This is a genomic window from Moheibacter stercoris (assembly GCF_040545805.1).
Taxonomy (GTDB): Bacteria; Bacteroidota; Bacteroidia; order Flavobacteriales; family Weeksellaceae; genus Moheibacter; species Moheibacter stercoris.
This window is the reverse complement of sequence record NZ_JBEPMO010000003.1, coordinates 171939-229609: the sequence shown is the minus strand read 5'-3', so window position 1 is coordinate 229609 and position 57671 is coordinate 171939. Positions and strand designations below refer to the sequence as shown.

Sequence of the window (57671 nt, the reverse complement as noted above, 5' to 3'; positions counted from 1 at the left end):
TTTTTCATTGTATTCTAACTATAAAGATTGAATTATTTCTGTTCCGTCAGATTGAGCGGAGTCGAAATCTTATTCAAATTCGATTAATAATTGTCCTTTGTCAACGGCTTGACCTTTTTCCACTAAAATGGATTTGATTTTTCCGGCTCTTGGCGAATTGAAATTGTTTTCCATTTTCATTGCTTCCAAAATCAAAAGGCTATCGTTTTCTTGCACTTCTTGTCCTACTTCTACGTGAATGCTCAAAATCAATCCTGGCATTGGCGCTTTGATGGCGTTGACTTGTTTGGAAGCTCCGACTTCAAATCCTAATTCTTTGATCAAACCGTCTAATTCGGTCGCAATTTCCACTTCGTATTCGGAATTGTTGACTTTTACCGTATAGGATTTATTCAAAAAATTATTTTCGAGAATTTCGGTTGTGTACGCTTGGGAATCTTGTAAAATATGGGCTTGATTCTCTTGAAGTTGGATGCTATCCATTGCCGCAATTTGCTCTTCGGTAAGGTCGAAAGTACTTTGTCCTTTCACTGTAACCTTATAATTCTTCATACTTCTAAATTTGTGCGATATAAAGCGCTAAAAGTACGTATTTCAATAGTTTTTAACAAAGGAATTCTGAGGAGATTTGTCAAAAGTTTTGAGTTATGCGTTTAAGGTTTGAAGTTTCATGTTTAATTCTAAGTTCCGTAGGAACGAAATGTTTGTAGCAATTGAATTGGACGAAATCCTCCGTGCCGTAGGTACGCAACTTGATTTTAAACATTAAGTATGATTTTTTTGATTAAGAAGAATTAAGAATCCTTCGGATTTAAGATAGTATGTTATAATAAAATTTAATCGTTGTCCTGAAGGGACAATTCGTGGGTAGATTTCTAGGTTTGAGGTTTTCTGCGTGCCGTAGGTACGCTTCGTGATTAAAATTTTCTAACCTTGTCAAGGTCTTTGTTGAATGAATAGATCCTTGACAAGGTTTTCTGAAACAATTTTTGTATTTAATTTCCTGATTTGAAATTTTGAACTTTGTCAAAGTATAATGAGTTTGAAAAGAACTTTGACAAAGTTTTTGCAATGCCCAAAGCGATATTCAAACTTCGAAATTCGCCTAGCGGATATAAATTTTGTAATTTTGGAAACGAATTTTTAGCCCGGATGGCAGCGGATATCCTTTTCTGGGAGGCGCGATTTTTTGTCGGACCAAAAGAGTGGTTTTAACTCCTTTTTGTACGGTACAAAAAACAAGAAAACCAGAAAAGATAGGAGCGTACAGCCGGAATAGCTTCTGAAAAATAAAACCTTAGAATGAATCAATCCAAAGCTCTTGCCATCTTAAAATCGGGTCGAAATGTGTTTTTGACTGGATCTGCGGGTGCGGGGAAAACTTATGTGCTCAATCAATACATACAATACCTGAAAGAACATCGAGTTGCGGTTGCAGTAACGGCTTCGACGGGAATTGCAGCGACGCATATGAACGGACAAACGATTCATTCTTGGTCGGGAATTGGGATCAAAGATGAGGTGACGCTGCGCCAATTGTCCAATATGAAGGAGAAGAAATATTTCCGTGATAAAATGGATGCCGTGAAGGTTTTGGTGATTGATGAGATCTCGATGTTGCACCGAAATCAGCTTGATTTGGTGAATCGTGTGTTGAAATTTTTCAAAGGAAATGAGTTGGCGTTTGGGGGAATTCAAGTAGTTTTTTCGGGTGATTTTTTCCAGTTGCCACCGATTGGAAATGAGGAAGAAACTTCTCGTCAAAAATTTGCTTTTATGTCGGATGCTTGGCTGGAAGCGGAACCTGCGATTTGTTATTTGACCGAACAACACCGTCAGTCGGAGAATGATTTGAACGATATTTTGAATGAAATCCGAAATGGAGAAGTGAGTCAACGTTCGATTGATTTGTTGGAATCTCGGATTGAATTTCATCCGGATGAAGGCGAAACGGAAACGAAATTGTTTACCCACAATGCTGATGTGGACCGAATTAATCAGATGTATTTGGAGCAAATCGGGAGCGCGACCAAAGTTTTTCCGGCCGTTGTGAAAGGAAATGAGATTTTGATTGAAATGCTTTCGCGTTCGGTTTTAGCATTGGAGAAATTGGAATTGAAAACGGGCGCTCAAGTGATGTTTGTGAAAAATAACTACGAAATGGGTTATGTGAACGGAACAATGGGGCGAGTTTCGGGATTTAATGATAAGGGAAATCCGTTCGTGAAGACGTTTGACAATGAATTGATTGAAGCAAAACCAGAAACTTGGGCGATTGAAGATGAAACAGGAAAAGCCTTGGCTTCCTTTGTGCAAGTTCCCTTGCGACTGGCTTGGGCGATTACAGTGCATAAAAGTCAAGGTATGACTTTGGATAAAGCGATGATTGATCTAGGGCGTGCGTTTGAAAAGGGGCAAGGCTATGTGGCTTTGTCGCGATTGCGTGATTTGCAAGGTTTGAAATTGCGTGGATTGAATCAAACGGCTTTGGAAGTCGATGAATTGGCAATGAAAGCCGACAAACGATTCCGTGAACTTTCGGACGAATGGGACAAAGCCTATTCGGAAAAGAGTTTGGAGCAGGAATTTGCGGGATTTATCAAATATTCGGGTGGAACGATGGACAAACGCGAAATTGCGAAAACCAAAGAAAAATTGGCCCAAAAAGGAAAAGCCGAAAAGGAATCAACCTATCAGACCACGAAAAAGTTAGTCGAAATCAAAATGAGTTTGGACGATATTGTGGAAAAACGTGGGTTGGGTAAAGGTACGATTTTAAGTCATTTGATTCGGATTGCGGAAACCGATTTGGAAATCGATTTGGAGATGTACAAACCCAAAGACGAGATTTTCAAATTGATCAAAAAGGAATTGAAAAAGAATCCGCAAATTGGTTTGTCGCAATTGTTCAATGCTTTGGACAAAAAAGTCAGTTACGACGATATCAAACAAGGTTTGATTTTTAGAAATCGAATTTAAATTTCTAAAAAAATATGTTAGATAAATTTCGGTGAGTTTCCATTTCTCAGGGAATTCCTCGAAATTTCTATTTCTATGAATCGACTGATTCACAGCTTGTTGTTTCCCTATAATTTTGTTGGGTAATGAAGTAGTTCTGATTGAATTCTTCATCGGATAAGTATTTAAACCGAAATCCAACTAAAATTATAATTATGAAAACAAGATTACTTTTAATTGCCTTAGGTCTACTGATGAGCACAAACTTTTTGAACGCTCAATCGATCTCTTCTTTTTATCCGACTTCTGGAACCATCGGGACTTCTGTTACCGTTTTAGGAGAAGGTTTTCAGTGAAATTTCCAATCAAAATTCAGTTACCATCAATGGAATGATCCATTTCAATCAGCAAATTCAACAAGTAAACGTTTTCAATTTAGCAGGACAAATGGTTACTTCAAAAGTTGGAATGCTTCAAAAAATAGATATTTCCAACCAACCCAACGGAACCTATGTTCTTCAAATTTTGGACGAAAAAGGAAATCAAAAATCCATCAAGATTGTAAAGAAATAAAAACCTGAGTTTAATTTTAAATCTAATTCAAAGAAGGAGTCAATTTTGGCTTCTTTTTTTTGGTAAATGAATGAAATCCGTTTAGTCTTGATAGGTTTCGGTCATCTCTTTCAATTCATCTTTTAAACTATAAGATTTCGAACAAATCTGTAAATGACAATATTAACTGTCTGTATTGATTTTCTCTTGGAATTCATCACTTAAAATTCGTTTCCATTCTGGATTCTTTTTAATATAAGTGAAAACATACGGACAAAGCGGCTCCAAAACATAATTGTTTTCTTCTAGGTATCTCAAGGTTTTTTCTACCAATACTTTTGCCACGCCTCGACCTTCCAATTCAAGCGGACTTTCTGTATGCGTGAGAAGAATAACTCCTGGATTTTCTTTATAATCTATGAAAGCCAAATGTCCATCTACTTTCATTTCAAAACGGCTTTCTTTTTCATTTTTAATTACTTCTAAATATTCAAATTCTGGTTTCATATTATAGTTTTTTCAATTTATATCGAAAAAATTACGGCTAAAACTTTGCCAAAATCTGATTTTGAATAATAAAAATCGAATGGAAAACAACTTATTGAATGTAAATCGCTGACATCCGTTTTAATTTATCTTTTAAATTATTGACCAAAGATTGCGGTTCGATGACTTTTACATATTCGCCGTGAAATAAAATTTCCATCAGAAAATCATAGGTGGGAATCAGTTTCAATTCCACGTGCATTTCTCCGTTTTGATCGTAGGTGATGATTTGAGATTTGTGCAAAGGCATCGTGCGCACATAATTTCCTTGGTTATTGGTGAACACCAATTTGATGTTTTCAACCTTTTTATCTCCTGGTCCGATGATTCCAAAACTATTTCCAAAATAATCATTCGGATCGATTTTTTGCGGTTGTTGAAATTTCGTTTGGGTAATGTTCAGTGCATACAATCGATCTAAACCAAAGGTTCGAAATTCTTTTTTGTCCAAATCATAAGCAAAAACATACCATCTTTTGCGGTATTCTTTTAATAAGTAAGGCTCGACGGTACGAATCTCTGCTTCCTTTTCGTAAAATTTTTGGTAACGAAATTGAACTTGAAAACGATTTTGAATCGCATAGACAAATCCGCTCAAATGTTCCGTTCCCATCGGTTTTCGCGTGTCGAATTGAATGTATTGCGCCAAAGATTGATTCAAATTCAGGACCTGAAAAATGTCCAAAGCTTCAAACATACGTTCACTATAATCATCTTGATGATCTTCTGAAATGTAGTAAGCTTTTTGTCCGCGATTGTACTTGATGTAAATCTTATACAAGGTTTCGATTTCCTTTACATCACGCTGGAAAGTTCGCTTCGAAATCTCAAAATTCATATCGTGCAATTCCGATTCTTCTTCTAACTTTTCGAGAATTTCCTCAAAACTATGCGGTCGTTTGCGTAAGGTTTTGATGATGATGCTATGACGAGCGAGTGATTCTTGTTTGGACATAGTGGAATTTTTCTCGAATGTAAAACAAAAAAGCGACAATTTGTGTCGCAATAAATTCTTTATAAAAAATTTAGGAGTTTTTTGGGAAGACTTCTGCTTTAATCGTCTTACATTGAATACATTATTAAACATCTAACAACTTAGATTATGAGTACAGAAAATTTAATGGGCCAAGAGGCTGTAGAAAAATTAAAAGATATGGTCGATAAAATCGATATGGGAATGATGGGCACTTACCAAGAAGGAAGTGAATTCATTTATGCCGTTCCGATGAGTCGACAAGAAGTAGATGAACAAGGAAATATATGGTATTTGTTGTCGTCTGAAAGTGAAACCTACCAAAATTTGGAGAAAAATAAGAACGTAAGTATTCTGTTTTCCGATACCTCGAATTTCAATTTTTTGAGTCTAAATGGCCAAGCAGAAATTTCACAAGATCAAGCTCGAATTGAGAAATATTGGAACAAAATGATTGAAGTTTGGTTTGAGAAAGGAAAGGAAGATCCGCGCATTCGCGTGCTGAAAGTCGTTCCATCTGAAGCGCATTATTGGGACAATAAAACCAATAAATTGGTTACCATGTTTAAAGTTTTATCGTCAGCCGTAACGGGGCAAAAGCTTGACATTGGTCGCGAAGGCGAATTGAATGTTTAACTGAATTGATAGTGAAATGAATCATTTATAGCTGTGGAATTTCGTATTTTGCAGCTTTAATTTTGGAGTTATATGGACGCAGAAGTGATTGAGTATTTAAAGGATTTGGGAAACAACAACAATCGACCTTGGTTCCAAGAAAACAAAGACCGATTTGAAGCTGCGAAAGCAGAAGCGCATTCGTTGTTCCGAGAAATTGAATTGGGTTTGAAAGAATTGGATGAATTTCACGATCCGAAATTCTATCGCATCTATCGCGACGTTCGTTTTTCCAAAGACAAAACGCCTTATTCAGGTCATTTCAGTGTATTGTTTAAACGGAAACAACCCGAAAATCGTGGAAGTTTTTATGTCCAAATTAAACCTGGACAAAGTATGGTCGGCGGTGGTTTTTGGGGACCCGATAAAGAAGATTTACTTCGAATCAGAAAAGCAATTGATATGGAAGATGATTTGGAGGAAATTCTAGCTGATCCCGCTTTGAAAAAGTCCTTTCGAAAATTAAAAGGTGATAAACTCAAACGTGTTCCAAAAGATTTCGATAAGGAACATCCGCGTGGAAATTTGTTGAAGTACAAACAATTTTTGCTGACCAAACGCTATTCGGACAAAGATGTTGTACGAAAAGGTTTCGTGCAAAAAGTCCTGCAAGATTATCAAACTTTACAGCCTTTTTTTAACTATATGACCGAGGTTTTGACAACTGATGAAAATGGAGTGAGTTTGTATTAATATAAGTTTATCTTACTTCAAAGTTAATCACCACTTCTTGTCCGCGTTCTTCTTCCCAATCGCGATTTTTTAAGAAAACAACGGTACATTTACCTGGACTTTTCCCTTGGATTTCGTAGGTTTTGGTGGAACCCGCACCCACTAAATTTTCAATATTTTCTTGTGGTAGATAACTTTCTTTTACAATTTCGATCGCACAAGAATCGGATAGTTCTGTTTTCCAAGTATATCCTGTGGAGGCATTTTCATCTACGTGGAAACCAATTTTTTCACCTACAAAAAGTTTGATTGTGGTGGAATCTGCCTTGTATAAATCCACATAATTTTCAATAGAAGCTAATTCATGTTTGTCTTCGCTTTGAACTTCTTCTGATTTCGTTTGACAATTCCAAATAAATAGGCTTACCAAAAAAATCCATCCCGTTGTTTTCATTGAACTAAATTTTAGGTAATATCGGAAAAATAAATGTTAATCAATGATTTTACTTTTGGTTTTTGATATGTTCAAGCGAATTATTTCCTGAAAATTTAAAAAATAATCCAAAATGTCTGAAATAAATTTTTAGACGTTTAAATTGAATATTTAATTTTTAACTAAGTAGATATTTGATTCATTTTTCTCATCGTTTATTGTATCTATTAAATTAGGCGTGAAAGAAGCTGTGATTTTAACAAAAAATGAAGGAAAGCTTATTAAATTCGGCCAAAATTGTATGTATATGAAAATGATTTTATTTCCTCTAATTTTAAGTTTTACCTTCTTTCTAGGCAATGCACAAGAAACTGTAAAAATATCATTTGAATCCTCAGAAGGGTATACCATTGGTTCATTAAATAATCAAAATGAATGGGTAGTTTATGGCCCTTCAACCGATCATACGGAAGTGGTTGATGAATTGGCTTCAGATGGTGAACAACTAGCTTTATTAATAGGAAATGAAGACGTTGAATTCAAAGGATTTTCCAAAGAAATTGCGCCGCTACAAAATGGAAGTGTCAAAATGAATGTACGAATTTATGAAGAACTAGGTTCGGAAATTTTGTTTGATTTGTTAGATGTTGAACTTGATACGAATTTGTCCATCAATTTTGGTATGGATGGAACCATTTGGACAGGAATGGGCGGAATGTTGACCCAAATTGAAGATTTGACTTATGAAGCTAATCAATGGTATTCAATTGAGTTTAAAATTGACGCGGAAGCTGGGAAAATTCAATTGTATTTGGAAGACGAAATGCTGGACGAATTTGATGCACCAGAAAATTTTGAGATCAATCAATTGGATAATTATATGTTGGATTTAGGTTTTGGATTTTATGTGGACAACATCGAAATAACCTATTTACCTATTCTTAATACACAGGAATTGGACAAAGTAGATGTTCAAGTTTTCCCTAATCCTGCTACTGATTTCATCACCATTCAATCAATTCAAAAGATAGAAAATATTCAAATTTTAGATTTGAATGGACGTTTGTTAGCCAAATCGTATTCGTCTAAAATAGATGTCAGATCACTTGCAAAAGGTACTTATTTGCTTTGGTACGAACTCAACGGCAAAAAGGTTTCGACTAAGTTCTTAAAGAAATAATCAAAAAAAATCTCGAATTTATTTCGAGATTTTTTTTTGCACAAATCGCATTAAAACCCAATTTTCTGCAATTCTTTGTTTTTGTCCCAATGTTCCGATTCGCAATAACTCCAAATCTTGGTAAATTCAGGTTTTTGCGCAAAAAGCAATTCGTCCATTAAAATTTTGCGGGCAATATTGTCCATTTCTCCACCCGAAAAGCGGAAAACCTCGGCGAGTTTTTGGGCTTCCTTTTCCGATAAACTTGGAATTTTACTTTGCCAAATGAGCGAAGCAGCCAAGGATTCGGGTTTTTTGAGTTGGATTTTAAAAAGAAAACGCCTTTCAAATGCCGCATCTAAATTTTCTTGAAGATTGGTGGTAGCAAAGAGGATCCCGTGGAAATTTTCCAGTTCTTCTAACAAGATATTTTGAATGGCGTTTTCCGTTTCTGAGAGGCTAGAACTGCCTGCTTCCCGACGTTTTCCTATGATGGCATCGGCTTCATTGAACAACAAAATCGGACATTTCTTTTCTTCTTTTCGTATAGCTTCATAATCGGTGAAAATCTTTTTCATCAACTTCTGACTTTCTCCGTACCACATAGAACGCGTAGAGGAAATATCTACTTTCATAATATTTCGTCCGGTAGCTTTGGCAATCTGATAGGCTGTTTCGGTTTTTCCTGTGCCCGGATCACCATAAAACAAAACAGATACTGCGGGTTTTAAACCTTTTTTCTCAAAGTTTTTTTGCAATTTTTGAAAGGATTTCTCCATTACAATTTCTTGTAATTTGAATACTTCGACGGCTTCTTCTGGATTGTAAAAAAGTTCTTTTTGGGCTAATTTTTTGTGTTGAATTAATTCCTCGTTCGGGTCTTCCATTTTTCCCAATTGAACTCCTTCGTATTTATGAACCAATTTTTCAACTGCATCACTCAAACCTGCATACACAATATTGCGAAAATTGTGTTTGGATAGCGCTACATAATTATAAGCAATCAATTTGCTATTTCCATTCAGAATGAATCGAATGTTTCGGTATTGATCGTTGGTCGATTTATAAAAGGTTTTGGTGGTTTCGTGCACATTGGTGTTGTAATCATTATCACCCGCTTCAATCGCATCCCACAAGGTTTTTAGAAAGAAAAACAAATCAAAATTGCTGAATTTGGAAATGTTGATTTCCTGAAAAATGGAAACGTTATTGAATTCGCTTCTCAATAAATCGATTTTGTCCAATAACAATTCGAGCGGAAGCGAATCATTGGAAACTTCTTCAATTACCTCATTGAATTCCTTTAATTTGTCAAAAAATCCCATTTCTTCTTTTTCTTTGATTTCAAATGGCTGGTTATTGGAAATTTTTTGAATGACATATTCCGATACTTTGTAATGATTGGGATTGATTTCTCCGCGGCTTCTTTCACCTCGTAGAAATTCTCGTTCAAACAAAACTTTGAATTCATCCTTATAGGAAAGTATTTTGTAGGATTCAAAACCCAAATGGGTAATGATGGATTGGATTTTAGATGAGTCGTAACCCAGAATGATTGCATTGGCAAATAAAACAGTTTGTAAAGGCGTCAATTGGCAAAGCGTTGACAAATGCTTAACTTCGTTTTCAACGACTTCAAAAAAGGGTTCGCGAAGCAAAGAATCTTTCGAATGTTTGTAGATCGTTTCAATGATTTCGATGTTGTTGGGAGTGGTAAGTTTATTCATAGTGAGGATTTTGTGCAAAGTTTGAAATTTATAACGACAAGATGTGACGTTTTGAAAAATAGATTGGAATTAATTATCAACGACATATTTTGTCGGTTTGGAATGTACCTTTGTATAAGAATTCTTAGTTGAATGAATACTAAGGATTTCAATACTTCTCGAATATTAATTTAAATACTTACTATGAAACAAAAGAAAATTATCTACATCGATTTAGACGGTGTGATTGTGGATTTGATTGGTGAATTGTACCAGGAATTGCCTCAAGTTAGCTTGGAGTTAAAGGAGCCGACGGATTGGATTGACCATTCAGAAACCATCTTCCTCAATGCGAAACCCGTTGCTCATTCATTAGAGGCAGTGGCAGAATTGGAAAAGCATTATGACGTCTATATTTTATCGACTGCGCCTTGGGCGAACATTCATTCTTGGTCCCAGAAGCGAATTTGGGTAGAAAAGCATTTGCCGACTATGTTCAAAAAGCTCATTTTGACTCATCACAAACATCTGCTGAAAGGCGATTATTTGATTGACGATCGTACCAAAAATGGAGCTTCGGAATTCACCGGAAAGCATATTCACATCTTTTCAGAAGCTTATCCGTCTTGGGAATCTGTGTTAGAGGAATTGATTCCTCGTTAATTTAATTTACAACCAAAATCAATTTATGATGATCAATTATTCAGGAAGCATCGCGGTGGACTTTTCGCGTTTGAAAGGCATTCGCAAAGAATATTTACCCAAAGGAGGAAACCTTGTTTTCGAAATGGACGATCTCTGTCAATGGATTGAAAATCCGTTTACTGAAGAAAAGGAATTGCAATCTTTTCCCAATTCGCCCATCAAATTTTATTTTGAACTCACCGATCATCTCGATGGCTGTTTTGACGAATAGGTCGAAATCTGGGCGGAGTGGAGGGAGGAAAAAAACTTGTAATTTTCTGTATAATGTACTAGGTTTAGAAAATTTATAATTTTTTAACTAATCAAAGATTTCAATACATTCTAAATTTAAAATGGCCATCAAAAAATCCGAATTATATAGCTCATTGTGGGCATCTTGTGACGAATTACGTGGAGGCATGGATGCCTCACAATACAAAGATTATGTACTAACGATGTTGTTCGTAAAGTACATTTCCGACAAATACAAAGACGATCCCTTTGGGGCGATTACAGTTCCTGAAGGGGCGACCTTTGACGATATGGTGGCTTTGATTGGAAATCCAGAAATTGGCGACAAAATCAATAAGCAAATCTTAAACCCGATTAAGGAAGCCAATAAGCTAACCGATTTCCCTGATTTTAACGACGAAAACAAATTAGGAAAAGGAAAGGATTTGGTGGATACGGTCTCGAACTTGGTACGCATTTTCAACGATCCGAGTTTGGATTTTGCCAAAAACTCTGCCGAAGGCGATGATATCTTGGGCGATGCCTACGAATTCTTAATGCGTCACTTTGCGACAGAATCGGGTAAATCGAAAGGTCAGTTCTACACACCTGCCGAGGTTTCCCGTGTATTGGCTAAGGTAATTGGTATTTCTCCAGCGAATTCGTCGAATCAAACCACGGCTTATGACCCGACCTGTGGTTCCGGTTCTTTGCTACTGAAAGTAGCCAACGAATCGGGGAAAAACATTACCCTTTACGGACAAGAAAAAGAAACGACAACCGCCAACTTGGCGAAAATGAACATGATTCTGCACAATAGCCCAACAGCCGAAATTGTGCCAGACAATACTTTAACGCGTCCGGCTTACAAGGAAGCTGACGGTAGCTTAAAGCGTTTTGATTACGTGGTAGCCAATCCGCCCTTTTCGTTAAAAAACTGGAGCAATGGGGTGAATGTAGATAGCGATGAATTTGGGCGTTTTGAACTAGGTGTTCCGCCAGAGAAAAATGGGGATTATGCCTTTTTGTTGCACATCCTCAAATCGATGAAATCTACGGGTAAAGCCGCAGTGGTATTGCCACATGGGGTGTTGTTCCGTGGAAATGCCGAGGGCGAAATCCGTAAAAACATCTTGAAAAAAGGCTACATCAAAGGGATTATTGGTTTGCCTGCCAACTTGTTTTACGGTACGGGTATTCCGGCTTGTATTATTGTGTTGGACAAGGAACATGCCGCCCACCGCAAAGGGATTTTTATGATCGATGCGAGCAAAGGCTTTGTGAAAGATGGCAACAAGAACCGTTTGCGTGAGCAGGATATTCGTAAAATAACGGATGTGTTTGCTGCGCAATTGGAAGTGCCGAAATACAGTCGTATGGTGTCGATGACGGAAATTGCCGATGCCAAGAACGATTACAACTTAAACATTCCGCGTTATATCGATACGCAGGAAGCCGAAGATATACAAAACATAGAAGCCCACTTGTTGGGTGGTATTCCCGAAGCCGATATAAATGTTTTAGACGCCTATTGGCAAGTGTTTCCAGGTTTGAAAAACGATTTGTTTGCACCTTTACGTCCGGGATTTGTGGAACTAAAAGTGCAACCAAACGAATTGAAACAAACCATTTTTACGCATCCCGAATTTGTGGCGTACAACCAAACCGTACAAACAGCTTACGAACAATGGTTGAACCAGCAAAAAGCACAATGGGAAAACCTAAGTGAAGGTGCGCATCCGAAGGAAGTGATTGCCGAAAGTACCGCCGCTTTGTTTGCGACCATGACCGATACCCGTTTGATTGATACCTACGATTTGTACCAACATTTGATGCAGTATTGGAACGAAACGATGCAAGACGATGTGTACACCGTAGCGATGGACGGATGGAAAGCCGGTGCCGAATACGAGCGTTTGGTGATTAAAGGCAAGACCGATAAAAACGGGAAAACCAAAGCCGACAAAGAAATTGCAGGTCTGGCAGGTATTGCAGGACGTATGATCTCACCTGATTTGTTGATTGCAACCTATTTTGAAGCGGAACAACAAGCGATTGCCGAACAAGAAAATGTGGTAGAAACGGCACAAGCACGTTTAACCGAAATGGAAGAAGAACAAAGCAGCGAAGAAGGTTTATTTGCCGATTTGGAAAAAGTAAATGCAACTGAAGTAGGTAAGCTAATAAAAGATAAAACACGTACTTGGAGCGGAGCTGAAATGAGCATTTTAAAAGAATACATTGCTCAGGCGGATGCCATTAAAAAAGCCAATGCCGAGATTAAAAAGCTGAATACAGAGCTAGAAGCAAAAGTATTAGCCAAATACCCAACGCTTAGCGAAGCTGATGTTAAACAATTGGTAATTCACCGCAAATGGCAAGGCGCGTTGGCACAAGCTTTAACACAAGAGCAAGAAAAAATCAGCCAAAACCTAACGGGCCGCATCAAAGCCTTAGCAGAACGCTACGACGTAACCTTATCAGAAATCCAACGCTCCCTGAGCGAAGTCGAAGGGAAAGTATTGTCTCACCTGAAACAAATGGGCTTATCATGGTAATGAAACAAACAGAAATTGGTTTAATCCCTGAGGATTGGGAGGTGAAGGAATTGGGGGAATTAGGAGAGGTTAAAATGTGTAAACGAGTATTTCAGAACCAAACATCTGAAATTGGAGAAATTCCGTTTTATAAAATTGGAACATTTGGAAAAGAACCTGATGCATATATATCAAGAATTCATTTTGAAGATTTTAAAAATAGATTTTCTTATCCAAAAGTTGGTGAAATTTTAATTTCAGCCGCAGGTACTATTGGAAGAACCGTTGTATACAATGGCGAAGAAAGTTATTTTCAAGATTCTAATATAGTTTGGATTGCAAATAAGGAGGAAATAGTTTCTAATGCCTTACTTAAATATATTTTAGAAGAAATTAAATATAATACAGAAGGTGGTACAATCCAGAGATTATATAATAATATTTTAAAAAGTACCAAGTTTATTTGTCCACCCTTAGCCGAGCAAGAAGCCATTGCGAATGCTTTGAGTGATGCCGACGCGTGGATCGAAAAATTAGAGCAACTCATCGCCAAAAAACGCCTTATCAAACAAGGCGCCATGCAAACTTTGCTGACTCCGAAAGATGGGTGGGAAGAAGTTGATTTTAATAAGGTTGTATGGTTTCAGGAAGGGCCAGGTCTAAGAAATTGGCAATTTACGAAATCTGGTATTAAAGTTATTAATGTAACTAATTTAGAGAATGGTTATCTAAATTTATCAAAGACTTCTCGTCATATTTCTATTGAAGAATATGAAAGAATGTACAAACATTTTCTTATCGATGAGGGAGATGTTGTTGTTGCAAGTTCTGGGAATAGTTATGGTAAAGTAGCAATTGTAAGAAGTCAAGATTTACCATTATTGATGAATACAAGTGTAATCAGATTTAAACCCTTAAACGGAATTACATATTTGTATATGTTAGTTTTTCTTAAATCTAATTTATTTAAAGATCAGATAGATTTATTAATTACAGGTGGAGCTCAACCTAATTTTGGACCAGCACATCTTAATAAATTAAAAATAGCTATGCCTAAATCCCTTTCCGAGCAGGAGCGTATTGCTACGATTTTATCGGATATGGATACCGAGATCGAGGGCTTGGAGCAGCAGTTGGGCAAAGCCCGCCACATCAAACAAGGCATGATGCAGGAGTTGCTGACGGGTAGAATTCGTTTAGTTTAACCAAATAAAAATATTAGCCTCACGGTGTTACCGGCCGTAAGAAATTCTCAACTAAAAAATAGTACTATAATGAAAATTAAAAACATCCAACAGTATCGTAAAATTTTCAAAGAAGTAATCCGCAAAATGCCAGACCGAAACGAGAACTTTATTGGAAATTACTACACCGATAAAGCAGAAGAAAAAAGAATTAGAGGATGGTTTGATTTATATTTCGGATTAGCAGACGGTAATTCAACAGCGCAGAAAGGAGTCGAAAATAAATTGATATCATTTCTAGATATGGCTCGTGACGGGCAAGCTGTATATGAATTTTTGCAGAATGCCGTAGATGCTGGAGCTTCTAATTTTTTGATGTTTTACAAAACCAATCCAGAAACAAATGAAGATTATGCCATGGTTATTAACAATGGTGAAATGTTTTCGACGAAGAGTATTGTTTCGATCTTAAATATAGGTTCGTCAACTAAAACAAGTGATTCTTCTAAGATTGGTCAATTTGGTATTGGCTTCAAGCTTGCCCACAGATTGGTAGGGAAAGATAACGCCATTCCAGAATTAGTTAATGACTTAAGCGGTCCAATTTTATATAGTTGGAAAAATAATGAAATTAACAACATCAGTAACTCGATAGAAGAAGCTGATATTGACTTTAAGTACGATGAATTAAACGATAATTTCGAAATTAGCGACAATCATTCATGGTTGTTTAAAATTCTTTTGACAACCTATCCATGTGGATATCAAGAAAAACCGATTATTTGGGATGGAATACGAGCTGATGCTAGTCCATTTTCGGAACATGAGTTTCATTTTTTGTTGAATTGGCTAAAGGATGAGCAGGTAAAAAAACATATACAAGAAGGTTTTGAAGAGGGTGCCTTGTTTATGATGAAACTTGGAGCTGGTAAATTGGAAGAGTTACAAAATGAACCCAATTTGAAGGAAGGTATAAGGTTTTCTTTAGCTGTATTAAAAGAAACATCTACTGAGGGACATTCGAGGTTACATAAAGCTGTAATTAATAATGATGAAGTTTATCATCCTGATATAAAATACCATTTATTAACCATTCCAAAACAAGACCGAGAAGATTATGCTTATATACGTTTTGGTAAATCTTATGAAGAACTATCTCAAATAGAACTAAATATAATAGATGAAGAAAGCGATATCCAAGTTTTATTTGGATATAGAAACTATCGAGAAATTGGGGACTTTTTCAAAGGATCTCCTAGTTTTTATTTGTATTTTCCATTGAGTCAAGAGGTTCATAATTTCAATTATATCCTTCACTCAAATGCTTTATATAAATCATCGAGTAGGGTTTTTTTACAATCTGGTGGCGGTAAATATGGGATGAATGAACGATTGTTTGCAAAAATAGTCGAACGTTTGGAAGTTGAAATGAGAAGGTTATTTGAAGAAGATTATGAAGTATTTAAAGATTTATACTGTGCGTTTCTAACTTCTGGACAAACCGTGAATGAGCAAAATGCTTGGATTACCAAATCGTATGTTGAGCCTTTGAATGCCATGCTGAAAAAAATAGTTCCTGTAAGAAATCAAAATGGGGAGTTGAGCTTATTGGATACTACAAGGACAAGGGATACAATCTACTTCGTCGATACAGCACTGGATTTACGGACTGACGATTATTTTTTCGACTTTCATTTTAGTGATTTTACTATTGATTTAATTCATTTTGTTTTCAATAAACTAAATATCAGTACATTTAATATCTACAATGTATTGAATGAAGAGTTCGGCCATAGATATATAAATAATTGGTTAGGTGAGAGTGTAGATTTTAAAAAAGTATTTTTAGAGGAATTAATTTCGAAACCAAATCGTATTTATACCACAGGACTTAATAATGTGCAAAAAGCTAATTTGCTAAAGATTAAATGGATTGAACTTTCGAATGGTGAAATAATATCAATAGAAGACATAGCTGATTATCCAATTATATTGTTGAATGATAACTTGTATGAAATCAAGTCTGTATTGAATAAACTTGGTTTTGTAACCTCAGAACAAAATCTTTCTTCTTTTATAAATAAGTTTCGAAGCAATTTCCAGCAAAATGAGCTGACGCAATTAACTTACCTTACTCTCACAAAGTTATTTAGTGATCATGTGAACGTTGAGGCGCTTGATCAACTAACTAATCAAGAAAAGTTTTCAATTTTTGAAGCTTTTCGAACACTTGATGACAATCCAGGTGAGCGATTGAAATATTTGAAAGTGTATAAAAACAATATGGGTATTTATCAACCTCTTGAGAATTTAGGAGATAAGACAGGAGGTGTTTTACGATTGTTTTCTATAAAAGAAAGTCAGCTTGAAGGAATCGATAGGACAAATATTAACCGCTACATTAAAATAGATGGTAATAAGCTGTATGAGTCCTTATACTATCCTCAGTGGAAAGATTTGTTGAAATATTTAACTGTACATCCACGTGCATTTACTACCGATCAAGTATTAAGTGAATTAGATTATGCATTTAGGCATTCAGATTGGGATGAAAAAGGCAACTGCTCTTTAGCAGATCATAATTCAGTAATATTTAATAGAGAAGTAGTAGAAACTAAAAATGTTTTAGCTTTCAAAAATAATGTCGCAGAGAATGAGGAAGCGTACCAAGATTTACAAATTAATATACAAGAGTATTTTAATCATTATTTGCCCGATTGGGAATTTAGGGAATTGTATCAATCCGAATTACCGTTTGGATATTTAGAAACAATCCAAAATTTTGAATTAAATTGTGAAGGTTTGACTCTGGATCAAACAGAGTCCATCTTGCAAATTGCAAATACGTATGTAGAAGATTTTTTTGAATATTGTATTATCGATAAACAAGGAGATTTATACAGTATTTCTGATGAAGAGGATAAAATACAAGTTTTCACTGGTCAAGAAGAAATAATTGAGTTGATTCAAAATTCATTTCATGAAACGTTGGTGCAATTGCCTCAAACTCTGAAAAACTATAAAAGTTTGGTTGTTTGTAGAGAGGAAAAACTCTATCAGACGATTATAGAAAATGAATCTGTTTATACAGACAGCTTGTTGTTTGATAAAGTGCTTGGTATTGTTAGATTTTTTAGTCTACACAGTAAGCAAACTTTTTTTGAAAACTTGGAAAAGCTGACTTTATCACCAGCAGATAACGATTTACGTGTAAGAAATATACTGAGTTTTCTATACTCACTAAAAGACTCTAGAGATATTGAGATATCAGAAATTCAATCTAAAATAGTTTTTGTTAAGGATGAAGATGAATTGGTGTTGAATCAAGTTGTACCCTCAATACAATCGTATAGACTGAACAATAGGGAAGTTGAATTTAGTAAAATACTCGCTACACAAGATAATAATGCTGTTGTTTCCGAATTTTACCAACATTTTATCTCTAACACAGAATTTGATAATGAATTTTTCAAAAAAGTCTTTAAGCAGGATGCGCAATTCGAAGATCAGACGTTGAAGGATTTATTTATTCAATCCTTAGAAGATGAAAATGAGATAGCAAATATTTATCAATTGTATTTTTTAGTCTTCTCGGAATTATTTTCAGAAGAAGAAATCGATAATTTTTATGTGTTAAATGGTGATGATGAGTTTGTTTTTATTCATGATGAACTTTTTGTAAACATTCAGAATATAGATGAAGAATTTTTAAATGTAGGTTACTTTTTGAATCAGGTGTATACCGAAAATGTAGATTTAATTAAGGATGTTGTTGATTCGAATTGTCTGAATTTACAGTTTTTACGATTAGATGAAAATTTTAAATTTAATGTACTAATTGATTCGGAGGATCTTAGTTTAACAGATAAATTAAGTTTGCTTTATTGCTTATATTTAGATACTCCAGAAAGTGAAAGAAGTGTTAATCCAACACTAATTGATAAGTACTTAGGAATAGATATCAAAGATAAAATAATTGTTGAGGGATTTGCACATGATAATTCTATTTACAATGAAATATTAAATTGGAATAATGATGGTATCAAAAAGACTTTCTTAAAATATATAGGCTTTTACTTCGATGGAGATGTGACTGTTCAGTTTTTGGAAAGTCTCAAAGAAAATACTGAAAATTTTGTTTGGTTCAATCGATTCATATTAAGTAAAGATGATATAAATTTTATTATTCATTATTGCTCTAATACAGAAATGAAATTCTCTTTGAGTAATAAGTCTTTACTAGGCAAAATTGTTGAACTATGGAGTGATTATGTACAATTTTCACACGATAAAGTATTATGCTATGTTAATAATGAATATTGTCAATTCAGTGAAAATAAAAACTTAAGCGAGTTCAATTATGAGAATATCGATCAAGTGTTAGAGAACATTTCTATCGATGCATCAAATCAATTATTTACATCATTCAATATTCCAATAAAAGATATTAACGATTTGATTGAAGATGTTCATCAAGAGCAATTTGATTTAAATGAGTTACATTTTAAGTACGAGATAACTGACGAAGGTGTTGCCGAGCTAGACGAGTATTTTTACAAAGAATGGAAAAATGATACGAGAAATATTCGAATTTTTAGAGGTGAATCTTTGAACTATAAATTATATGTATTGTTAAATGCTGAATACATATACTTGTGTGATGTTCAATATAAACAAGATGAATGGATTATAGCGGAAGTTAATAGTCTAAAATTATATTACACCAATGAAAAATCACTTAAATCGGTCATTGAACATTTTTCATCTGAAGAATATGATTACGAAACATATAATTTAAGGATTTCCTTGAAAAGACTTGAAGAGCTTAACAATGCACTAAACTCTACAATTTCGGATATTATAAAAAATACCGATGTTGATGAAATAAAAGAATATTTTCAAGCTAAAATTGATAAAGAAGAAAGAAAGGCGCATCGAGAAGGTGTTGTTTCTAAAATTAAGGAAAATAGGCAATATTCCAAAGATTGGTTTATGAATTATTTGGAATACTTAAATACAGTGACAGAGAAAAATAGCAACAGTGATATTAAATTTCTAAGATTTAGTAAAATTGAACCAACTGATAAAGCTAAATTTTATTTACTATCTGCCTGTAATACTGTTATCCCAGACAATATAGATGAATCTAAAAATGTTGATATTAAAATAATTTCTGGAAAGGATAAGGTTTTGTATCCAATCAAAAACATTTCGCAAAAAAATCAAACGGTTCTCATTCAATTAGCAGAAGAAATTGATGATTCACTTATTGATAATTTCTTTATAGGAGAGATAAGTTATACACCCGTTATTGATCTTTTAGATAGATTAACCAAAGCTTATGTCGCCTTGGATAATTGGGATGATGTGATTAAGGAATTTCCTTCCATTGATTATATATACGGACCTCCAGGGACAGGTAAAACGACTACATTAAAAAATAAAATCAAAGATTTTGTAGCTCAAGATAATAATGTTAAAATATTGGTATTAACACCTACTAATAAAGCATGTGATGTGTTGGCTGAAAAATTGTATGAAGATCAATTTTATAATTTTATGAGATTATCAGGTCCAACATCTGATCATTTACCAGAAGAGCATTATACAAATGAGCTAGATATCAATGCGTTAGGTGGTTTGAATGTATTAATATCTACGATTCATCGACATTCATATTTTAAAGTACAAACGGATACTTCGCAATTTTATTTGTACAATTATGAGGATTGGGATTATATAATTATTGATGAAGCTTCAATGATCAATCTACCTTACATTACCTTTAGTAGTATGGTGACGAAACAGAAGAGTGAGAATTGTAAGTTGATAATTGCAGGTGATCCAAATCAAATACCGCCAGTTCCAGAGCTTAAAGATGAAGAAATAGAAGAGATTGGTGTACAAACCGAGAATATTTATTCAATGTTTGGATTAAAAAGTTTTGATGAAGAAAGTCAACATTTTGAAATTAGAAATATTGACACGGTTCAAAATCTAACAACTCAATATCGCTCCTTACCAGAGATTGGAAATTTATTCAGTGCATTTTCTTATCAAAATATGGTGAATTCGGATCGCAGTGCGAATTCTAAGAGAGTTTTGCCCGAAAAAATTCAAGAACTATTATCAGAGACCATCACATTTTTGAATGTTCCATTGGAACGAGATAATCCATTGTTTAGTGTAAATAAATTGGTGCATAGTTCCTATCATCTGTATTCTGCACTTTTGATATATGAATTTATAAATTACTTTGATAAAAATTGCAATAATGATGAAGAATGGTCAATTGGTATTATTGCTCCATACAAAGCTCAAGCTGTATTGGCAAGCAGATTAATTGGAGAACTTAAAATAAAATCGAACATTAAGGTTTATGCAGATACTGTACATGGATTTCAAGGAGATGAATGTGATATTGTACTTTTTATTTGTAATCCAAGTAGTTATTTATCACGGCCTCATGAAAAATCTTTATTAGCTAATGATTTCATTTACAATGTCGCCATTAGTAGAGCACGTGATTACTTAATCATTGTAAATCCTTTCGAGAAACTTACTGATAATCCATTTATTAATAATTTAAAGCAAATTCAGTATAATTATTTGGAAAGAAATGTAAGTATAAAACAGTCAAGTGTTTTTGAGAATAGTATTTTTAGTGATTGTAACTATATAGATAAAAATACTTTCATAACGAATCATGATGATGTAAATATATATAAGTCCGATAGCTATAGATATTATGTGAAAAAGAATAGTTTGTCAATTGATTTCCAAATTAACGATTAGAAGAAGAAATTATATGAAACATATTTCGTTACGATTAGCTTGGCATGATGATGGATGGAATGGTCATATTTGTAAAAATCCAAAAGCAAATACACATTGCGTAGGACAGCATTCTTACCCTGGAGATTTAATTTCTCAATCGAGGGACATAGAATGGGAGCAACAAAATAATGTAGCTGGTTGCCATTGTTCGTTTTTAGATAGAATACCACCATGTTCTTATAGTATTAATGCTTTTGGAACATCAGCTATTTGGGGAGAAAGTAATCCACCTGATTTTTTTAAAGATGATTCTACAGGAATCCAATTTGAGATTCCTGCATCTACAGCTTGTATTTGGCCATATGAACAAATGTATTCTGACTCTATTAAAGCTGATAAAGATTCCTCGCAAACCTATGATTATGGAAAAAGATTACAAGCTGCAAAAGATTTTTTTAATGCAGTAACTCCCAATCATAGTTTAGTATTCTATTATGCTAATAAGAGTAATCCATTTAGCGAAGAGGACGATAAAAACTATGTGCTTGTAGGTGTTTCGAGAGTAAAGTCAATAGGAGATGTTATGTATTATGATAATGTTTCTGAAGCTAATCGAAAAAAATATGCAGATGGATTTGTATGGCAAATTCCTGTTACTTCTCATTTTCCAGATGAAGGATTCGCAATTCCATATCATAAATTTAGAGATAAACCTGAAATTTTAGAGCGCATTACATATATCCCAGAAATCTCTGGAAACTTCAAGTACGGGACAAGACATATTTCAGATGATGATGCTTTAATTTATGTAGAACGTTTAACTGAAATTGTTGATTATCTAATTACTGTAGATTCTTCAGAAAATTGGGCAGAGCGAAAATCTTGGTTAATAAGTCTACAAAATGAATTGTGGAAAAAACGTGGCCCATTTCCTGGATTAAATTCTGCTTTGGAAGTGTTAGAGATGTACGGGTTTATGTCGTATTATAAAGATGCTGTTCTTAGAAATGAAGGTATAAAAGCAAAAGAAATCATCTTCAAATATCTTAATGATAAAAGACTAAATTCTTTTGAAGATAATTCGATAAGTGATGCAGAATTAAAAGCCTACCAAAAGAATTGGTATATCAAGCTTAATGATGCTAATAAACGGGAACTGATCGAGAAAGTATTGGTTAGGATTGATTTAAGTACAAAACAAATTCAGGATATATTAGATGATAAACGAGAACAAAATTCAATCTATTCACCTATAGATGCTATTATTGAGAATCCCTTTTTATTGCAAGAAGAATATATCGGTAGCAGTAGTGATGATATTATTAATTTTGAAAAAATAGATCATGCTGTGTTACCTCCACAAGAACTTGATTTAAATATTCTTATCCCAAAAGATGATCACAGAAGGCTACGAGCTTTAATGATTGATAATTTAAAGAAAATAGATGTTCATTCTTTCACAGATCAGGATTCTATTTTAGAAAGGGTTAATACAAAATTGTCTGTTTATCCAGATTGGAAATCTATTGATTTTAATAAAGGATATATTGAATTTGAACAAACATTTTTCGAGGATAAATTATTTTTCAAATCAGATAAAGGGGTAACCTATATTTATTTAAAGGAAATCTATGATTTAGAGAGAATAATTGAAAATCAGGTAAGAAATTTAATAGGCAGACTACCCATAGATATACAAAGACCGTTCAATAGGGAAAAATGGAAAAATGAAATTTTTAAATCATCAAGTACATTAAATCAAAAGTCTCAAAAAGAATATGAGATTGCAGTTGAAGGACAAATACAAGTATGCGAGCAAATTTATAGAAAGCCTATTAGTGTATTGTCGGGCCCAGCAGGTACTGGAAAAACAACAATTATAAATGCTATTCTTAAATCGATAAGATTTACATCTAATAATACTGAGAAGTGTCTACTACTAGCACCAACAGGAAAAGCTTCAGATAGGATGAAAGAGGCAACAGGTGAAGAAGCCAAGACAATTCATCAATTTTTAGCTGCTAAAGGTTGGTTAAATCCAAATCTTACTTTCAAAAAACATGGGGGTAAAAAAGAGGAAGATATAACAACCTATATTATTGACGAAACCTCTATGATTGATTTAACCTTAATGGCTACTTTTTTTAAAGCTATTAATTGGGATTATGTTAAACGAATAATTTTTGTTGGTGATCCTAATCAATTACCACCTATTGGAAGAGGAAAAGTTTTTGCAGATATTATTGAATTTCTTAAAATAATAGACGAGGAAGCTTATGGACATTTGGAAGTTAATCTTCGTCAAATGGAAAATAAATTAGATGAAAATGGTACTGGAATTCTTGATTTAGCCTCAATTTATGTAAGTACGGATTACGTACGCAATAAATCTGATTCGGAAGATGTATTAAGAAGAATTAACGAATATGGTGAGCTTGATAAAGATTTGAAAGTTCATATCTGGGAAAATAGTGATCAACTTGAAGATTTATTAGTTAATACTATTCAAGAAGATATGGCGGCATCTGGATCAGATGATATCATGAATTATCAAGTGATTTCCCCATACAGAGGAGAGTTGTTTGGAACAGATTATCTTAATACTGTATTACAGAAAAATTTAAATGAAATAAATTCAAAAAAAGGAGCATTAGGAGGTATTACCTATTTTGATAAAGTTATCCAATTTGCTAATAGAGCTGGAGCAAATTCATATTGTGGGTACAATCTAGAATCGAAAAATAAAGAAAGAGTTGCTGTATATAATGGAGAAATTGGAAAAGCTTTTATTTGTTACCCTGATAAGAACGCATATCATTACATTCATAATATAAGAAGGTTTAATGTGAGATTTAATAGACAATCTCATTACAATATTGAATTTTCTTCTGAAAGTCAAGTTGTTGAAAATATTGAATTAGGATATGCTATATCCGTGCATAAATCTCAAGGAAGTGAGTTTAAATATTTGTATTTAATAGTACCTCAATCTAAGCAGGGTTTACTTTCATCCGAATTAATATACACAGGGATTACTAGAGCTAAAAAGCAGTTAAGAATATTTGTAGAAAAGGATTTAAGTATTTTACAGTCTTTAAGACGACCAGAGAGGAGTAAACTTAAATTCATAAATTCTTCTATTTTCGAATTCAAACCATTGCCATTAGAATTCTCAAATATGGGATCTTGGTATGAAGAAGGGAAAATTCACGCTACTTTGAGCGAGTATTTAGTAAGAAGTAAATCCGAAGTGATTATCACTAATCTTTTAATGGCAAACGAAATTCAAAGTTTTAAATATGAAACTATTTTATTTGCACCTGATAAAACATTTTATTTACCAGATTTTACGATTTTTATAAATGGTAAAACATTTTATTGGGAGCATGTTGGAATGTTACATTTAAAAAAGTACAAGGAAAGATGGCAGGAAAAGAAAAAGTGGTATGAAATGCATTTTCCTGGACAACTTTTAGTTACGTATGAAAGTGAAAATTTAAGTATAGAAGCACAGGATATTATAAACCGAATTAAACAAATTTAACTCATGATCAACCCAATCGAACGCATCACCCAAAATAGAATTATTCAGCTGTTCAAAGAGCAATTGGGCTATAGTTATTATGGCAATTGGGAAAAACGTGAACACAATAGCAATGTTGAGCAAGAGATTTTGAAAAAGAATCTTTTGCAACGTGGATATACGGAAACTTTGGCTAATAAGGCGGTGAAAGAATTGTACGATTTGGCGCATACGAATTCGGGTAATTTATACGATCGTAACAAAGCATTTTACAACACGCTACGTTATGGGGTAAAGGCGCGTCCAGAATTGGGCGAGCAGTTCGATACGATTTTCCCGATTGATTGGAAAAACTGGGAAAATAATGAGTTTGGCATTGCGGAGGAGGTAACTTTAAGCAAAGGACAGCATATACGTCGTCCAGATGTGGTATTGTATGTAAATGGAATTGCCTTGGGTGTATTGGAGTTAAAACGTGGAACCACGGACATTGCAGAATCGGTCAACCAATGCATTTCCAACCAAAAAGAAACTTTCAACGAGTGGTTTTATACCACGGTTCAGTTTGTTATGGCGGGTAATAATACGCAAGGATTGAAGTATGGAACTATAGAAACTCCAGCCAAATATTTCTTATCATGGAAAGAAGACGAAGACGACAATACCGAATACAAACTGGATAAATACCTAAAGAAACTTTGTGTCAAAGAACGCTTTTTAGACATCATTTATAATGCAGTGGTTTTCGATGCAGGAGTTAAGAAATTGCCACGTCCACATCAATATTTTGGATTGAAAGCAGCGCAAGAATTCGTAAGACGAAAAGAAGGTGGAATTATCTGGCATACGCAAGGTTCAGGTAAATCCCTGATGATGGTGATGCTGGGTAAATGGATTTTGGAAAATGTTCCCAATTCCCGTTTGGTAATTCTAACCGACCGTACAGAACTTGACGATCAAATTGAAAGGGTATTTAACGATGTCGGAGAAACAGATATCGCCAAAACTAGATCGGGTAAGGAATTGATGCAGTTTTTGACTTCGTCACGTCCACGCTTGGTGTGTTCGTTAATCCATAAATTCGGTAATAAAAACGAAACAGATTTTGATGTTTTCTTAAAAGAATTGCAAGAAAATCCGGTACAAACACAAGGTGAAATCTTTGTTTTCATTGACGAATGTCACCGCACGCAAAGCGGTAAGCTCAACCAAGTGATGAAAGCCGTATTGCACAATGCTGTATTTGTAGGGTTTACGGGTACACCTTTATTGAAAGAAGATAAGAAAACAACGATGGATGTTTTCGGACGATACATTCATACCTATAAGTTTAATGAGGCGGTACAAGACGGTGTGGTGAAAGACTTGATGTATGAAGGGCGTAAAATTGAACAAGCATTGACCTCACAAACAAAAGTGGACCAATGGTTTGAAGCTAAGACTGCTGGACTGAACGATTTTCAACGAAACGAGCTCAAAAAGAAATGGGGAACCATGCAAAATGTATTGAGTTCAAAGAGTCGCATGGAAAAAATCGTGTCGGACATTGTGATGGATTTCTCTGTAAAACCGCGTTTAGCCAATGAAAAAGGAAATGCAATTCTTGTGGCATCGAGTATTTATGAAGCGTGTAAGTACTATAATTTGTTTCTAAATACGGAGTTGAAAAACAAATGTGCGATTATTACTTCATATAATCCTAATGCTCGTGATATTTCTTTAGAAGATACGGGTGCAGATAATGAAACCGACAAAGAGTACATTTATAATACCTATACAGAATTATTAAAGTCTGTCAGTTCGAGTGGTAATAAATCCAAAACGGAGACCTACGAACAAGAAAGTAAGGAGCGTTTCCGTAAAGAGCCCGCTCGTATGAAATTGTTGATCGTAGTATCTAAACTTTTAACAGGCTTCGATGCGCCTCCGTGTACCTACATTTACATCGACAAAAAAATGCAAGATCATACCTTGTTTCAAGCTATTTGTCGCGTGAATCGTTTAGATACCGATGATAAAGATTACGGATACATCATCGATTATATGGAATTGTTTGGAAATGTAACCGACGCCATCAGTGTCTATACATCTGAATTGGACAGTGAAAGGTTTACAAAGGAAGAAGTTGAAATCAATTTAAAGGATCGTATCAAAGTAGCGGCCGATCGATTGATGACGGCATATGAAACCGTAGAAGCGATTATTGAAAATGTTGCCTTACCCAAAGCAGATCTAGATTTTATCCATTACTTCTGTGGGAATACCGAGAACCCCGAAGATTTAAAAGCGAATGAATTCAAACGTATGGCTTTGTACAAAGCGATTGTGGAATACATCCGTGCATACACAGCCATTAAAGCAGATTTTATTCAAACAGCATTCAGTGATGCAGAAGTGCAACGTTTTCATAAAAAAATTGATGAGTATTTAAACATCAGGGAAATTATCCGAATTGCGTCAGGTGAAACGATTGATTTGAAGGCTTATGAGGCTGATATGCGTTTCTTAATTGATACGTATATTCGTGCTGAAGAATCTGAAACCATTTCTCCTTTTGAGGATATTTCTTTGTTGGATTTATTTGAAACCAATATTCAAAAAGCGATTGAAACTTTACCTGCTGGTATTAGAGGCAATAAGGAAGCAGTAGCCGAAATTATAGAAAATAATGTGCGTAGTAAGATTGTTGAGGAACATCTGTTGGATCCAAAGTATTTTGACCATATGTCTGTCCTTCTGCAAGAATTAATTGAAAAGCGCAAGCAAGATATGATTTCCTATCAGGAATATCTGAAAGAAATGGCTGAACTGGTAAGTCAAGTCAATCAAGGTAAAAAGGATGACTTACCGGATTCGCTAAATACAAAAGGAAAAGTAGCTTTGTATCATACCTTGGAAGATGAATATTTGGCTTTAGCTTGTGAAAATGCTGTACAATACGCAAAACAAGAAGGATTTCGAGAAAATTTAGCGAAACAAAACTTAGTCAAAAAAGCAATTTACGACGTTGTAAAAGATAAGGATAAAGTCAACGAGATTTATAAAATTATAGAAGCTCATAAAGACGAATACTAATGAAAGTAGAGCATTTGAAGATTGGAGGAGTAGAGATAGAGGTTACTTTTAAAGATATTAAGAATTTACATCTTAGTGTCCACCCGCCGGAAGGAAAGGTGACGATTTCTTCGCCAGAATTTTATGATTTGGAGAAGGTGAAAATCTATGCGGCTACCAAATTGGGTTGGATTAAGAAAGAGCAGCTAAAGTTTAAAAATCAAGCAAGAGAATCCGAACGACAAATGATAAACCAAGAAAGTCATTATTTGTTTGGTGAACGATATTTGTTAGAAGTCGTTGTGGCTAAACGGAATTCGATTAGTTTAAAAGGTAAAAAGATTGTTCTTTTTGTAATAGATGGAAATGATAAAGAATTAAAGCGAGAGGTTTTATACAAGTTTTACAGAAAAGCACTTCGTATTAAATTGAATAGTTTACTCGCACATTTTGCAGATAAAATGCAATTGGAAATTCCTGAATTCAAAATCAGAACGATGAAAACCAAATGGGGTTCTTGTGCGCTAACAAATGACCGTTTGTGGTTCAATATCGAATTGGCCAAAAAACCTGTCGAATGTATCGAATATGTAGTTGTTCACGAATTGGTGCATTTACTTGAACGCCATCATAATAAGCGTTTTGTTTTATTGATGGACCAATACTACCCAAATTGGAGAACTCAGAAGAAAGCGTTGAATGAATTGCCTTTGTAAAAACAAATGGTATTAATTAAATTTCAACTTTCATCGGTGACACTTCAATAAATCCTTAAAATTTCACTTTAATTACCTCAATGCGCTACCTATTCATTATTCTAAACCTTATCACCTTTATAGCCTTCGCTTGGGATAAACATAAAGCAAAAAACAACCAAAGAAGGATCTCCGAATCAACTTTGTTGTTATTGACTTTATTCGGAGGAACCATCGGAGCAATTTTAGCCATGATATTATTTCGCCATAAAACCGCCAAAACCAGTTTCCTACTAAAAGTAGCAGCAATAATTCTATTCCAAATTTTGCTAATCCTCTATTTCTTCAATACCTATTTTCCTAATTATTAATTTCTTCTCGACAAAAGAATTTTAAATCCGAAATCTCCCTCTATGTGCAAACGTAAGTTCTATCCACACTATGCGCACTGAATAGCATCTATGTTCCTATGTGGTTTCAGAAAATCGCAAAAACATTTTCCAATCAAAATTCAAAAATCAGAATTTCAAAATCCTTGTCCGCCGTAGGAGGAAAAAATCAGAAAAAACTCCAACCTCCAAACCACAGCCAACCCTATGTGCAAACGCAAGTTCTATCCGCACTATGCGTATTGAATAGTTTCTATGTTCCTATGTGGTTTTTAAAACACTCATAATAAAATTCAAAAATCAGAATTTCAAAATCCTTGTCCGCCGTAGGAGGAAAAAATCAGAAATCCAAAATCTTAAATCCACATTGAAAATCCCTATCTTTGTGTCCCAAGAAAAGTATAGACTTACTTTCTACATTCATACATTATACATTAAGATAAATGAGAATTGCCGTTTTCGTTTCCGGTTCCGGAAGTAACTTACAAAATATCATTGATGCCGTTCAAGACGGAAGATTAGCCAACGTCGAAATCGCCATGGTCATGGCAGACCGCGATTGTTATGGAATTGTTCGTGCATTGGACGTTGATATTCCCACTTATTTGTTGGAAGATCGATCCACTTTTTCAGAAGATGCCGATCATAATTTGGAAGGAGAAGATATAGATCTTATTGTTCTTGCCGGATTTTTATCGATCCTTACACCCGAATTCACCCAAAAATGGGAAGGGAAAATCATCAACATTCACCCTGCTTTGTTACCAAAATTCGGTGGAAAAGGAATGTATGGCAAACAGGTTCACAAAGCGGTGTTAGAATCAGGTGATACCGAAAGTGGTGCAACCGTTCATTATGTAACGGCTGGAGTAGATGAAGGCGAAATCATCGTTCAAGGAACTTTCCCAGTCGAAAAGGGCGATACCATCGAAGATTTACAACGCAAAGTTGCCGAAGTCGAAAAGGAAATCTTGATTGAAGCGATTCAGAAAATTAATTTAGGATTGTAGATTTCTGAATGCTGATTTTAAGTAAATTGAATGTTCATTAAACCTAAAAACAGTTAATATGAACAGTCAAGAATTAAAAAACAGAACGAAAAGATTTTCTATCAATATTATAAATTTGGTTGAAAATCTTCCTAAAACTCCTTCCGGAAGAGCGGTTGCTAATCAATTAGTCAGAAGTGGAACTTCGGTAGGAGCAAATTATAGAGCAGTATGTAGAGCAAGAAGTAATAAAGAATTTATTTCAAAACTAAATATTGTAATTGAAGAATCAGACGAATCTGGATTTTGGTTAGAAATTATAGAAGAATTAAAATGGTTAAATGTGAGGGAATTATTAAAAGAATCCAATGAATTAACTGCGATATTTGTAAGCTCTATGAAAACAATAATTAAAAATAATTCAACTAAATCCTAAATCTTAAATCTAAAATCAGAAATCTAAAATTAAACAACAACACAAAATTATACACAAAATGCAAAAACAAGCACTCATCAGTGTTTCAGACAAATCCAATCTGATTGAATTTGCTCAATTTCTAGTCGGGAAGGGCTATAAAATCCTTTCGACTGGAGGAACTTTTAAACATTTACAAGACAACGGAATCGAAGTAACCGAAGTAAAAGATGTAACCGGCTTCCCGGAAATCTTAGACGGACGTGTAAAATCGCTTCATCCTGCCATTCACGGTGGAATTATGGCGCGTCGTGCCGACGAAAAGCATATGCAAACCTTGGCCGAACACAACATCAATCCAATTGACATCGTCATCGTGAACTTGTATCCGTTTTTTGCCAAAATGAACACCGGACTTTCCGAAGCCGAAATGATTGAGTTCATCGACATCGGAGGACCTTCTATGTTGCGTTCATCAGCAAAAAATTATTACGATGTAACGGTTTTGACCGATGCGAACGATTATGCTAAAGTTCAAGCAGAAATTGAAGAAAACGGAACCACAAACTTGGAAACACGTCGTTTGTTGGCTGGAAAAGTATTCAACTTGACTGCTGCTTATGACGCTGCGATTTCTTCCTATATTTTGAATGAGGAATTCCCGCATTTCTTGGAATCTTCCTATGAAAAAGTGATGGATTTGCGTTACGGAGAAAATCCACATCAGAAAGCAGCCTATTACGTGGACAAAACCCGTAATGGAGCAATGAAAGATTTCGAATATTTACAAGGAAAAGAACTTTCATTCAACAACATTCGCGATATGGATTTGGCGTACAAAGTGGTTTCCGAATTCAAAGAAATTACTTGTTGTGCCGTGAAACATTCGACGCCTTGTGGGGTTGCGATTGGGTCAACCGTGGATGAAGCCTATCAGAAAGCTTACGAATGTGATCCGGTTTCGATTTTCGGAGGAATCATCGCATTCAATACCGAAGTAAACGAATCGACTGCGGTCGAATTAAATAAAATTTTCTTGGAAATCATCATCGCTCCGGCCTTTACCGAAGGAGCATTGGAAGTATTCAAATCGAAAAAGAATTTACGAATCATCAAAGTTACCAATCCAGTTTCCGATCGTGTAAGTTATGCGAAAGTAGATGGCGGATTATTGGTGCAAAGTGTCGACAATCAATTCTCAACCGATTTGAAAGTCGTAACCGAAACTCAACCAACTCCAAAACAAATGGAGGATATGGTATTTGCGCAAAAAATCGTGAAATGGGTAAAATCCAACGCGATTGTGGTAGCAACCAACGGTCAAGCATTCGGAATCGGAGGCGGACAAACCAATCGTATTTGGGCAGCGCAACAAGCGATCGAACGAGCAAAACGTGTTCAAACCGAAGAATTGGTATTGGCTTCAGATGCATTCTTCCCATTCCGCGATACGGTTGATTTCGCAGCCGAAAATGGAATTACCGCATTGATTCAACCAGGAGGTTCAATGAAAGATCAAGAAAGTATTGATGCTTGCAACGAAAAAGGAATTCCAATGGTCTTCACCGGAATGCGCCATTTCTTACATTGATAAGAGTTCAATCCTCCTTCGGCGGACAAGAGTTTAATGTTTAACGTTGAATTTGAATGAAATATATAACCTCATTTGCAATTTGTAGATGAGGTTTTTTGTATGCTGAATAAACAATAATATCATCAAGGATTTCGTTTGGTGTAAATGAAAACTCATTCAATTTTGCCTTTATTGTTTCTTCTATTTGCTTTTTTATTTTCTTGTAAAAATGATAGTAAGAAAGAATTTAATGTTTCTCCAAAAGAATTTTCGATTCTGGATTCTATTAGGGAATTAAATAATATTTCTGTAGTATATGATGAAAATTTCTTTCCAAAATTCAAATCCGATTTCAAATCTTCAGGTAATTCTACCCTAGTTGATTCTATGCAATGGCCTTATTATAAGATTCTATATTATGGAAGAGGTGAAAAGTGGTTTAAATACCCATCCAAAGAATTATTAGAAAATTATCCTATTTGGTACCGAATTAATTCTGATTTTGTAAAAGGTAAAATTCAATTCTCAGATTTCGAAAATTTCAATTCTCCTGACTTGAAAATTGTTGTTGACACCACACAAATAATCAATAATGAAAGAATGTTTATGGGGCAACTGAAAGGTGATTCTTACGCTGTTTATATCATGAATAATTCCAATTTATGGTATATAGCAAACATGGGTTCCCGTTTTCCCATTCTCATGCAAGCAATGAATAGAAATGGTGAATGGCAGCATATTGAATATAGTATTTCGCCTATGGACGCAGTTATATTTTATCTTTTAGAGCCTAAATCCTATTTTGTTACATCTGCTAGAAAGTATGAAGGTGATTTTAAAACAAAATTTAGATTAAAATTTAAGCAAAGGGGAAAATTTATTTACTCCAATGAATTTTCTGGTTCTATGAATCTCTCACAATTTGCAATTCCAGAAATGTCAAAAACAAATGATATGGGTAAGAAAAATTATTCTATTTTTCTTGAATAATTCATTAGCCTGTGGAATCAACCTTCTATAAAATTTTATTCTTTTTTATTGCTGGTTCTATATTTCATTTTGTGATGTTATTTGTGAAATGGAACAACACCAAAAAACTTAGAGAAGACTTAAAACGCAAACAAATTAAATCTTTTCATAATCTACAATACAAAGAAATATCGATTTCCTCTGGCGGATGGTTGCAGAAATTCAATTTCGGATTGTCCCAAACCGATGTCGATTTAATTTTCACGAACAATCAAATTCAGTTTTTACCTACAAAATTTTCATTTTTTCTTTACGCTTCCATGTTGCCATTTGACATCAACAAACGTTTAGATGATTTGGATATCGAATTCAAAAGAAACAAAATCATATTCTATTATTCCGCTCGAAATTATGAACACGGTCAAACTCAAAATAAAATTTCCATTTCAGGATCCGAAATGAAATTAGGAGAATTAAAACAATTTTTAGAAACTTGGTTAGATGAAAAATAAGGTAGATACTAGATTTATTGGTCGATTTATTTTTAATCTTCTTTTTTTACAAAAATCGAAATCTACTTTTAAAATTGGATTCAAATCAAAATGATTTGGAAGATATTGGGAAATAGTGAAGGTTTTTCAAACATTTTAAACGTTTCATTTAATTTTTCAATAGGATTCTATTATTTTCACAATCTTAAAAAATAGATATGAAAAAGAACTTTTCTCTATTGGCGCTTATTGCCGGAATTTCTATGATTCTTTTTAGTTTTGGAAAAAACGATCTTGACAAGGGTGTTGAAATCAAAAAGAATCCCAATTTTTCCAATCTCAAAATCCTGCCCAAAGACATATCTGACGATGACTTAAAAGGAGTGATGCGTGATTTTAATGCAGCTTTGGGAGTGAAATGTTCCTATTGTCATGCTCCAGGAGCCGATGGGAAAATGGATTTCGCAAGTGACGCAAATGAAATCAAAAATGTTGCTCGTGATATGATGCAAATGACCAAAGGAATCAATAAAAAATACTTTGACGAAAAAGATCCACAAAATTTTCAAGTCAACTGTATGACCTGTCATAATGGAAATGCAAATCCCAATAAAAAAGAAAGTGTAGAACCTGTTCCAGCAATTGGTGTTCAAAACACAAAATAGATCAAATACTATTAAGTAAAGCCGAATTGAATTTCTCGAAATTTAATTCGGTTTTTTAATACAACTTGATTCGGAATTTTCAATCTTTGCAAAACAATGATTCGATAAGAATCGTACAAGATTATCACACATACCTTATACAAAAATGAAAAAAATACTCATCATAGGATCTGGAGGTCGCGAACATGCAATTGGATGGAAATTCAAAGAAGATTCCATTTTGAATGAATATGAAACGGAATTGTTTTTCGTTCCTGGAAATGCAGGAACAGCCCAAATTGGAACCAACGTTTCCTTGAATTCTTTAGAAGAAATGCGCGATTTTGCCATTTCCAACAACATCGATTTAACCTTTGTGGGTCCCGAAGATGAACTTTCAAAGGGAATCGTCGATTTATTCCAAGAAAAAGGATTGAATATTTTTGGTCCGCATCAAGCAGCTGCTCAATTGGAAGCTTCTAAAGCTTTTGCCAAAGATTTCATGCAGAAATATGACGTAAAAACTGCTGCCTACAAGACCTTTCAAGGTCCGATGTTGGCCATTGAGTATTTAGAAAGCCAAGAATTCCCTATTGTTGTCAAAGCGAGTGGTTTGGCAGCAGGAAAAGGTGTGATCATTTGTCAGAATTTCGAGGAAGCTAAAAAAGCAGTTTTGGACATTATGGAAGACAAAACTTTTGGTGATGCCGGAAAAGAAGTGGTGATTGAAGAGTATTTGGAAGGTTTTGAAGCTTCTATTTTGTCGATTTTCAATGGAAAGGAAATTGTTCCTTTCGTTTCCGCAAAGGACCATAAGAAAATTGGAGAAGGAGAAAAAGGTTTAAATACTGGAGGAATGGGTGTTTTAGCGCCAAATCCATTGTTTCAAAGAGAGCATTTTGAAGCTTTTGACTCCGACATTTTACAACCTACATTAAAAGGATTGATTGCAGAAGAATTGCAGTTTTCAGGAATTATTTTCTTCGGCTTGATGATTACGCCAAAAGGAGTTTATTTGTTGGAATACAACCTGAGAATGGGCGATCCAGAAACCCAAGCTACTTTACCATTGTTGGAAAATGATTTGTACGAAATCGTAACGAAATCCAATAAAGGAGAATCCTTTGAGTTGAAATTTGCCAACAAACAAGCTTGTTGTGTGGTGATGGTTTCAGGTGGCTATCCGTTGAGTTATGAAAAAGGATTTGAAATTCGCGGATTGGAAAATGTAAAATGTCCGTATTTCATTGCGGGAGCTAGATTGAAAGGTGACGAGGTTGTGACTTCAGGAGGTCGCGTCATCAATGTAGTGGGAATTGGAAATGATTTGGAAGAGGCACGAAAAATTGCTTATGAAAATATCAAACGAATTCATTTCGATTACGAATACTACCGAAATGATATTGGCGTGATTTAAAAATAATAATTGGTTAGGGATGGGGAGAATTTGGCGCATTATCAAACGCACATTTGTAATTTTATTTGTAGCTCAATTGGTCTACATCGTGGTATTGAAGTGGGTTAATCCTCCTATAACCATTACGCAAATCAATAGTTTAGTAGAAGGTCATGGGCTCAAAAGAGATTATATCTCGTATGCTCAAATGCCCAATTCAGCCAAATATGCTGCAATCGCTGCAGAAGATCAATTGTTTGCCGAACATAACGGTTTCGATCGAAAACACATTGAAAAGGCTCTGAAATTTAATGAACAAAATGAGGGAAAGAAACTTCGTGGAGCGAGTACCATTTCGCAGCAAGTGGCCAAAAATGTATTTCTATGGCAAAAAAGAAGTTGGTTGCGAAAAGGTTTGGAAGCTTATTTTACCTTTATGATTGAATTAATTTGGGGGAAAGAACGAATTCTAGAAATGTATTTGAATGTGTCGGAAACAGGAATCGGAACCTTTGGAATCGAAGCAGCTTCCCAACGCTATTTCAATAAGCCAGCTTCCAAATTAACCCAAAACGAAGCGGCGAGAATCATTGTCAATTTGCCCAATCCCAAAAAATACAAAGTCAATCCGCCAAGTTCTTATGTGAGTCGTAGAGCTTCTTGGGTAGAAAGACAAATTCGAAATTTAAAAGGAAATCCAGCCATTGACAATCTTGTAAAGGGTAAATAATTGTACATCCAAGTAAAGCAAATTTCCTAAAATCTTTGTCTAGAAGGATTCGATAAATCTCTACAGAAAATCCTATTTTTGTGCAAACCACACAAAATGACACAAGGAATTGTAATATTGGACTTCGGGTCTCAATATAATCAGTTGATTGCCAGACGAATTAGGGAGTTTGGTGTTTATGCCGAAATTTTACCATACAATGCATCGGTTGAAGAAATTCTTAGCAAAGAACCAAAAGGAATTATTCTTTCGGGTGGACCATCTTCAGTTTTTGCTGAGGATGCAGCTTTGATCAATCCATCGTTGTATGATCAAAATGTTCCTGTTTTTGGAATTTGTTATGGCATGCAATTGACTGCTCATTTATTGGGCGGAAAAGTGAAAAAAGGGGAAAAGGGAGAATATGGAAAATCGGAATTTACCATTATGGAGGAATCCAAATTATTCCAAAACGTTCCGCAAACTTCTACTGTTTGGATGAGCCATTTCGATGAAGTTTCGGAATTGCCAGAAGGATTCAAACTTTCAGGAAAATCCAATATTGATATCGCTTCGATTATTAACGAAGAAAAAAATATTTACGCAGTTCAATTCCATCCAGAAGTTTCGCATTCCGAATTTGGAACAAAAATCTTGGAAAACTTTGTATTTGACATTTGTCAATGCGAGAAGAATTGGGAATTGAAAGATTTTATTTCAACCGAAATTCAACGCATCAAAGAAGTTGTAGGAGACAAAAAAGTGATTCTAGGACTTTCTGGGGGAGTAGATTCTTCAGTAGCTGCGGTTTTGATTCATCGCGCTATTGGCGATCAATTGACCTGTATTTTTGTTGATACAGGATTGCTTCGCAAAGATGAAGGAAAGAAGGTGATGGAGAATTATGGAAAGCATTTCCATATGAACATCAAAATGGTGGATGCGCGCGAACAATTTTTATCCAACTTGAAAGGAATTTCAGATCCGGAACAAAAACGCAAAATCATCGGACGTGAATTTGTAGAAGTTTTTGATGCAGAATCTCAAAAATTTGAAGATGCAACGTTCTTAGCACAAGGAACCATTTATCCAGATGTGATCGAATCTCAATCGGTAAAAGGTCCGTCTGCGACCATTAAATCTCACCACAATGTAGGAGGTTTACCAGAACATATGAAATTGCAGCTTTTGGAGCCTTTACGTGAATTGTTCAAAGATGAAGTGCGCAAAGTTGGGGTAGAGTTAGGAATCCCAAGAGAATTGGTGTATCGTCATCCTTTTCCAGGTCCTGGTTTAGGAATTCGTGTTTTGGGTGAAGTAGATGAAGAAAAGGTTCGAATCTTACAAGAAGCCGACGATATTTTCATTCAAGAATTGTACAAACATAATCTATATGATGAGGTTAGTCAAGCATTCGTTGTGCTATTACCCGTGAAATCGGTTGGAGTTATGGGGGACGAAAGAACCTATGAATACACGGCGGTTGTTCGTTCTGCCAATACAATTGATTTTATGACGGCAACTTGGTCAAAATTACCCTACGAATTTTTAGAAATTGTTTCCAATCGTATCATCAACGAAGTCAGAGGGATAAATCGAGTTGCATACGATATTAGCTCGAAACCGCCTGCCACAATCGAATGGGAGTAAGAAAAAAATGATTTTTTCTTTTGGTAAAAAGAAAAAACGTTTTATATTTGCACACGCAATTACGGAAGACCCATGGTGTAATGGTAACACACCGGTTTTTGGTACCGTTATTCGGGGTTCGAGTCCCTGTGGGTCTACCAAGTTTTAAAAGCAATTCATTGAAAAATGAGTTGCTTTTTTTTTGTATCTTGAATGTTTTAATCTCATTTTCAATAACAATAATTCATGAAATCCAATTGCCTATTTTTTCTAACCGTTATCTTTTTGATTTCATGTAATCCGAAAGTTGAATTAAAGCTTAATTTAGAAAAGGATTTTACAACCACTACTACTTATGATATCATTGTAAAGGGTAGGACTGAACATAGTCAGTACAAAATTTATGTAGACCATTTGGTGGAATCGGTTCTTCCCAATAATTCGTATCAGGTCTCATCGGTTATCAGTCGAATTATTTATAAAAGTAAGTCTGATAATATTTATTTTGATTCCAATAAACCCGAAGATTTAGAATTGCAGCATCCGTTGCTGCATGAGCAAAAATCACTATTGAATAGAAAGTTTACGTATGAACTAACATCTTATGGGGAAATTGTGAACCCTGAACAGGGTATGAAACAAACCTATTCTATATTGCCCTTTGAATTTTCTCCCAAACCCATAAGAATGGGTTCAAAATGGTATCATTCAAAAGATCCCTTGAAGAATTCTAGAAAAAATTGGTTTTCGGTCAATGCCAAAAATGAAAAAACGGTAAAAATTGAAGCTTCTCAATCGGCATCCATGAATGCTGCAATGAGTTTGTTGGGTGGAGAGCAAGCTACAGGATTTTATTATTTAGATCCAGAAACGAATTTGGTAAAAGAAGGTGAACTTCGTCTCAAACATGAAGTTTTTGGTGATATGGTTATTTATATTAATTGATGTCAACAAAAGCCTTTAATTTTGTCGGATGAAAAGAATTGCAAACGATTTATTGATCATTCTATGTTTTCCATTTATTTTGGTTTACGAAATTTATTGCACAGTTGTGAAGTATAGAAAATAAAAAAGCCCCTTTAAAAGGAGCTCTCATTTCTTAAAGAAAGAAGATTATGCTCTTGAAACATTCACAGCAGTCAATCCTTTTCTTCCGTTTTCAACCTCATATGTTACTTGATCGTTTTCAGAAACTTTATCACGAAGTCCAGTTACATGGACAAATACATCGTTTCCTCCTTCTTCTGGAGTGATGAATCCAAATCCTTTTGATTCGTTGAAAAATTTGATGGTTCCTTTTTGCATTGCATTAAAATTTGATTGTTATTATATTTTTTTAAGTTGGGTTGCATTATCACCTCTCGGTGTTTTCTTAATTTCAAATTGAACTTTGTCTTTCAATTTGATGGGTTCTAAAAATTCATTCATGTGAAAAAAGATGTTGTTTTTGGTTTTATCATCTGTAATAAATCCATATCCTTTGTCACTAAAATAGGTCACAACTCCCGTTGGAGAAACAGCTTCTGCTGCATCATCTTCAATGGGTGCTGCACCCAATTGTATATCATCTAAATTGATGTCTTCTTTTTTACTTTGATCAGGCGGAGTAGACGTAATTCTTCCAAATTCATCAACATACGCAAACATACTTTCTAAACTTTTGCCTTTGTTGTTTTGGGTTTTACGTTCTTCTCGTTTCAATGCCTTTTCTTTCTTTTTATCGGCACGCTTTTTTAAATTTTCTTTTTTTGAAAAAGAATCACTCATAGGGTATTTAATTTATTTTTTTTGGGAATTTTTTCCAGAAATTAATACAGGAGAGAATTGAATTGATTCAATTTTTCTTAATGAAATTAACCTGTTTTTGGAAAGTATTGTTTGAATGGTTGAATACCAATTTAATGGTTGGAAGGTAAAGGCTTGGGGAATTTTTTTGTTCATGTAAATTATTCTATGTTTTTGGTATTTAAAGCAACCATAAAAGCATAAAACAATTTGTGATTTCGATAAATGTGAAACAAAGGTACTCCAAATTATTTAGAACTCAATGATTTATTTACATATTATGTTTTTTAGTCTCGTTTTTTCCCTAGCACGATAGAACTTATAAATACTGAATAAATTCTTCTGATGGAATTTCGATTGCGCCTAAACTTGCGAGATGATCGGTGTATACCTGACAATCGATCAATTCATATCGATCTTTGTTTTTCAAAACGAATTGGATAAATCCTGCTTTGGAAGCATTCGCAACTTTTGCAAACATACTTTCTCCACAAAACATCCGTTTTCCTTCAACTCCATAAAATCCACCTACCAATTCACCATTTTGCCAAACTTCGATACTTTTGGCTAGACCTAATTCATGCAGTTTTACATAGGCCTCAATCATTTCGTCTGTAATCCAACTTCCTTTTTGTCCAGGTCGATGAATCTGTCTGCAATTTTGCATGACTTCTTCAAAGGCTTGATTTTCGGTGAACTGAAATTCTTCCTGACGGAAAACTTTTCGCATCGATTTCGATACATATAAATCTTCAGGAAATAATACAAATCTCGGATTGGGAAACCACCATAAAATCGGTTCATTTTCATTGAACCAAGGAAAGATTCCCAATTTGTAAGCAAGTTGAAGTCGCTCAACCGATAAATCACCGCCATAAGCAATAATTCCCGAATGGCTGGTTTGGGAATAGTCAGGGAAAGTCAATTCGTCCGTTAGTGGTTTCATACGTCAATTCGACTTCAAAAATACTATAAAAAAATTCCTTTCTCTTGTACAAAGAAAGGAATTCCGAACGATAATTAAAATAAATGATTAGTCGCGCCAATCTTTAATTTCTTTTTCAATCTCTTCGCGGGTTTTTCCAGATTTCTCTTGGATTTTTCCTACTACTTCATCAAATTTACCTTCCAAGAATGTTTCATCATCGTTGAACCATTCACCATATTTTTGTTTGAATGAACCTTTTACTTGATTCCACTTTCCTTCTAATTCTAACTTGTTCATACTAATTGATTTTTAGGGTTAATATTCATATTATAAAACCTGCAAGGATTAATCCATAAATTCTTAAATAATCCCAAATAAGGTTAATGTTTTCTTAGATTTTCAAATTGAAGTGAACCAAATCTTGTTCTACATCAATTCTTATTCCTAGAGGTTTGCGTATCTTTGGCCTTCAAAATTGAGAGAAATGAGCATAAAATCAATCGATACATCCTTGGTAACCCCAGCAGAATCCATCCAATATTTACAAAATGCCGTTGCACCAAGACCTATTGCTTTGGTCAGTACGGTAGATAGAGAAGGAAATGTGAATTTAAGTCCATTTAGTTTTTACAATGTATTTAGTTCCAATCCTCCTGTGTTGGTGTTTTCTCCATCAAGAAGAGTGCGCGATACAACGGTAAAACATACCTTGGAAAATATTGAACAGGTAAGAGAATGTGTGATCAATACCGTATCCTATGATATTGTGCATCAAAGTTCTCTTTCCAGCACGGAATACGGAAAAGGAATCAATGAATTTCAGAAAGCAGGACTAACTGAAATTCCTTCTTTGAAGATTCAGCCTCCACGAGTGAAAGAATCCAAAGTTTCATTTGAATGTAAAGTAACCGATTTGATTCATCTTGGCGATGGAGGAGGAGCGGGAACTTTAGTTGTTTGTGAAGTTTTGATGATCCATGTTGACGAATCCGTTTTGAATGAAAGAGGTTTGATCGATACGAGAAAAATTGATTTGGTGGGTCGTATGGGCGAATCTTGGTATACGCATTCCAATGGTGATTCTCTATTTGAAATCCCGAAACCATTGGCTACAAAAGGAATTGGAGTAGATGCTTTGCCAAATGAAATTAAATTAAGTGAAATTTTCTCAGGAAATGATTTGGCGATGTTGGCCAATGTGGAAACTCTACCAGAGGGAACGTATCAAAATGATGAAACCAAACATTTGCATGCAAAAGATCTTTTAAAAGAAAGCGATGTAGAAGGTGCTTGGAGAATATTGACGAATTAAATTCAGACAACCATAAAAAGAAACCCCGAAGTTAACTTCGGGGTTTATTCTTTTATATCCTATTAGTTCTCACTTCGATCCAATTGAAAGATAGATTGAGCAAAACTCAATAACAAACTAAACAATAAAGCCCACCAGAAATTTTCTACATGAAAGGTGTTTTCCAAAAGCCAACTTGCCAATAAAATAATACAGGCATTGATGACGAGTAAAAAGATCCCTAAAGTGACAATTGTTGCGGGCAAAGTGAAGAAAACCAAAATCGGTTTGACAAATAAGTTTAGCAAAGCCAAAACCAATGCTACCCCCAATGCACCCAAAAATCCTGAAACAGATACGCCAGGCAAAATGTACGACAACCCCATAACTATGGCTGCAGTAATTAGAAAATTGAATATTGTTTTCATATTTGTAAAATTCTAGGGCAATTTATGAAAATCATTTCGAGATAATTCAAACCAATAACAGTTTTTGAATTTTTTTCCTTCAAACTCCCAATCAAAATTTCCAGTATGATGAAATCCTAATTTCTTCAGAACATGTTGCGAGTTTAGATTTTCAGGATCGGTGATGGCGTAAATGGTATCAATACCCAAATTTTCAAATCCCCAATCCAAAACAGCTTTGCTCGATTCGGTTGCCAATCCTTTTCCCCAATGTTTTTGTTTGAATCGATAGCCATGTTCGTAAATCTGAGCATGACCATTTAGGGGTTCTTTGTAGAATTTCAATCCGCACCAACCCAACATTTCTCCTGAATTTTTGTCTACAACAGCCCAACGACCTACACCATTGTCTTTGTATTGTTGGGAAATGAATTTTAGAGCTTCTCTAATTTCATCCTTGGATTGAACTGGAGATTGCGAAATATAGGTATGAACTTCTGGATCGGAGTCCATTTCAAACCAATCATCAATGTGTTCTTCTGACAAAGGTTTTATTAGTAAACGTTCGGTTTCAAGTTGTGGTGTTTTCATAGTATGGTTTTATGCAAATCTGATTCTGCGTATTCTTTTATCATTTGATTTCTTTCTTCAAGAAATTTTGTCAGATAACTGGTTAAGATTAATTTTTCAACCCATTTTCCCAAAATTCCAAATGGTGCTTCGTAGGTAAATTCATCAGTCATAAGAACACCATCTTCAAGTTTTTGAAAATAATGATCATGGTAAATTCTTTTGAAGATTCCTTTTTGTTGTTCATCTCGAAAATGAAAAGGTCTTTCAAATGCGGTAATTTTGGACGTCAATCTTTGTCTAACGCCAAAATGAGTGGCTTCCCAAGTGACAAATTCATTCAACTCAATCAAACCTTTCATTTTACCGTCCACAGCTTTTTCATGGGTCTTGGCAGTTGAGATCGAATGTAAATCTATGCTTCGTGCCAAATTGAAACAAATTTCAATATCAGCGTGAATGATAGTTTTTAGTTTGATTTTTGGCATATGTTGGATTTATAGAATAAAAAAACTTTGACAAAATCACCTCTAAAAGGAAATCTTGTCAAAGTTAGTTTTTGTATTGATAAGCGAATTAAATTTTCGCCAATAAATGTTTCATGTTCACAGCTTTGTCAATGATTTCAGAAAGTTTTTCTGCTGGAATTCTTTCTTGTTGCATTGTATCTCTATGACGCAAAGTTACTGTTCCGTCCGTTAAAGACTCATGGTCAATGGTGATACAGAAAGGCGTTCCTAGTGCATCCATTCTTCTATAACGTTTTCCGATCGAATCCTTTTCTTCGTACATCACATTATAATCCAATCGCAATTCGTTGTAAATTTTTTCTGCAAATTCTGGCAAGCCATCTTTTTTCACCAAAGGTAAAACAGCTGCTTTGAAAGGAGCTAAAGCAGGAGGAAGGCTTAAAACAGTACGTTCTGAACCATCTTCCAATTGTTCGTCTTTCAATGAATTAGAGAAAATCGCCAAGAACAAACGATCCAAACCAACCGAAGTTTCCACTACATATGGAACATAATGTTGGTTCAATTCATTGTCGAAATATTGTAATTTTTTGCTTGAATATTCTTCGTGTGCCTTTAAATCGAAATCGGTTCTGGAGTGAATTCCTTCCAATTCTTTGAATCCAAATGGAAATTTAAATTCGATATCAGCAGCAGCATTCGCATAATGCGCCAATTTTTCATGGTCATGGAAACGGTAGTTTTCGGTACCCAATCCAAGCGCTTGATGCCATTTCAAACGAGTTTCTTTCCATTTTTCATACCATTCCAATTCGGTTCTTGGTTGTACGAAAAATTGCATTTCCATCTGTTCAAATTCGCGCATACGGAAGATGAATTGTCTCGCAACAATCTCGTTTCGGAAAGCCTTACCAATTTGAGCAATTCCAAATGGAATTTTCATTCGTCCTGTTTTTTGAACGTTTAAGAAGTTGACAAAAATACCTTGAGCTGTTTCTGGACGAAGGAATAAATCCATTGCAGTTTCAGCCGTGGCGCCCAATTTCGTTCCAAACATCAGGTTAAACTGACGAACTTCTGTCCAGTTTTTAGATCCAGTTACTGGATCAGCAATTTCCAATTCTTCAATCAATGCTTTGACATCGGCTAAATTTTCGGTTTCCAAGGATTTCGCCATACGACTTAAAATCGTATCGATTTTTTGTTGGTATTCAACTACACGTCCATTGGTTGCCAAAAATTGTTCTTTGTCAAATGCATCTCCAAAACGTTTGGCTGCTTTTTCGACTTCTTTGTCAATTTTTGCTTCGATTTTCGCGCAATAATCTTCGATTAAAACATCTGCACGGTATCTTTTTTTAGAATCTTTGTTGTCAATCAACGGATCGTTGAAGGCGTCAACGTGGCCAGAAGCTTTCCAAATGGTTGGATGCATGAAAATCGCAGAATCAATTCCGACGATGTTTTCATTCAATTGAACCATTGCTTTCCACCAATATTGTTTGATGTTATTTTTCAGTTCGGCTCCATTTTGTCCGTAGTCGTAAACGGCTGAAAGACCATCGTAAATTTCACTGGATTGAAAAATGAATCCGTACTCTTTTGCGTGGGAAATAATCTTCTTGAAAATATCTTCTGACATAGCTCTAAATTAGAACTGCGAAATTAAGAAATTCATTTGCCATTTTGCACTAAAAATGTTGATTTTTAAATTAGATTTCCCTTCATTTCTAATTTAAAATTTTTAATATTTAATTTGAGTATCGCATCCACTTCCACATTTCTTTGAACGAAGGTTTTTTTCCGTACATTAAAATTCCCACTCGGTAAACTTTGGAAGCAAAATACACCATCATTAACATCGTTCCAATCAATAATCCCAACGAAAGGGCAATTTCCCACCATTCTACTCCAAATGGAATACGCGTAACCATGGAAATGGGTGATGTAAATGGAATCATGGATAACCAAAAAGCAACAGGTCCATCTGGATTGTCCAAGGTTGTCATGCTACCGTACATCGCAATCATCAACGGGAATATTGGATAAAAAGTAAATTGTTGGGTATCTGTATCGTTCTCAACTGCCGAACCAATTGCAGCAAAAATGGAACTATAAAACAAATAACCAATGAAGAAATACAATAGAAATAAAAAAATAATAACAGGGAAATTCATATCAGAAAATCCGTCCACAATGGTTTGAGATTTTTCCAACCATTCAGGTTGTTGCTGCATCAAGATTTCTGTTTGAGGGGTTTGAACGTTTTTAAATTCGTCCATTTTGGAACCCAAAAATGCAGTTGCTCCAACAAAACAAGCGATTCCCATGATAATCCAAATGGTAAATTGAGTCAAAGCTACGAAGGTTGTCCCCAATATTTTTCCCATCATCAAATTAAAGGGTTTTACCGACGAAATGATAATTTCCACTACACGATTGTTTTTCTCCTCCACAATGCTGCGCATCACTTTTACGCCATAAATCATGATAAACATAAAGATGATGTAGGACAAAGCCATCGCAAAACCGAATTTTACATATTCGCTACGATTTTCTTTTCCGCCTTTTAAGTCAAAAGATTTAATGGAGATATTGGATTTCAATTGTCCCATTTTCTCATGCGAGATGCCTTCTTTTTCTAATTTTAATTCTTCAATTCGGGTATTGATTTTGTCTTCCAATTGAGAAGTATAATTGTTCCCAATATTGCCATTGGTAGTCAATTCAATTTTTTTGTCTAAGGAATTGAAATCATTTCCTTCTAATTTTGGAATGACCAAAATTCCATCCAAATATTTGCTTCCCAAAAGCGTGTCTTTGATTCCTTGAATGTCTTTGGCCGGATAAAAATTGTAGATATTGTTTTCATTGGAAACCAATGCTGTGATAAATTCTTTGCTTTCGTCCACCACCGCAATTGTTTTTTGATCGGAATTGGCTGACATCATCCAAGCAATGATGGCGAAAATTCCCACCATAAACAAAGGTGTCAAAACAGTCATGATCAAAAACGTCTTATTTTTTACTTGAGTGAAAAATTCGCGTTGTGCAACTAATAGGATTTGTTTCATGATGTTCGAATTATTTGGAAGAATTTGTAGGTTGTGATTGGCTAACGGCTTTTAAGAAAACTTCGTTCATCGAAGGAATGGCTTCTTTGAAAACCGAAACTTGACCAAGTTGTGAAATTTGATGAAGCAATTCATTGGGTTGCAAATGATCTGGTTTTTCTATGCTAAACTTCACTAAATTGGTTTTGTTCGGATGAATTTCAACCGAATAATTGGATTGAAATTGATTCCAATTCATTTCAGAATCCAACTGAATTTCTGCCAAAAATTTTCCCGATTTAAACTGATGACGAACTTGATTAATTTCGCCATCCAATACTTTGTTAGAATGGTTAATTAAAGCAATATGATCACACATTTCTTCTACCGATTCCATACGGTGTGTCGAAAAAATGATGGTGGTTCCTTTGTCGCGAAGTTCCATGATTTCATTGGCAATGATTTGCGCATTGACTGGATCAAATCCACTGAAAGGTTCATCAAATATTAACAATTCGGGATCATGAAGAACTGTTATGACGAATTGAACTTTTTGTCCCATTCCTTTGGAAAGTTCTGTCAGTTTTTTGTTCCACCATTCATCTATGCCTAATTTTTCAAACCAATATTTCGTTTTTTTGTGTGCATCTACATTGGATAAACCTTTCAATTTAGCAAAATACAAAGCTTGTTCACCAATTTTCATGTTGTTGTACAATCCACGTTCTTCGGGCATATAACCAACCAAAGGAATGATGGATTTGTCCAATGGTTTCCCAGAAATCGTAACTGTTCCTTGATCGGGAGCAGTAATCTGATTGATGATTCGTAAAAAGGTTGTTTTTCCTGCGCCATTTGGTCCCAAAAGTCCATAAATTGAACCCTCAGGAATTTTGATGTCAAAATTATTTAACGCAATTTTTTTTCCGTATTGTTTGGTAAGTCCTTGGGCAACCAACAAATCTGACATAGACAATGTTTTTATGAATTAGTGGTATTCTGAACTGCAAATGTTACAAAATTCAATGAGATAATCTTCATGTATTACCATACAAGTTTGAATTGAAAATCTTTAGCAAAAAAAAAATCATCCATAAATAGGATGATTTTGAATTGTATAAATGTTCAGAATGAATTCTTATAATTTCTTATCGATTAATTCTTGAAGTTTTTTTGCGATGATAGGGGCTGCAATTACAATACCTATTGAAATAATGGACTTTGCTGTAGAGCCCAATTGAAATCTGTTCTGAGCTTGATTGGAAAGAAAATTCAGTGCCGTATGAACACCACTTCCAACGGGTGTTGATTGTGCAGAGGCATTGTTTTCAACTTTTGAAAATAATTTATTGACAGTAGAATAAAGAAATCCTTCTTGGGCTTCTTTATCTTGCCGAGCCATTTTAATTTTTAATTCTCTTTTGGCAGCTCGTAACTCTTGTAAATTATTGATGTGTTTCATCTTCTTCGTTTTCGTCATCATCTGAATTGTCAATGGCATCCATAGCCGCTTCAATAACGGTATCTGTAACTTTGGTCATGATTTTCTTTCTAAAGGCAAATAAGATTCCAAGAAGAAGTACATAGAATCCCATCACAGTTAGAAAACCATATCCAAGGTTGTCAAATAAAGTTCCAAATAAAAATCCTGCGGCTAAACTACCTAAGAATAAAACCATCATGATCAGCATTCCTACAAGAACACCAAACACTCCAGCCGAAATCATATTGCTGACAGAATCAACAATTTCAAGTTTAGCGTAGGCAATTCGATTATTAATATATTGTTTTAAATCATCGAACATAGTAAGGGGTTTTGAACAAAGATAAAAAAAGGGGTTAATTAAACCCCTACATTTTCTTGAAATTCATCTTTTGCTTTTTTAGCAGAATCCTTTACATCATTTGCAGTACTTTGCAATTTTGACTTTACTTCCGCTAAACGAGCTTCGATATCTTTTTTTGCTTTTTTAGCTTGTTCACTGAAATCATTGGAATATTTATCCAAATCTTTTTTCAATTTATCAGCTTCTTTTCTCAATTGTTTGCGAGTTTCCTCTCCAGATTGAGGAGCTAATAATAAACCAGCTGCTGCGCCTGCTGCTGCACCGATTAATAATCCGGCTAATAATTTAAATGCGCCACTTTCCTTTGCCATAGTTTTTGATTTTAGATTATAATTGATTTTTAATTTCTCTTAAAGATAAGGCAAAAACAATACCAAAAATTTTATCTTTACATCCATTTAATGAAAAAATTAACAAATGCCGCAATTATCTGTTAAAGGCAACTTAATGCCTTCGTCTCCTATAAGAAAATTAGTTCCTTATGCTGATAAAGCCAAACAAAGAGGAACCAAAGTATATCATTTAAATATTGGTCAACCCGATATTGCTTCTCCGGTTCCAGCATTGGATGCTTACCATCATTTACCATTTGATGTGATTGCCTATACGCATTCCGAAGGAACGCCAGAATACCGCAAAGCTTTGTCAGATTATTATAAAGGTAGAGGATATGAAGTTGAGCCAGAACATTTTATTGTGACCAATGGAGGTTCGGAAGCCTTGTTGTTCACTTTTGGAGTCATTGCCAATCCTGGTGATGAAATCATCATTCCTGAGCCATTCTATGCCAATTACAATAGTTTTGCCGTTCAAAGCGAAGTAAAAATTGTTCCGATTCAATCTTCTATCGATACGAATTTTGGATTGCCTCCTATCGAATCATTTGAAGAAAAAATTACGGATAAAACCAAAGCGATTCTAATTTGTCATCCAGGAAATCCTACAGGTTATTTGTATTCCAAAGAAGAATTAGAGAAATTGAAGGATTTGGTAATTAAATATGATTTGTATTTGATTTCTGATGAAGTGTATGCCGAATATTTATACGGTGGAGAAAAGCACGAATCGGTTTTAGGATTTGACGAATTAAAAGATAATGTCATCGTAATTGATTCTGAATCCAAACGTTTCAGTATGTGTGGATCAAGATTGGGTGCGATGATTACACGAAACAAAGAAGTTTTGTCAAGAGCTTTGAAATTTGCTCAAGCAAGATTAAGTCCCGTTTTGACAAGTCAATACGCAGCAACTGCAGCACACCAAAATGTTGGGGCTTATTTTGATGATTGTCGTGCGGAATATGTAAGTCGTCGTGATTTGTTGGTTTCCAAATTAAACGAAATTCCAGGTGTAATTTGCCCAAATCCAAAAGGTGCATTTTATTGTATGGTGGAATTGCCAGTAGAAGATGCTGAGGATTTTGCGATTTGGTTGTTGAATGATTTCAATTTAGAAGGTGAAACCGTAATGGTTGCGCCAGGAAACGGATTTTATAGCAATCCTGAAACCGTGAAAAATCAAGTTCGTTTGGCTTATGTTCTAAAGAAGGAAGATTTGGAACGTTCGGTTGAAATCTTGAAAGCCGCTTTGAAAAAATATCCGGGAACGATTCATTAATTGATAATTAAATATTTTGGAAATTCAAAAGAGAATATCCTTACGGCCTTATAATACCTTCGGAATTGACGTTTTTTCTGAGTATTTCGTAGAAGTTTCCTCGTTGGAAGAACTTAAAGAAGCCATTCAATACGGAAAAGAGCAAAATTTGTCCATCTTATTTCTCAATGGTGGTAGCAATATTTTGTTCACAAAAGATTGGAATGGATTGGTTGTGAAAATCAATTTAAAAGGAATTGAAATTGTTCGCGAAACCGAAGATTTCGTTTGGGTAAAGGTTCAAGCGGGAGAAAATTGGCACGAATTCGTTCAATTTACCTTGGCGAAAAACTATGGCGGATTGCAAAATCTTTCGCTAATCCCTGGGAATGCGGGAACTGCACCTATGCAAAATATTGGTGCCTATGGAGTCGAGATCAAAGATTTGATGACCGAACTTACTGCAATGGAAATTTCAACTGGAAATTTGCGCGTATTTTCCAATGCTGATTGTCAATTTGGGTACCGTGAATCTGTTTTCAAAAACGAATTGAAAAATCAATTTGTTTTGTTAGATGTAACGTTTCAACTAAGCAAACGAAATCATGTTTTGCACACAGAATATGGGGCAATTCAATCGGAATTGGCGAATATGGGTTGTGAAAAACCAACGATTCAAGATGTGAGCCGAGCGGTCATTCAAATTAGACAAAGCAAATTGCCCGATCCCAATGAAATTGGAAATTCGGGAAGTTTTTTCAAGAATCCTGTGATTTCGGCTCAAAAATTCGAAGAAATTAAAAAAAACTATCCAAACATTTCAGGATATTCGAGCGGTGATTCTGTAAAAGTAGCTGCTGGTTGGTTGATTGAAAATGCAGGTTGGAAAGGGAAACAATTCGGCGATGCAGGAGTTCACGAAAAACAAGCTTTGGTTTTGGTGAATTATGGAAATGCAACCGGAAAAGAAATTTATGATTTGTCCCAATCCATCATCGATTCCATTCAGTTTCAATACGGAATAACCTTGGAAAGAGAAGTGAACATTATCTAAACTTTTAGAGAAAAATACAAGAAAAGCATAAAGAGAAATTTTTATGCTTTTTTTATTTTGTTGATAAATCATTCGTATCGAGTATCTTCGATAGAAATTTAAAATTAAATCTTTTAGTCTATAAAATTGATAGACTATTTGTGTTATTTTTGGCAATTATTTGAAGTATGGACAAAAAGCAATTACGATCTTCTATTTTTAGACATTTAGATGGATTGGTCACAGCGCCCGTGATGAATCAACTCGTGAAATCTGGAATTTATGCCAAAATTCTAGAACAAAAAACGGTCGATTTAGGAGAATTGAATGCAGAATTTAAAGCCAATGAAGGTTACTTAAATGTTGCTCTACGCGTCTTGGCTTCACAAGGATTATTGAAATATGAATTGAACAATTCGACCAATCAAATTCAACTTTCTACGACTGAAAAATCGGAATTGGTTTTGCCTTATATCTCTTATTATTCCGATATGGCAGAACTTTTGTCGGATGATGAATTATTTAATTCGAAAACAATTTCCGACGAATTTGGTTCAAAATGGAGTAAATCTTTTCAAGTGTATCGAAATTTTTTGTTGGAAGATTTCGATGAAAATTCATTTGATTTTCAGGTTCAAAAACATATTGAAGGCGCATTTGTTGGCCCAATAATTGTGAAATTGGGAATGAGCGGAATGTTTCATAAATATTTTATGGAAGCTTCTTTCAGTGCTGATGAATTCCATAAAAATCCGGGCTGTTTTAGTCAAATTTTAGATGCTTTGGTCGATTTAGGTTGGTTTACCAAACGATTTTCGAATTATCAATTCACTGAAAAGGGATTGTTTTTTGCGCGTCGAGCTTCGGCTTATGGCGTAACGGTTTCCTATTTGCCCATGTTTGCCAAACTTCAAAAACTCTTATTTGGCAAAGCCAATGAATTGCGTGAAATCGAATTGGGCGAAGACGAAATTCACGTAGACCGCGAAATGAACGTTTGGGGTAGTGGAGGAGCGCATTCCACTTATTTCAAAGTGCTGGACGAATTCATCATCGATATTTTCAATCGACCTTTGTCTGAACAACCCAAAGGGATTTTGGATATGGGTTGCGGAAACGGCGCACTATTACAACATCTTTACGAAGTAATTGATCGCCAAACTTTGCGTGGTAAGCATTTGGATGAACATCCATTGTTTTTAGTCGGTGCGGATTATAACAAAGCAGCTTTAAAAGTGACGAGAGCCAATTTGATCAAAAATGACATTTGGGCGAAAGTCATTTGGGGTGATATTGGCGATCCAAAACGATTGGCAGATGATTTGAAAAATGATTACGAAATCGAATTGGGAGATTTATTGAACATCCGAACTTTTCTCGACCATAATCGAATTTGGGAAGATGTCGAAGAGTTGAATTCCAATCGAATTAGTACGTCAACTGGTGCTTTTGCCTTTAGAGGGAAACGTTTGTCCAATCAAGATGTGGAAGAAAATCTATTGTTGCATTTGAAAAAATGGACACCTTATGTGGAGAAATTCGGCTTGTTGTTGATTGAATTGCATACACTTTCTCCGGATTTGACGGCTAAAAATCTTGGATTAACTGCTGCAACTGCTTATGATGCGACACACGGATTTTCCGATCAATACATTGTGGAAGTTGATGTGTTTCATCGAATTTGTGTTGAATCTGGTTTGCAACCCGATCAGAATTTATTCAAAAAATTCCCCGATTCCGAATTGGCAACGGTGAGTATTAATTTGTTGAAGAAATAAATTTTAATTCGCCCAATCCAATCCAAAAACAGCATTTAAGGCAGCGGTTTCGGTTCGGAATCTTTGATGACCCAAGGAAATTCCTTGGAAACCGTTCTCTTCTGCTAACTTGATTTCATCCAAGGAAAAATCACCTTCAGGTCCAATTAGAATCAGATAATTTTCGTTGGGTTGAAGAATTTCTTTGAAGTTTTTTCGCTCGAAATCTTCTTCGCAATGCGCAATCAATTTGGTTTCGGAAAAATCTTGTGCGACAAAATCGGTGAATTTGGTTAAATCATTCAATTTGGGGACATAAGCTTTCAAAGATTGTTTCACGGCCGCATTGACAATTTTTTGGCATCTTTCGAGATTGATGTTTTTTCGTTCCGAATGAAAGGATTTTAAAAAGGTTATTTCATCAATTCCAATTTCAGTCGCTTTTTCCAAAAAATATTCGATTCGATCTATATTTTTAGTCGGAGCGATGGCGATATGTAAAAAATAAGGTCGTTGCTCGAAATTTTCTTGAATTTCACTTAATTCCAGCTGAATACTTTTGTTGTGGATTTCGGTTACGACACCTTTCGCAAGAGTACCTTTTCCATCGGTAAGATAGATTTCTTGACCTAATTTCCCACGTAAAACGCGCGAAAAATGTTGGGTTTCTTCCGCTTCCAATTCTCCGAATTGTCCGTTGATGTTACCGATGAATAATTGCATTAGATCTTGTATTTAGAAACCGATTGAGCAGAAACATCGGTAAATTCATTCTTTTCAAATTTCAACTGTCCAGCAATGGCAATCATCGCCGCATTGTCGGTTGTGTATTCAAATTTTGGAATGTAAACTTTCCAATTGGCTTTGGTTTCCATTTCCAACAAACGATTTCTGATTTCAGAATTAGCCGAAACTCCACCTGCAATTGCAACTTGTTTTATTCCTGTTTTTTCTACGGCTTTTTCTAGTTTATCCATCAAAATGTCAATGATGGTTTTTTGAATAGAAGCACATAAATCATATAAATTTTCTTGAATGAAATTCGAATTTTTCTGAGTTTCTTTTTGAATGAAATATAGGATTGCGGTTTTTAATCCAGAGAAACTAAAATTCAATTCGTCCACTTTGGGTTTCGAGAATTTGAACTTTTCAGGATTTCCTTCTTTGGCCAATTTATCGATAATCGGTCCAGACGGATAATCCAATCCTAGAATTTTTCCAGCTTTGTCAAAAGCTTCTCCGGCTGCATCGTCAATCGTTTCACCCAAAAGTTCCATTTCAAAATAATTGGAAATTTTCACGATTTGCGTATGTCCACCGCTAACCGTTAAACACAAAAAAGGAAATTCAGGTGATGATTCATTTGCATCTTCAATAAAATGCGCCAATATATGGCCTTGCATATGGTTGACTTCAATCAAAGGAACATTTAAGGACATGCTCAAGGATTTCGCAAAACTACTTCCAACCAACAAAGAACCCATCAATCCTGGTCCACGCGTAAAGGCGATTCCAGCAATTTGATTTGGAGAAATTCCAGCTTGTTTCAAAGCTTCATTAACGACTGGAACAATATTTTGTTGATGCGCTCTTGAAGCCAATTCGGGTACCACACCGCCATAGCTTTGGTGTACTTTTTGATTGGCAATCACATTGGAAAGAATTCGATGGTTTTGAATAACTGCTGCTGCGGTATCGTCGCAAGAAGATTCAATTCCTAAAATTATCGGAAAATCCGTCATTTTAAGTTTATTATTAATTAATTACACTTAATTTTGTGCAAATATCGGAATATTTAGTTTGAAAACGGCGAGAAGAATAGGTAGAATCATATTGATACCCGCAATTGCGGTGCTTTTTCTATTGCTAACGGTGATGATAGCCGTTCAAATTCCATCGATTCAAACCAAAATTGCGCATTATGCAGTCAAAGAACTCAATGATTCTTTTGGAACTCAAATCTTTGTGGATCGCGTGGCCATTGATTATTTTGGTGATATCAATTTATACGGTGTTTCAACCAAAGATGATCGCGGATTGGAATTTGTCAACATTCAGCGATTGGAAGCCAAATTGAGTTTAACTGGAATCATCCGAAATCCAAATCGTATTGCCATCAAGAAATTGACTCTTTTTGAACCCGATGTAAAAGTGATTACGTATAAGGGCGATGATACGAGTAACTTCATCAAATTGGTCAATAGCTTTTCTTCAGAAGAAGAAAAAGAACCTTCAGATTTTTTATTGCAAGGAAATGTGGAAATCATTTCTGGGAATTTGTTGATTCGAAATGAAAATTTAGAAGGATACAAACAAGATTGGATTCGTTCCAATAATTTGAACACCTTGATTGAAGATTTCAAATTGGAAAATAACGAAATCTGGGCAGAAATTAAACGAATGAGTTTTGATGGAGTTCGAAATGATGAATTGTATCAAATCAATAATTTCGCTGGAAAAGTTCATTATTCCGATCAAGAAATTAGAGTTGATGATTTGAAATTGGTTACAGCAGACACCGATTTAGATGGTCATTTGGTTTTTTCGTATGAGAATACAGCTGCCTTGAAAGATTTTGCCAATAAAGTCAATTGGGATGTAGAATTCAAAGAAAATTCCAAAGTCAATTTCAAGGACATTCGTTATTTCGTAGATAATTTCGATAAAAATAGTACGGTTGACGTTGTCGGAACGGTTTCTGGAACACTGAATAATTTGCAATTGAACAATTTTCAATTGTCAGGTGATGGTGCTTTCATCGCCGCAAATGAATTGTCCTTAATTGACATGACCGATGGCGAAAAAATCATCATCGATACCAAAGCCGTTAAAATCAAAACTTCTTATCAAGGACTTCAAAACTTATTGCCAACCTTTATCGGAAAGACAATTCCTGATTTCATGAACCGATTTGGAACAATGGATTATTCGGGGAATTTCAATTTAAATCCGTCTGTCATCAATGTAGACGGATATGCCATCACAGGTTTGGGAGATGCAGATATGAAGGTGAAACTTTCGGATTATCGTACTAATTTGAAATATTCAGGTTCGCTTATAGCCGATGATATTAATTTGAAACAAATCACAGAAGTTCCTGAATTGGGATTTGTGAGTGGTCGAATTAATTTTGATGGTCAAGGAACAGATGTAAAAACCATTAAAATCGATGCCGATGGGAAATTGGCTTATTTGGATTTAATGGGAAATCGTTACAACAATGTAACCTTGGATGGACGCTTGGCCAATCAACAATTCAATGGATTTTTAGGCATTCAAGATCCTCAATTGACGGCTAATTATAATGGAACTTTTGATTTTTCGAAACAACCTTATCAGTTGAAATTTACTTCAACAGTTGGACATGTTAATTTGGATTATATGGGCGTGACCAAGAATCTAAATGCAAAAGTTCGTGCGAATATTGAAGGAGATTTCAGCATCAGTAATTTGGATGATTTCCTTGGTCAAATTCATTTAAAAGATGTGTATTTTACATCCAATAAAGATACGTTGGAAATTGCGCAAGCTGATATTGTTTCGTCCAAAATGAATGGAACCCAGAATTTAGCGATTACCGTTCCAGGATATTTGAACGGTGAAATCAATGGTCAATTCAGATTGAGTCAATTGCCAGATGCCATTATGAATACAGTAGGTTCCACTACTTTAATGACGTATCAGGCTAAGCCAATTTCACCTAATCAGAATTTTAATTTCTTTTTTGAGGTCGAAAATGATTTGTTCCAAATGTTTGATCCACGGATTCAAATTGCTCCAGGAACCATTATAGACGGACAAGTTGATGCCGATACCAATACATTGATTGCAGAATTGTCATCGTCCGAAATCGGTTTTGATGGAATTTATGTGTACAATCCGTTGATTAATGTCGATACTTCCAAAGAAATTGAGCAAATTTATTTACGATCAGATAGTTTGAATGCAAAAAATGTGATGTTGTATAATGTGGATTTGCATACAACACCGATTCAAGATTCCTTGTTGATCAAAACCAATTTCCAATTGGGGAAAGAATTTCCGATGGATTTTGATTTGAATTTGTTTCACACAACTGACGATAAGAAGAATTTGGTATTTGGATTTTCACCTTCGACCATTAAGATCGATGAGAATTTATGGCATTTGAATCCAAACAATGAAAAGAATTCCAATCGTGTAATTGTCAATTTTGATACAAATTATTACGAATTGCAAAATTTATCTTTGGTTTCAGAAGATCAGAAATTATTGTTGGATGGATATTTTGCAAGCAATACAGATTATCGATTGAATGCAGATTTAGAAGAATTGGTTTTGTCCAAAATTATCCCGAAAAACTTACTAGGTAATCTCAAAATCGATGGAATCGCCAATGGAAACATAGATGTTGTAAGAACCAAAAATGAATTCAAACCCTTATTGGAAATGACCATTGATGGATTGGCTTTGAATGATTTCGCTTTAGGGAATTTAGGTGGAAATGGTGTTTATAACGTGGAAGAAAATGTATTTGATCTTGAAGTCTTTTTGGAGCAAGAGCAAGTACAAGTTTTATACATCAATGGATATATTGATAACAAACCCGAAAAACCGCATATCAATTTAACGGCAAGTTTGGATGATTTGAATTTCAAATTTGTGGAAAGTTTCTTGTCAGCTGCGATGTCCAATGTACGAGGAATGGTTTCTGGAAATATGCGTTTTGCAGGTCCAATCGACTCTCCTGAATTTGAAGGGAATTTGGATTTGGCAAATTTAGGATTTACAGTAGATTTCTTGAATGTGGATTATTCATTTGATGGAGTGAATACCGTTCCGGTTTACAAAGCAAGTGAAGGTCAGGGATCCATCACTCTAGATGAAGTGACCTTTAGAGACACAAAATTCAACACCAAAGGAGAAGTTACGGGTCAGTTACTTTTCCGTGATTTCGCTACATGGTTCCTCAACTTGTCGTTCAATACCAAAAATTTATTGGTGATGAATACGACCATGGCTCAAAATGAACAATTTTTTGGTCGTGTTTTTGGGCAAGGCGCCTTTTCTTTGTTTGGTCCACCAGAAAGATTGGATATTTCAGCTACGGCAACTATTAACGAAAATTCAGAATTCACGATCAATACAGGTGCAACGAAAGTTGAATCACAATCTTCCTTGGTTCGATTCATTCCAGAGGCTGTTGAAGAAGAGGTTGATGGTACACCAAAAGGAATGAACATTGATTTGAACATTACAGCTGGTCCGACTACTACGGTAAATTTGATATTTGATCCAGTTTCGGGAGATATGGTATCGGCAAATGGTTCTACACAGAATTTAGAATTCCATATGAACCGCGCTGGAAATATGACCATGAATGGTGTTTATA

The 57671-nt window shown here is 34.9% G+C and carries 51 protein-coding genes and 1 tRNA gene (2 of these 52 cut by a window edge); 31 read left to right on the top strand and 21 right to left on the bottom strand.

Annotation, left to right across the window (positions count from 1 at the left end; all coding sequences use genetic code 11):
• Positions 1-8, bottom strand: the start of a protein-coding gene (gene accC, locus ABID46_RS04420; RefSeq protein ID WP_354507463.1) for an acetyl-CoA carboxylase biotin carboxylase subunit. Its footprint begins 1435 nt before the window's first position; the window shows 8 of its 1443 coding nt (coding positions 1-8); its start codon is at positions 6-8; its stop codon lies beyond the left edge, outside the window.
• 61 nt (positions 9-69) lie between these two features.
• Entirely contained in the window at positions 70-552 is a 483-nt protein-coding gene (locus tag ABID46_RS04415; RefSeq protein ID WP_354507461.1) for an acyl-CoA carboxylase biotin carboxyl carrier protein subunit, read from the bottom strand.
• 750 nt (positions 553-1302) lie between these two features.
• Between ABID46_RS04415 and ABID46_RS04410 the strand changes: the two genes are divergently transcribed.
• From ABID46_RS04410 to ABID46_RS04400, 3 genes are all read left to right on the top strand, one after another.
• Complete coding sequence (locus ABID46_RS04410; protein ID WP_354507459.1) at positions 1303-2979, top strand: AAA family ATPase; 1677 nt, start codon at positions 1303-1305, stop codon at positions 2977-2979.
• A gap of 194 nt (positions 2980-3173) precedes the next feature.
• A complete protein-coding gene (locus ABID46_RS04405; protein WP_354507457.1) occupies positions 3174-3314 on the top strand; it encodes a hypothetical protein in 141 nt (46 codons plus the stop codon).
• A gap of 34 nt (positions 3315-3348) precedes the next feature.
• Positions 3349-3531 (top strand): T9SS type A sorting domain-containing protein, encoded by a 183-nt coding sequence (locus tag ABID46_RS04400; RefSeq protein ID WP_494337846.1) that lies wholly within the window; start codon positions 3349-3351, stop codon positions 3529-3531.
• Between the two features lie 162 nt (positions 3532-3693).
• Here ABID46_RS04400 and ABID46_RS04395 read toward each other — a convergent pair whose 3' ends face one another.
• A complete protein-coding gene (locus ABID46_RS04395) occupies positions 3694-4017 on the bottom strand; it encodes a GNAT family N-acetyltransferase (RefSeq protein WP_354507455.1) in 324 nt (107 codons plus the stop codon).
• 91 nt (positions 4018-4108) lie between these two features.
• Complete coding sequence (locus ABID46_RS04390; RefSeq protein WP_354507453.1) at positions 4109-5011, bottom strand: helix-turn-helix transcriptional regulator; 903 nt, start codon at positions 5009-5011, stop codon at positions 4109-4111.
• 147 nt (positions 5012-5158) lie between these two features.
• Here ABID46_RS04390 and ABID46_RS04385 point away from each other — a divergent pair, with 147 nt between their 5' ends.
• Complete coding sequence (locus ABID46_RS04385; protein ID WP_354507451.1) at positions 5159-5665, top strand: pyridoxamine 5'-phosphate oxidase family protein; 507 nt, start codon at positions 5159-5161, stop codon at positions 5663-5665.
• Between the two features lie 72 nt (positions 5666-5737).
• Entirely contained in the window at positions 5738-6397 is a 660-nt protein-coding gene (locus ABID46_RS04380; RefSeq protein ID WP_354507449.1) for a DUF2461 domain-containing protein, read from the top strand.
• A gap of 7 nt (positions 6398-6404) precedes the next feature.
• Here the strand turns inward: ABID46_RS04380 and ABID46_RS04375 are convergent, their stop codons facing one another.
• Positions 6405-6830: a protease inhibitor I42 family protein gene (locus tag ABID46_RS04375; protein WP_354507448.1), complete on the bottom strand. Its 426-nt coding sequence runs from the start codon at positions 6828-6830 to the stop codon at positions 6405-6407.
• Between the two features lie 286 nt (positions 6831-7116).
• Between ABID46_RS04375 and ABID46_RS04370 the strand changes: the two genes are divergently transcribed.
• Complete coding sequence (locus tag ABID46_RS04370) at positions 7117-7989, top strand: T9SS type A sorting domain-containing protein (protein ID WP_354507446.1); 873 nt, start codon at positions 7117-7119, stop codon at positions 7987-7989.
• Positions 7990-8039: 50 nt separating this feature from the next.
• Here the strand turns inward: ABID46_RS04370 and ABID46_RS04365 are convergent, their stop codons facing one another.
• Positions 8040-9695, bottom strand: coding sequence for an ATP-binding protein (locus ABID46_RS04365; RefSeq protein ID WP_354507444.1), 1656 nt, complete (start codon positions 9693-9695; stop codon positions 8040-8042).
• 183 nt (positions 9696-9878) lie between these two features.
• On the opposite strand from ABID46_RS04365, the gene ABID46_RS04360 reads away from it, so the two are divergent.
• From ABID46_RS04360 to ABID46_RS04265, 20 genes are all read left to right on the top strand, one after another.
• Positions 9879-10337 carry a 5' nucleotidase, NT5C type gene (locus ABID46_RS04360; protein ID WP_354507442.1) on the top strand — a complete coding sequence of 153 codons (459 nt, stop codon included), beginning with the start codon at positions 9879-9881 and terminating at the stop codon, positions 10335-10337.
• A 25-nt stretch (positions 10338-10362) separates the two neighbouring features.
• Positions 10363-10590 carry a hypothetical protein gene (locus tag ABID46_RS04355; protein WP_354507440.1) on the top strand — a complete coding sequence of 76 codons (228 nt, stop codon included), beginning with the start codon at positions 10363-10365 and terminating at the stop codon, positions 10588-10590.
• A gap of 121 nt (positions 10591-10711) precedes the next feature.
• On the top strand, positions 10712-13147 hold the full coding sequence (locus ABID46_RS04350) for a type I restriction-modification system subunit M (protein WP_354507438.1): 2436 nt from the start codon (positions 10712-10714) through the stop codon (positions 13145-13147).
• Complete coding sequence (locus ABID46_RS04345; RefSeq protein WP_354507437.1) at positions 13141-14331, top strand: restriction endonuclease subunit S; 1191 nt, start codon at positions 13141-13143, stop codon at positions 14329-14331. Before ABID46_RS04350 ends, ABID46_RS04345 begins: the two co-directional genes overlap by 7 nt.
• Positions 14332-14400: 69 nt before the next feature.
• Positions 14401-21105 (top strand): DEAD/DEAH box helicase, encoded by a 6705-nt coding sequence (locus ABID46_RS04340; RefSeq protein WP_354507435.1) that lies wholly within the window; start codon positions 14401-14403, stop codon positions 21103-21105.
• Between the two features lie 13 nt (positions 21106-21118).
• Positions 21119-24631: an ATP-dependent DNA helicase gene (locus ABID46_RS04335; protein WP_354507433.1), complete on the top strand. Its 3513-nt coding sequence runs from the start codon at positions 21119-21121 to the stop codon at positions 24629-24631.
• A 3-nt stretch (positions 24632-24634) separates the two neighbouring features.
• Positions 24635-27685, top strand: coding sequence for a type I restriction endonuclease subunit R (locus ABID46_RS04330; RefSeq protein ID WP_354507431.1), 3051 nt, complete (start codon positions 24635-24637; stop codon positions 27683-27685).
• Positions 27685-28380, top strand: a complete 696-nt coding sequence (locus tag ABID46_RS04325) for a M48 family metallopeptidase (RefSeq protein ID WP_354507430.1) — start codon at positions 27685-27687, stop codon at positions 28378-28380. Before ABID46_RS04330 ends, ABID46_RS04325 begins: the two co-directional genes overlap by 1 nt.
• Positions 28381-28460: 80 nt before the next feature.
• Positions 28461-28730 (top strand): DUF1294 domain-containing protein, encoded by a 270-nt coding sequence (locus ABID46_RS04320; protein ID WP_354507428.1) that lies wholly within the window; start codon positions 28461-28463, stop codon positions 28728-28730.
• 461 nt (positions 28731-29191) lie between these two features.
• Positions 29192-29758 carry a phosphoribosylglycinamide formyltransferase gene (gene purN / locus ABID46_RS04315; RefSeq protein WP_354507426.1) on the top strand — a complete coding sequence of 189 codons (567 nt, stop codon included), beginning with the start codon at positions 29192-29194 and terminating at the stop codon, positions 29756-29758.
• Positions 29759-29816: 58 nt separating this feature from the next.
• Entirely contained in the window at positions 29817-30173 is a 357-nt protein-coding gene (locus tag ABID46_RS04310) for a four helix bundle protein (protein WP_354507424.1), read from the top strand.
• 58 nt (positions 30174-30231) lie between these two features.
• Positions 30232-31743: a bifunctional phosphoribosylaminoimidazolecarboxamide formyltransferase/IMP cyclohydrolase gene (gene purH, locus ABID46_RS04305; RefSeq protein ID WP_354507422.1), complete on the top strand. Its 1512-nt coding sequence runs from the start codon at positions 30232-30234 to the stop codon at positions 31741-31743.
• 147 nt (positions 31744-31890) lie between these two features.
• Positions 31891-32715, top strand: a complete 825-nt coding sequence (locus tag ABID46_RS04300) for a hypothetical protein (RefSeq protein WP_354507420.1) — start codon at positions 31891-31893, stop codon at positions 32713-32715.
• An 11-nt stretch (positions 32716-32726) separates the two neighbouring features.
• The gene (locus tag ABID46_RS04295) at positions 32727-33206 is read left to right on the top strand and encodes a hypothetical protein (RefSeq protein WP_354507418.1); all 480 of its coding nucleotides are present in this window, start codon (positions 32727-32729) and stop codon (positions 33204-33206) included.
• 197 nt (positions 33207-33403) lie between these two features.
• The gene (locus tag ABID46_RS04290; protein WP_354507416.1) at positions 33404-33850 is read left to right on the top strand and encodes a c-type cytochrome; all 447 of its coding nucleotides are present in this window, start codon (positions 33404-33406) and stop codon (positions 33848-33850) included.
• 145 nt (positions 33851-33995) lie between these two features.
• A complete protein-coding gene (gene purD, locus ABID46_RS04285) occupies positions 33996-35246 on the top strand; it encodes a phosphoribosylamine--glycine ligase (RefSeq protein WP_354507415.1) in 1251 nt (416 codons plus the stop codon).
• A 28-nt stretch (positions 35247-35274) separates the two neighbouring features.
• Positions 35275-35955 (top strand): monofunctional biosynthetic peptidoglycan transglycosylase, encoded by a 681-nt coding sequence (gene mtgA / locus ABID46_RS04280; protein ID WP_354507480.1) that lies wholly within the window; start codon positions 35275-35277, stop codon positions 35953-35955.
• A 96-nt stretch (positions 35956-36051) separates the two neighbouring features.
• Positions 36052-37584 carry a glutamine-hydrolyzing GMP synthase gene (guaA, locus tag ABID46_RS04275; RefSeq protein ID WP_354507413.1) on the top strand — a complete coding sequence of 511 codons (1533 nt, stop codon included), beginning with the start codon at positions 36052-36054 and terminating at the stop codon, positions 37582-37584.
• A 66-nt stretch (positions 37585-37650) separates the two neighbouring features.
• Positions 37651-37724, top strand: a tRNA-Gln gene (locus tag ABID46_RS04270).
• 85 nt (positions 37725-37809) lie between these two features.
• Positions 37810-38508, top strand: coding sequence for a hypothetical protein (locus tag ABID46_RS04265; RefSeq protein WP_354507411.1), 699 nt, complete (start codon positions 37810-37812; stop codon positions 38506-38508).
• Between the two features lie 168 nt (positions 38509-38676).
• On the opposite strand, the gene ABID46_RS04260 is transcribed toward ABID46_RS04265, so the two are convergent.
• From ABID46_RS04260 to ABID46_RS04245, 4 genes are all read right to left on the bottom strand, one after another.
• Complete coding sequence (locus ABID46_RS04260; protein ID WP_354507409.1) at positions 38677-38868, bottom strand: cold-shock protein; 192 nt, start codon at positions 38866-38868, stop codon at positions 38677-38679.
• Between the two features lie 21 nt (positions 38869-38889).
• Positions 38890-39330, bottom strand: coding sequence for a cold-shock protein (locus ABID46_RS04255; protein ID WP_354507407.1), 441 nt, complete (start codon positions 39328-39330; stop codon positions 38890-38892).
• Between the two features lie 337 nt (positions 39331-39667).
• Positions 39668-40294, bottom strand: a complete 627-nt coding sequence (gene aat / locus ABID46_RS04250; protein WP_354507405.1) for a leucyl/phenylalanyl-tRNA--protein transferase — start codon at positions 40292-40294, stop codon at positions 39668-39670.
• An 87-nt stretch (positions 40295-40381) separates the two neighbouring features.
• Positions 40382-40573, bottom strand: coding sequence for a CsbD family protein (locus tag ABID46_RS04245; RefSeq protein ID WP_354507403.1), 192 nt, complete (start codon positions 40571-40573; stop codon positions 40382-40384).
• A gap of 193 nt (positions 40574-40766) precedes the next feature.
• On the opposite strand from ABID46_RS04245, the gene ABID46_RS04240 reads away from it, so the two are divergent.
• On the top strand, positions 40767-41588 hold the full coding sequence (locus ABID46_RS04240; protein WP_435529320.1) for a flavin reductase family protein: 822 nt from the start codon (positions 40767-40769) through the stop codon (positions 41586-41588).
• Positions 41589-41650: 62 nt separating this feature from the next.
• Here the strand turns inward: ABID46_RS04240 and ABID46_RS04235 are convergent, their stop codons facing one another.
• The 9 genes from ABID46_RS04235 to ABID46_RS04195 all read right to left on the bottom strand — a co-directional run bounded on the left by ABID46_RS04235 (position 41651) and on the right by ABID46_RS04195 (position 48225).
• Entirely contained in the window at positions 41651-41995 is a 345-nt protein-coding gene (locus tag ABID46_RS04235; RefSeq protein WP_354507399.1) for a phage holin family protein, read from the bottom strand.
• Positions 41996-42007: 12 nt separating this feature from the next.
• A complete protein-coding gene (locus ABID46_RS04230) occupies positions 42008-42565 on the bottom strand; it encodes a GNAT family N-acetyltransferase (protein WP_354507397.1) in 558 nt (185 codons plus the stop codon).
• Positions 42562-43032 (bottom strand): SRPBCC family protein, encoded by a 471-nt coding sequence (locus ABID46_RS04225; protein ID WP_354507395.1) that lies wholly within the window; start codon positions 43030-43032, stop codon positions 42562-42564. The genes ABID46_RS04230 and ABID46_RS04225 overlap by 4 nt, the downstream gene beginning before the upstream one ends.
• An 88-nt stretch (positions 43033-43120) precedes the next feature.
• On the bottom strand, positions 43121-44656 hold the full coding sequence (locus ABID46_RS04220) for a glycine--tRNA ligase (RefSeq protein WP_354507393.1): 1536 nt from the start codon (positions 44654-44656) through the stop codon (positions 43121-43123).
• Between the two features lie 109 nt (positions 44657-44765).
• Positions 44766-46088 carry an ABC transporter permease gene (locus ABID46_RS04215; RefSeq protein ID WP_354507391.1) on the bottom strand — a complete coding sequence of 441 codons (1323 nt, stop codon included), beginning with the start codon at positions 46086-46088 and terminating at the stop codon, positions 44766-44768.
• A gap of 10 nt (positions 46089-46098) precedes the next feature.
• Entirely contained in the window at positions 46099-47037 is a 939-nt protein-coding gene (locus ABID46_RS04210; RefSeq protein WP_354507389.1) for an ABC transporter ATP-binding protein, read from the bottom strand.
• A gap of 168 nt (positions 47038-47205) precedes the next feature.
• Complete coding sequence (locus ABID46_RS04205) at positions 47206-47529, bottom strand: hypothetical protein (RefSeq protein WP_354507387.1); 324 nt, start codon at positions 47527-47529, stop codon at positions 47206-47208.
• Positions 47513-47872, bottom strand: coding sequence for a phage holin family protein (locus ABID46_RS04200; protein WP_354507385.1), 360 nt, complete (start codon positions 47870-47872; stop codon positions 47513-47515). Before ABID46_RS04200 ends, ABID46_RS04205 begins: the two co-directional genes overlap by 17 nt.
• Positions 47873-47910: 38 nt before the next feature.
• Entirely contained in the window at positions 47911-48225 is a 315-nt protein-coding gene (locus ABID46_RS04195) for a YtxH domain-containing protein (RefSeq protein WP_354507383.1), read from the bottom strand.
• Positions 48226-48331: 106 nt separating this feature from the next.
• Between ABID46_RS04195 and ABID46_RS04190 the strand changes: the two genes are divergently transcribed.
• The 3 genes from ABID46_RS04190 (at position 48332) to ABID46_RS04180 (ending at position 52321) form a co-directional block, all read left to right on the top strand.
• Positions 48332-49531 (top strand): pyridoxal phosphate-dependent aminotransferase, encoded by a 1200-nt coding sequence (locus tag ABID46_RS04190; RefSeq protein ID WP_354507381.1) that lies wholly within the window; start codon positions 48332-48334, stop codon positions 49529-49531.
• Between the two features lie 16 nt (positions 49532-49547).
• Positions 49548-50564, top strand: coding sequence for a UDP-N-acetylmuramate dehydrogenase (gene murB / locus ABID46_RS04185; RefSeq protein WP_354507379.1), 1017 nt, complete (start codon positions 49548-49550; stop codon positions 50562-50564).
• A 167-nt stretch (positions 50565-50731) separates the two neighbouring features.
• The gene (locus ABID46_RS04180; RefSeq protein WP_354507377.1) at positions 50732-52321 is read left to right on the top strand and encodes a class I SAM-dependent methyltransferase; all 1590 of its coding nucleotides are present in this window, start codon (positions 50732-50734) and stop codon (positions 52319-52321) included.
• A gap of 3 nt (positions 52322-52324) precedes the next feature.
• Here the strand turns inward: ABID46_RS04180 and ABID46_RS04175 are convergent, their stop codons facing one another.
• Both ABID46_RS04175 and tsaD read right to left on the bottom strand, forming a co-directional pair.
• Positions 52325-53023, bottom strand: a complete 699-nt coding sequence (locus ABID46_RS04175) for an RsmE family RNA methyltransferase (protein ID WP_354507374.1) — start codon at positions 53021-53023, stop codon at positions 52325-52327.
• Complete coding sequence (gene tsaD, locus ABID46_RS04170; protein WP_354507372.1) at positions 53023-54042, bottom strand: tRNA (adenosine(37)-N6)-threonylcarbamoyltransferase complex transferase subunit TsaD; 1020 nt, start codon at positions 54040-54042, stop codon at positions 53023-53025. The genes ABID46_RS04175 and tsaD overlap by 1 nt, the downstream gene beginning before the upstream one ends.
• Before the next feature lie 58 nt (positions 54043-54100).
• Here tsaD and ABID46_RS04165 point away from each other — a divergent pair, with 58 nt between their 5' ends.
• On the top strand, positions 54101-57671 hold the 5' portion of the coding sequence (locus tag ABID46_RS04165) for a translocation/assembly module TamB domain-containing protein (RefSeq protein ID WP_354507370.1). 1016 nt of this gene lie beyond the right edge of the window; the window shows 3571 of its 4587 coding nt (coding positions 1-3571); it begins with the start codon at positions 54101-54103; the stop codon falls past the right edge of the window.

What these genes read in the sequence shown, in the direction of transcription:
- ABID46_RS04385 (WP_354507451.1), top strand. Translation starts at nt 5,159, where the DNA reads ATGAGTACAGAAAATTTAATGGGCCAAGAGGCTGTAGAAAAATTAAAA.
- ABID46_RS04215 (WP_354507391.1), bottom strand. Translation starts at nt 46,088, where the DNA reads ATGAAACAAATCCTATTAGTTGCACAACGCGAATTTTTCACTCAAGTA.
- ABID46_RS04245 (WP_354507403.1), bottom strand. Translation starts at nt 40,573, where the DNA reads ATGAACAAGTTAGAATTAGAAGGAAAGTGGAATCAAGTAAAAGGTTCA.
- ABID46_RS04360 (WP_354507442.1), top strand. Translation starts at nt 9,879, where the DNA reads ATGAAACAAAAGAAAATTATCTACATCGATTTAGACGGTGTGATTGTG.
- ABID46_RS04320 (WP_354507428.1), top strand. Translation starts at nt 28,461, where the DNA reads ATGCGCTACCTATTCATTATTCTAAACCTTATCACCTTTATAGCCTTC.
- ABID46_RS04330 (WP_354507431.1), top strand. Translation starts at nt 24,635, where the DNA reads ATGATCAACCCAATCGAACGCATCACCCAAAATAGAATTATTCAGCTG.
- ABID46_RS04175 (WP_354507374.1), bottom strand. Translation starts at nt 53,023, where the DNA reads ATGCAATTATTCATCGGTAACATCAACGGACAATTCGGAGAATTGGAA.
- ABID46_RS04355 (WP_354507440.1), top strand. Translation starts at nt 10,363, where the DNA reads ATGATGATCAATTATTCAGGAAGCATCGCGGTGGACTTTTCGCGTTTG.
- ABID46_RS04350 (WP_354507438.1), top strand. Translation starts at nt 10,712, where the DNA reads ATGGCCATCAAAAAATCCGAATTATATAGCTCATTGTGGGCATCTTGT.
- ABID46_RS04370 (WP_354507446.1), top strand. Translation starts at nt 7,117, where the DNA reads ATGAAAATGATTTTATTTCCTCTAATTTTAAGTTTTACCTTCTTTCTA.
- ABID46_RS04365 (WP_354507444.1), bottom strand. Translation starts at nt 9,695, where the DNA reads ATGAATAAACTTACCACTCCCAACAACATCGAAATCATTGAAACGATC.
- ABID46_RS04190 (WP_354507381.1), top strand. Translation starts at nt 48,332, where the DNA reads ATGCCGCAATTATCTGTTAAAGGCAACTTAATGCCTTCGTCTCCTATA.
- ABID46_RS04220 (WP_354507393.1), bottom strand. Translation starts at nt 44,656, where the DNA reads ATGTCAGAAGATATTTTCAAGAAGATTATTTCCCACGCAAAAGAGTAC.
- ABID46_RS04180 (WP_354507377.1), top strand. Translation starts at nt 50,732, where the DNA reads ATGGACAAAAAGCAATTACGATCTTCTATTTTTAGACATTTAGATGGA.
- ABID46_RS04310 (WP_354507424.1), top strand. Translation starts at nt 29,817, where the DNA reads ATGAACAGTCAAGAATTAAAAAACAGAACGAAAAGATTTTCTATCAAT.
- ABID46_RS04410 (WP_354507459.1), top strand. Translation starts at nt 1,303, where the DNA reads ATGAATCAATCCAAAGCTCTTGCCATCTTAAAATCGGGTCGAAATGTG.
- ABID46_RS04380 (WP_354507449.1), top strand. Translation starts at nt 5,738, where the DNA reads ATGGACGCAGAAGTGATTGAGTATTTAAAGGATTTGGGAAACAACAAC.
- aat (WP_354507405.1), bottom strand. Translation starts at nt 40,294, where the DNA reads ATGAAACCACTAACGGACGAATTGACTTTCCCTGACTATTCCCAAACC.
- ABID46_RS04300 (WP_354507420.1), top strand. Translation starts at nt 31,891, where the DNA reads ATGAAAACTCATTCAATTTTGCCTTTATTGTTTCTTCTATTTGCTTTT.
- ABID46_RS04205 (WP_354507387.1), bottom strand. Translation starts at nt 47,529, where the DNA reads ATGAAACACATCAATAATTTACAAGAGTTACGAGCTGCCAAAAGAGAA.
- ABID46_RS04340 (WP_354507435.1), top strand. Translation starts at nt 14,401, where the DNA reads ATGAAAATTAAAAACATCCAACAGTATCGTAAAATTTTCAAAGAAGTA.
- ABID46_RS04395 (WP_354507455.1), bottom strand. Translation starts at nt 4,017, where the DNA reads ATGAAACCAGAATTTGAATATTTAGAAGTAATTAAAAATGAAAAAGAA.
- ABID46_RS04200 (WP_354507385.1), bottom strand. Translation starts at nt 47,872, where the DNA reads ATGTTCGATGATTTAAAACAATATATTAATAATCGAATTGCCTACGCT.
- ABID46_RS04255 (WP_354507407.1), bottom strand. Translation starts at nt 39,330, where the DNA reads ATGAGTGATTCTTTTTCAAAAAAAGAAAATTTAAAAAAGCGTGCCGAT.
- ABID46_RS04400 (WP_494337846.1), top strand. Translation starts at nt 3,349, where the DNA reads ATGATCCATTTCAATCAGCAAATTCAACAAGTAAACGTTTTCAATTTA.
- tsaD (WP_354507372.1), bottom strand. Translation starts at nt 54,042, where the DNA reads ATGACGGATTTTCCGATAATTTTAGGAATTGAATCTTCTTGCGACGAT.
- purN (WP_354507426.1), top strand. Translation starts at nt 29,192, where the DNA reads ATGAGAATTGCCGTTTTCGTTTCCGGTTCCGGAAGTAACTTACAAAAT.
- ABID46_RS04375 (WP_354507448.1), bottom strand. Translation starts at nt 6,830, where the DNA reads ATGAAAACAACGGGATGGATTTTTTTGGTAAGCCTATTTATTTGGAAT.
- ABID46_RS04210 (WP_354507389.1), bottom strand. Translation starts at nt 47,037, where the DNA reads ATGTCAGATTTGTTGGTTGCCCAAGGACTTACCAAACAATACGGAAAA.
- purH (WP_354507422.1), top strand. Translation starts at nt 30,232, where the DNA reads ATGCAAAAACAAGCACTCATCAGTGTTTCAGACAAATCCAATCTGATT.
- ABID46_RS04415 (WP_354507461.1), bottom strand. Translation starts at nt 552, where the DNA reads ATGAAGAATTATAAGGTTACAGTGAAAGGACAAAGTACTTTCGACCTT.
- ABID46_RS04195 (WP_354507383.1), bottom strand. Translation starts at nt 48,225, where the DNA reads ATGGCAAAGGAAAGTGGCGCATTTAAATTATTAGCCGGATTATTAATC.
- ABID46_RS04390 (WP_354507453.1), bottom strand. Translation starts at nt 5,011, where the DNA reads ATGTCCAAACAAGAATCACTCGCTCGTCATAGCATCATCATCAAAACC.
- ABID46_RS04230 (WP_354507397.1), bottom strand. Translation starts at nt 42,565, where the DNA reads ATGAAAACACCACAACTTGAAACCGAACGTTTACTAATAAAACCTTTG.
- ABID46_RS04235 (WP_354507399.1), bottom strand. Translation starts at nt 41,995, where the DNA reads ATGAAAACAATATTCAATTTTCTAATTACTGCAGCCATAGTTATGGGG.
- ABID46_RS04290 (WP_354507416.1), top strand. Translation starts at nt 33,404, where the DNA reads ATGAAAAAGAACTTTTCTCTATTGGCGCTTATTGCCGGAATTTCTATG.
- ABID46_RS04325 (WP_354507430.1), top strand. Translation starts at nt 27,685, where the DNA reads ATGAAAGTAGAGCATTTGAAGATTGGAGGAGTAGAGATAGAGGTTACT.
- purD (WP_354507415.1), top strand. Translation starts at nt 33,996, where the DNA reads ATGAAAAAAATACTCATCATAGGATCTGGAGGTCGCGAACATGCAATT.
- ABID46_RS04265 (WP_354507411.1), top strand. Translation starts at nt 37,810, where the DNA reads ATGAAATCCAATTGCCTATTTTTTCTAACCGTTATCTTTTTGATTTCA.
- ABID46_RS04335 (WP_354507433.1), top strand. Translation starts at nt 21,119, where the DNA reads ATGAAACATATTTCGTTACGATTAGCTTGGCATGATGATGGATGGAAT.
- ABID46_RS04225 (WP_354507395.1), bottom strand. Translation starts at nt 43,032, where the DNA reads ATGCCAAAAATCAAACTAAAAACTATCATTCACGCTGATATTGAAATT.
- ABID46_RS04405 (WP_354507457.1), top strand. Translation starts at nt 3,174, where the DNA reads ATGAAAACAAGATTACTTTTAATTGCCTTAGGTCTACTGATGAGCACA.
- ABID46_RS04345 (WP_354507437.1), top strand. Translation starts at nt 13,141, where the DNA reads ATGGTAATGAAACAAACAGAAATTGGTTTAATCCCTGAGGATTGGGAG.
- ABID46_RS04260 (WP_354507409.1), bottom strand. Translation starts at nt 38,868, where the DNA reads ATGCAAAAAGGAACCATCAAATTTTTCAACGAATCAAAAGGATTTGGA.
- guaA (WP_354507413.1), top strand. Translation starts at nt 36,052, where the DNA reads ATGACACAAGGAATTGTAATATTGGACTTCGGGTCTCAATATAATCAG.